Raw genomic sequence first — 57,025 nt, forward strand, 5'->3', positions numbered from 1 at the left:
AGGTCCACCTTGCGCCGCGATCAACTTTTACATAGCTGCCCTCAGCGTCTTCGCGCGCGCAACCTCATTCTCGAAAGTTTACTGCGGTAAACTTGGGCCAAGCAGAGTGTGTATGTTAACTTCTCGTTAACCTTGTTTCGCTTGCCAGACTCGTAGAATCGCGTCTAAATGCACTTTAACGGCTTTTGTAGGCTTTTAAACGCATTTGAGGTTTTTCGCGGTGAATGTCGCACATATCGAAAAGACAGCGATTTCTGAAGTTGACCAACTCATCATTGGTCAGGCGAAGGAACTGTCTGAGAAGTTAAAGCAGCACCGGCTCGAGATGTATCCTCCACGGGCCATGAAAGATCTGCGGGAGTTTCAGCTCGCTGAAGCCGCACGGTATGTAGGCGTTACTAGTGGCTACCTAAGGAATCTCTCGCTAGAGGGAAGGGGGCCAACGCCTCAAGTTACGCCATCAGGCCGCAGATCCTACACCGCGGAGCAGATGGAGGAGATGCGTCAGTTTCTTGAGCAAAGCGCCCGACCTGGAACCCACTACATACCGCATCGCCGAAATGGAGAAAGGCTTCAGGTAATTGCCGTCGTGAATTTCAAGGGCGGCAGTGGTAAAACCACGACTGCAGCACACTTAGCGCAGTTCCTCGCTCTGTCTGGGCACCGTGTCCTGGCCGTTGATCTCGATCCACAGGCGTCTCTGTCGGCCATCCATGGCTTTCAGCCCGAGTTTGACGTGCATGAAAACGAGACGATTTATGGCGCCATCCGCTATGATGATCAGCGCCGTCCCCTTCGAGATATAATCCGCAAGACGAACTTCCCAAATCTTGATCTTGTCCCGGGCAATCTCGAGCTGATGGAATTCGAGCATGATACACCACGTATCCTAGCGCAGGGGCAAGGCAGGGACTACGGGCGCATCTTTTTCGCTCGCCTTGATGAAGCATTGACGTCAGTCGCAGACGACTACGACATTGTTCTTATCGATTGCCCGCCCCAGCTTGGCTTTCTCACCATGAGTGCGATCTGTGCGGCGACCGCTGTTCTCATTACCGTGCACCCGCAGATGCTTGACGTCATGAGCATGTGCCAGTTTCTGCAGATGCTTGGGGATATACTCAGCACGTTGAAGGATGTCGGCGGAAACATGAACCTGGACTGGCTTCGCTACCTCGTCACCCGGCATGATCCTCAGGACGGTCCCCAGGCACAGATGGTGGCCTTCATGCGTTCAATGTTCAAAAATCATGTGCTGTTGAATCCAATGGTCCGCAGCGTAGCGATTTCAGATGCCGCTATGACAAACCAGACACTGTACGAGGTTGAGCGTAGCGCTTTCACAAGAGCGACCTATGACAGAGCGATGGAAGCGATGGATGCTGTAAATGGCGAGATCCTCGAGTTGATCAACAAAGCGTGGGGAAGGAAATGAGGATGCTGAAGTTTACTGCAGTAAACTCATTTAGTGGAGAGCGGCATGGCTCGTAAGAATTTGCTGTCAGGGCTTCTTGATGATGCGGATAAAAACCCGCCTTCTTTACCAATCTCTGACGCCACTCCCACGACCTTACGTCCGACAACAAGAGGTCTCGGCGCACTTGGCGCAGTGACGCGAAGCATCGATGAGCTCGCGGCACGGGCGGACGCTGCCCGAGATTTGGAAGAGAGACTAGCTGCAGGCGAAACGATTGTTGATTTGGACGTCGATTTAATCGACAGTTCATTTATCAGCGACCGTGTTGGCATGGATGAAGTGGGCTTCAGAGAGCTCGTTGAGGCAATTAGTGTTCGTGGTCAGGATTCTCCAATCCTGGTGCGTCCACATCCCGACAGAACTGGGCGGTTCCAGACCGTATTTGGCCACCGTCGCGTACGTGCCGCCAAAGAATTGGGAATTTCTGTCCGGGCAGTCGTCAAGAAGCTCGAAGATAGAGACCACGTGATAGCTCAAGGACAGGAAAATTCGCAGCGAGCGGACCTGTCCTTTATAGAGCGCGCCCTGTTCGCCCGTAATCTCGAACTAGGTAATTTCGGCCGCGACACGATCATGCTAGCTCTCGGTGCGGATAAAACGACCGTGTCCAAGATGCTTTCGGCGATCGAAAGATTTCCTGAGGATATCCTGGCAACGGTAACACAGGCGAGGGCGCCAGGCCGCGACCGCTGGTATGGAATCGGCGCTGCATTGGGGAACCCTGCGATTGCGGCAAAGGCTCGAAACCTACTCACCCATGACGATTACGTCGCAGCTTCGCCGGAGAGCCGGTTTGAAATGCTCGAACGTTTGATTCCGAAAGAGATGAAAGTCTCAAAGAAAGGTTCAACGGACCAAAAATGGGTTAGTCCGAAGAACTTGATAAAAGCAACCATCAAGAACAATGGCTCGGGTGTGACGATTGCGCTTAAGCCATTCAAGAATTCTGGTAAGGCGGCTGCTTTTGGCACTTACCTGACCGAAAACCTTGATCGCCTGTTCGCAGCGTTCGAGGATGATCAACCGGAAAGTGGAGACTGAACCGCAAAAGAAAAAGGCCCCAAAACGATACCGTCGTGGAAGCCCTTCTCGATACTAAGCACATCTAGAATCGCACTTCCCCGAATCCCAGTCAAGAGTCTTTGGCGCTGTTTTGGCGAGCAGATTCCTTTTGCCTTCGTGAAGGGCTGAAGAGATGCAAACAGGAAATATAACGACGCCCTTTGGGCGGCGACCGATGACACTCGCTCTGGTGAAACGGCAAATCTCCGTCTCCGAGATCAAGCAGGGCAAGAGTGCTGACAAATGGATGATCTTTCGCGACGTCAAAGAAGCGCGCGAGCTCTACAAGCTGCCTCCTTATTCGATAGCGGTGCTTGATGCACTGCTGACGTTCTATCCGGAAAAAGAACTGCGCCAGGACGCGCAGCTGGTGGTATTTCCCTCCAACGCGCAGTTGATGCTACGCGCCAATGGAATGTCCGGAGCAACCCTTCGGCGGCATCTAGCGATCCTTGTCGATGCAGGGATGATTGTCCGCAAGGATAGCCCCAATGGCAAACGATACGCTCGAAAAGATGGGGCAGGGGAGATCGAACGCGCATTCGGATTTGATCTTTCCCCGCTTTTGGCTCGATCCGAGGAGTTCGCGTTGGCCGCTCAACAGGTGGCGACCGATCGCCGCGAATTCCTCAAGGCCAAGGAGAGCCTTACCCTGTGCCGGCGGGACGTTCGAAAGGTTATCAGCGCCGCGATTGAGGAGGGGGCTGAAGGCGACTGGGAGGCGATAGAGGCTGTCTACCTCGACATCGTCCGACAGATTCCCCGCACCCCGTCAGCTTCCGACCTGGCGAAAATCCTAGACGAGATGCAGCTTCTTTACGAAGAGGTCGTCAACCGGCTGGATTTGATGGGTAATTCAGATGATGTAAGCACCAATGGTGCTCACACAGAGCGCCACATACAGAATTCAAAACCCGACTCCATCATTGAATTTGAACCTAGCTACGAAAACGAGCAGGGCGCAAAGCCGAGTGAAATCAGTCGACCGAAGAGGGAGCCGATAAAGGCGTTCCCACTTGGTATGGTGTTGAGGGCTTGCCCGCAGATAAGCGATTACGGTCCGGACGGCCAGATCGCAACTTGGCGAGAGCTGATGTCAGCCGCTGTTGTCGTTCGTTCGATGCTCGGCGTCAGCCCGAGCGCCTATCAGACCGCCTGCGAAACCCTGGGACCCGAGAATGCGGCCGCTGTCATGGCCTGCATTCTGGAGCGGGGGGGCCAGATCAATTCTGCAGGCGGTTACCTGCGTGATCTCACGCAACGGGCCGGGAAGGGTGAGTTTTCGCTAGGTCCGATGCTGATGGCATTGATGCGCGCCAATACTGGGAATGATCGACAGGCGGGATGAGATGGTGATGTTCGGCGCTGTCTCCGTCTCACGCAACGCCGGCGAGGAAGCTGACTTGCAAGGGGTATGGGTATGACTGTGCCTGGCGTTAGGTGGCCCATGGCATCGCCCGAGGAAAACCCCGCTAGCCGCCTTACTTCTTGTCTCTCTCCGGGCGCTCTTCAGGTGTCATGCGAGCGATAATTCCGATAAGATTTCTCACGGCTTCGTGCGGTAAACTCCGTGTAAGGTGCGAGAGCTCAAGGTGATCTTTCGCTTCTTCCGGCGTACGGCCGTAAAGATGAGGTGCAGCTGCAAAAAGCATGTCGATCGGCTGAAAGCCAAGAAGTTCACATAAATGGATCATCCGCGTGACTGTCATCCTCGAAAACGCGCGCTCATAGCGACCGTACACGGCTGTCGAGAGACCGACCATCGAAGCAAATTCTTCTCTGGTGAGTTTTTCGTCCTCGCGAGCCCTGCGCAGAAACGCGGCAAGTTTCTCGTCCATTTCCTTGAAACTCACGATACCTTCGAAGCCTAGGCGGCGATATAGCGGCCTGTCTACTTCGTCGTCAGTGGTCTCAACGAGGCCCTTCGAACTCTTGTATTTGATTAGGTCTCGCGTTTCCGACATCACCCTCAGCCTCAATCCGCATTTCGAGCGGTATTATGTACCAAGCTGAACCAACTTGGCAGCAGTCTGTTCCTATAAATCACCAAACCGTCTTTCTACCAATTTGGGGGTAAGGTGTACAATCGGCGGCAAGTTGTAAACTTAGCCAAATTGGCGAACTCAGTGTTGGTGTATTTATCGCGTCGATCAGAGCAATATAGCGCGTGTTTAAGAATATCCACCTATTTGATTCTGATCGAAACTAGAGCTAAAGTGTCATCTTTCCGCTCGAAGACTCCTTCCAACATGGTATCTTCTTTGATCCACCCCAGTTTCGCAGTCATCTCACATGCGAGAGCGTTTCGAGCTATACCAATACAGCGATTAACGCGAACTGAGGACTGGGGGCCGTAGTTTTCTATATCCCATTTAGATAAGGTAAACAGTTGCTCCTTGGCTGCTTGGTCAGTCGGCCAGTCGCCCTTATCAGTTACATCGGTCCCATTCACTGTTCGCGCCAGAAGGGAATGTTTCAGTGCGGGAAGATCTATTCCGACCAATACCCCCTGCGGCGCGAGGACAACTCCGAGCACTCCACCTAACGCAACGCCAAGAAGGAATTTGGGGTCTAGGATCAATACCCGTTGTCCCGCAAGTATTGGTCTATGGCCGTCTTGATGATGACCGTCATTTTAATTTCGTTCTCAACCGCGGCGCGAGCGAGCCGTTGCTTGGTGTCGAAGTCGAGAGGGCAGTTTACGAAGTGCTTGCTTTCTCTCGCCTTCGTCTGTTTCAGGTCCTGTAAGCGCAGTCTCGACGCTTCTTGGCGAAGAGCTCGTGTTGTGGTTCGCTCCCGCCGAACATCCTCGTCGGCCGAAATCAGCTTTCCGCTTTGTTGGTTCGGGCCGACGTCGGCTTGAGGATTGGTAGCACTCGCATCTATGTTCGTCGGCTGCATGTTGGCTGCCTTGTCGGGGACCACGACTTCAGGAGTGGCCGGAGCTGCCTTGGAAGGCACAGACTGGCCGACTTGTGGCTCCTGACGCGGTTTGCGAGGCGCAACCGCAAAATCTGTCACGCTCGTGTCGCGTTTAACCATAGCATTAACCCCTTGCGGTCGTCTGAAGATAGCTTTCAACTTCGTGCTTGAATGCTAGAGCTTCTGCACGGGCCTTTTTTACGGGATCGGTTAGCTCAAGCATCTGGAGGGTTCCATAGCCGGTCCGAATCTCTCGATAGGGGTTCCGTTCAACAAGTTCGGTTTCGAGCAGGTGCGAATTATAGCCGCCCTCTTGAAGGTTGGCGACAAACGGGCGAATTAAACGATACTCTTCAAGGGCGCGGTTCGGCATGCTTATCCGCGTCCTGTATATGAGGTGTGGGATCTGCCGCCCAATCTGATCGCTCATGTCGGCAACGTCGCTGGCTGCTTGGCCAGCAGCCACGATCTCGTCCTGCGCTGGTTGGATCGGCGTTACTACCAGTTGGGAACCTGCAATTATCGTGTCTCTTGTAACGGTATCCTGGCCGGGAGAATCCATGATCACAACGTCATAATCTGCAGCGTCCTGTTCGAGGACTTGCCTAATGCCAGCACCTTGGGCTGCAGTCACAAGCGCTATGCCGTCTGGCTGGCAGTTTTTGTCAATTGAGCGTTGGAACCAAGTCGAGAGGTTTTGCCGACCATCCGCATCGATGAGCAGCACGCTTTTGCCTTCGAGAGCAAATTCTCCTGCTAGAAGAATGACAGCAGTCGTTTTTCCTGCGCCACCTTTCCCGCTTACTGCGGACATGCAAATTGTCATAGTTGCTTCCTTTGCTCTCCCAAAAATTTTGCCCGACCTCTTGGTGGCACAAACGCATCCGTGTGGCCTCATCGTTTCCGATCTTCCCAACGGCAACCGCATTCAGCATCCTGGTGGTTGTTCACATCTTAACAACGATACAAAAACACGATGTGGCAATCTGAAAGCGTTCACAGCACGTCCGCACGAGGCCAACCTACGGTGTGTTCACATAAGCCGTCAACTAGGTAGTTAAGATTGAAACATAGCAAGGACAACACGGCATGTCCGTGGGGAGTGTTCGCAACGTGGTTTGCCATCATGTTGATAAACAGAATGCAAAATTCACATCTAAAAACCACTCGACTTACCGTGTGGTTTTCTCGTGTGACCTGTTCGAGTGGTGAACCCCGGAGCCGCGTGAAGGCCGACTTTGGTAGGCGAACGGAAGCCGCAAGGGCGTAGAGCGAAGCGTCCCTTGCGGGTGAGTACGGCTGCCATACCAAGGGCTTCTTAGCGGTTTTGGCGGTGAACCCTGGTGAGCGTTTCGATGCTTTGAAGCCGATGCGTAAGCGTCGGAATCAGTGGGCGAGGAGTTGGATTAAGGGGGTTGGTTTTTTCTAAAAGCTAAGGGTGGCAGGATACGCAAAAATGTTTTACGTTTTGATTGCTGCTATCGAGGCACTGGCCCTCGATGCCTTCGCGTTGCTCTGGAAAGGCCTTCGGCTGATGAGTGAAAACAGTTTGGTGACGTCTGCGACTAAGGCCCGTAAAGACCGGCTTGTAAACGTGCGCTTGACGGATGCCGAACATGGAAAGATCGAAGAGGCGGCCAAAGCGGCTGATATGAGCGTGTCCGCGTTTTTCCGTTCGCTATTGCTTGAGGGTGCAGGCGTGCGGCCGATTCTGACGCGTGACGACCGGCTTATTATGGCGGCGTTGCTGGAAGATATGCGCAAGATCGGTGTGAACTTGAACCAGGTCGCGCGAGCGCTGAACAGTGGCAAGGCTGTTCATCCGAGCGAACTAGATATTAACCTAGCTAACGTTCAGTCGATTCAGGCCGCTGTACTGCTTGAACTCCGATCGCTTTCAAGGCGTGCTGGCTATCAGCGGCGTGGGGAGGAGTAGGATGGAGTTCTTCTTCGGAGCGTTCACGAGTGAATGGGAGCAGAAGCGCGCAGCGCTCTTGCATGAGATGTCACTTGGAGGAAAGGCGGCGCAATCTGAGGAAAACCTCTTCAAGTACGTCCATCAGATTAAGGAGGTCAGGCGCGGGGGAGGTGGACCGAAGGCTAAACCTATGCGGATGCCTCGCATGCAGTTTCCCCGGATCTCAATGCCCTCTGGTAGCGCGGCGGCTTCAGGCCGCCCGATGGAGGCGCGACTTACGAGCATCGCGAAGGGTAGTCAGCCAGCTGTTGTGAAAATGGCCTCCTATGGCGGCGGTGCACGCGTCGGATCGATGCTCAACTACGTCTCGCGTGGCGGTGAGTTGAAGGTGGAGAATGAAAACGGTGAGAAACTCGAAGGTCGTGAAGATCTTGCTCGCGTTCGGGGCGACTGGAACCACCTGTTTCAGAACCGGACCGAGAGCCGAGATATTGGAAGCTTCTCGGTGGAGGTTGCGGCCAGTGCTGATGGAGAGGATTTGCATGGGCGGGTGCGAGATATCCTATCGAGCGGTTTTGGCGACCGTCGGTATGTTTATGCCGTTGCGGAGCGCGCTGATGGCTCATTGACGATTGATGGCCTTGTCGTTCTACGAAGCGGGCAGGGTAAGAGGCTTACAGCCGACGCCAGGGCCGCCGGGTTCGTGCAGCAAAGTTTTGACGCAAGCGCAGTCGCAGGTCAGGGCGCTGCGAGGTTTTCCTTCGGAGGCTATGGAAACGGTGTAGATTACGGCACTACGAAGGTTCGGGAGCTTATCGCGGACAGTGCCGAGGTTCGGGATGATCGCGGACGCTTAATAGCAGACGGTAAGGCGGCCGGGGATCTCGTTCAAAAAGAGTGGCGCGAAGAGCTTCACAGCCGCAAAAGCCGCGATGTGATGCATGTCATCATGTCGGCCCGTGGCGGAACAGATGCAGGAGCCTTTGAAGGCGCTGTTCGAGATTTCCTCGCTGACCAGTTTGCTGGACATCGGTACGTCTTTGCGATGCACGACCCTGAAACCGACACCAAGGAAGCAGGGGAGGGGGGCAAGCGTCCGCATGTCCATGCGCATGCTATTGTCACGATGCGATCAGAAGCCGGGGACCGGATCGAGACAACGCCGGCGACCTTCCGCCAATGGCGTGAAGTGATGGCCGAGAAGGCGCGCGATCACGGCATCAATATGGAAATGACGGATCGACGGGAGTTCGCCTCAGCGCCTGCCTACACCCGTAATCAGGTTCGCGCTGTAAACCGCGACGGTAGAACTGAGCATGTTGGAACAAGTGAACCTGCCCAGGCTCGCTACGATGCAAAGCGATCCGGTCGACGCACCGTAGCGTCAAGTGATCGCAGCAGGCAGTATACGGTCAAGGCTTTGGAGACTTGGCAGAAGATCGCGGCGGTGGCCGGCGATCGCCAGACTGTCGCCTATGCGGCCGAGTATCGCGACACGCTGCAGACCGGTCTTGCGGATCCGCAGGCGTTGAACAGTGGAACAGTGATCGAGGCTGATTTCGGCGGTGATTACCGGTCCAATATGGTAGCTTTGAATAAGATCATTTCGGAGGCAGAGGATATGCGGGAACAGACGAGGCCGGAATTTGAGGTCTATGAAAAGAAAGTTGAAATCGCTCTTTTCAAGCTCGAGCGCAGTGCCGGAACAGAAGATCGGGCCGCTTTTGAGGAAGTCGCAGAAGCGGCGCGCGAGTTCGTCAATCTTCGCAGAGAGCTTGTCGAAATCGGAGAGCGTGATGCACTTCGAGCCAACGGGGGTTGGACTGAGCAGGAAGATGGTGCCGATCTTGCCGAAGCGCGGGCGGCAGTCGAGACTACAGAGCAGGCTTCGCCCGAAGATCGATGGGATGCCGCGGTGGCGAAATACGGCGAGCATATGGTCGAGGTCGGCAATAACGTGTTGATGGAGATCGAGCATCACCGCGAAGGTATCGCGCGAGTTGAGGCGGGAGAATTCGACGCGTCCGATCTCGAAAGATACAAAGCCGGACTGCATGCCGCTCTTGAAGATGCCGCTGACACGGCTGTTGGTGGCAACGATTACCTCCGAGAGGTTGGCAATAACGATCCGGAGCTGAAGGAGGCGGTCGAGTCTCTTGATCGTCATGTGGCTGCGAAAGAAGCAGAGGAGGTGCGTGATGCAATTGGAAGGTGGGCGTGGAACGCCGCATCTGAGACGCACGGGAGCGATGTCGTAATTACCGGCCACAAACAGATGGAAAACGTCAATTATTACAGAGACGGCCTCCAAATGATCGACGCCGGCGAGCTATCCGAAACGGATCGCGAGAGCTTCAAAGCTGGCCTTGCTAAGTCTCTCGAAACAGCTGCAGAGGCTGCGGTTGAGGGCAATGGTTACATCCGTGATCTTGCGAAGCATGATCAGGATCTGAATACAGCGATTGAAAAGCTTGAGCGTGAAGATGGCCGGTCAGACACCGACGGGTCCGCCAAGACACCAGCAACCACGGATGTTGTTGATGAAAGACAACGTGACCTCCAGGCAGAGATCGAGGATGAACGCGGCCAGCCTGACGAACGAGAGGCCCATGAGCTTGCCGACGTGGAGGCTACTCACAAGCAGCAGGATCGTGTAAACAAGGAGAGAGGTGGCGAAACCACGCGGACGGATCCTGCACAACAGCACGTTCCTCGTCTTGAGGAGCTTGAGCGTGAACAGACGGAGCAAAGGAAGCGCGATCGAGACGATCGCGAGCGGTGATGGGCCATGACAGAGAAATTCGTGATACAGGCCGATAATTCAAAAGCCGATGAAGGCGCGGGTAAGGTTATGGGCTACGCGATTCTGCTGGTCGCTGGCCTTGGTGTGTTGAGTTACGTCTACCAGACGGTCGTCGGATGGTATGAAGCGGCCGCGACCTGGTTCGCAGACATGGGCCAGTACCTTGCGGGCTTTTGGCCGTTCTAGGCCTTCTAGCAGGTCGAAGTTTATCGGCCCTGAGAGCGGGCCGTTTCATATTCAGGCTGTCTCTGGATCTGGAACGGTTGCAGCGAAAACGTCCATGATGTTTTTCCGCTTCGTCGGGTTCTTTCCGGCGCTGGCTTTCTCGACCTGTTCGCGAAGCCTTTGTACTGCAAGAGATTGCAGCGCTTCTATTTCCTTTCGCCGTGCGATGTCATCTGACGTTGAGCTATTGCGCTTCGGGGCTTTCGGCCGGGCTGCGGGCGTGGCTTTGGTTTTCGAGGTCAACGCCGCGGGGTTGACGGTGCGCTTCGCTGGAGGGGCGGCCGGCGCTGTGGCTTGCGCTGGCTCCGGCGCCTCCGCTGCAGGAATCTGCTTTTCCGGTTCTTTCTGAGCGGGACCGGCTTCCGGTATGTTCGTTTGGACTGCAGCCGAAGGCTCAGCTACCGGCGCTACGTTTCCCGCATTCTCATATTCTGCAGTCGTCGCCGGGACCGGCTTCGATGGAAGGTACTCAATATCCGGAACGCTTGGGATGTGAGCCTGGGCATAGGCTTCAGCAGCTTTGAATGGCTGCGTGTTGAAGAACCGAAGCTTTTCGGCAAAGATCGGACGCTGGCCCTCTACCAGCAGGATCATTCTATTTTCCGGCATTTGCCGGACCTCCTGAGACATCATGAGGTCTCGCTCGCGAATTTGCTCGACCTTCGTTCGCCGTGGAAGTCCCATTATTTCTATGGTGCGAGACTCTGAGGAATAGCGAATGGTCCTTTTGCCCAGAGCTCGTGACGCATAGTCGGCCGTGGCCTGATCATTTGCACCAAGGATCAACTGATAGCCGCAATTCCCCAAGAGCGAGTGCCGCGAGGTCTCCCCATATATCTCATCGAGGTTTTTAAGATCCTGAATGATGAAAGCGAGCTTGATGTTGTAACCGGCCACATAGGGCAGCTTCGTCATGATCTCATCCATGCGTTTCAGCTGGCGAAACTCATCGAGGAGGAAATAGACGGGTACAGAATTTGGATCGTGTTCGAGCGTGAGAATGTTCATGACCTGCTGGACAAACAGGGTCAGCAAGGGCCTGAGAAGCGTGATGTCAGTGATGTTCGGGGCGAGATAGATCGTTATAGGCCGCCGCTTCATGGCACGAAGGTCCATGTCGGTGAAGTTCGTTGCTGCGACAACGCGTTCGTTCTTGAAGGGTCGCATAGCCTTCTGGATATCAAGAAGGGCTGATGCAGCGGCTCGATCAGACAATGAGATATATGAGTTGAAACTCTCGACTGTAAACTTCGAGAGGTAAGGTTCTTTCTCTTTGATGTGCTTCATCAAAGCCTGGAGATCCATGCCGCTGTTGAAGAAGGAGTTGATTTCGCCAAGATTGCGGCGGTCGTGGTAGAATGGGCTTTCCAGCATGTAGCTTATTGCGCCTGCAATGACGTTTTGCGCGATCGCTTGCCATACCGAGTTTTCCGACTCCGTGTTCTCCGGGACAAGAATGCTGGCGATATTTTGAATGTCGGTTGTTCGATTGCCCCGTTCTGGTCTCACAAAATCGAGCGGATTGTAGCTGTTCGTGCGCTCCGACCCCGGCGCGAAAATGAAGACCTGGCTGCCATTCTTCTTCCGATAGCCGGCCGTCGCCCTGAAGACCTCGCCCTTCAAGTCGGTAACGATCATCGAGCCTTCATGCATGAGAGCATTCGGAATGACGTAACCGGCACCTTTACCGGACCTTGTCGGCCCGATGATCAGGTGATGGCGATCGTCCTGCGCCCGGAGGACCTTGCCTCCAAAACCACCGAAAATATGCCCCTTCTTGCCGAACCATTTCCCCATCCGCAAACCCGCGATGTCCTGAAACGCGGCGTCCCCTAATGGGCTCGTGACTGGCCTAAGGCCGAGATATGCAGTAATTGCGGCGATCACGAAGGCAGGCACCAATGACCCCAGGGCGACCTTCTGCAGGGTAGGATTATCGCTGTAAGCCCAGAACTGTTGGATTGGCGCGAAAGGATTGCTTCGTATCGTTGTATCGAGGATCCTGCCATCGCCGTAAAAAAGGTGAAGGCCAGCGCCATATCCAAGCATCCAGGCCGCAAAGGCAACCGCGAGGCAAAACGCTAGGTAGACGGCTTTGAAGCCCTTCGTCATGCTTCATCTCTTGCAAAGAAAATCTCCGAAACGCCGCGCTTGCCTCCTTCGCGGCGGAGCTGGATGACGATCGGAATCACCATTTGAATGTAGGACATTAAGTCCTGCTTCGAGTAGCCCGCCGACATGCCGGATTGCTGCATCATCATTGCAAGTTGCTCATATGCCCCCATAGGGGTGTCTGCATGAACTGTGGACATGCTACCCGGATGACCGGTGTTGATGGCGCGCAGGAAAGAGAAAGCTTCAGCGCCTCTGATCTCGCCCACGAAAAGGCGGTCAGGACGCATGCGCAGTGCCGACTCGAGCAGGTTTTGAATGGTCACATTGGACGTACCTTGCCCACCTTTGGAAGCAACCAAGTGGACTGCGTTTTTCTGTGGCGGAAAAAGTTCCCGCGTGTCTTCGAGCGTCAAGATGCGCTCGTTCAGGTCAACTGAGTTGAGGCAGGCATTTAAGAATGTCGTTTTGCCCGAGGACGTGCCGCCGCTGATAAGGATCGAAACCCGCTTCGTGATCGCAGTATGGATGAAGTCGTAGATCTTTTCTTGGCGCAAATACCCGATGAGCTCGCGATCGACATTGCTCAACCCTCCAACGGCAACCGACACCTTATCGAGCGATCCGTTGTCCCTGTAATCTTCCAGAGAGAAATTCTGGACGACCTGCTTTCGGATGGTAATGGATCCTCCGTCAGGAGCCGCGGGCGGTAAAACGACCTGAATGCGCTCACCAGTGGGCAGCGCCGCGCTTAGGATTGGATTGGCCTGGTTCAAGAACTGCTTTGTTGAGGCGGCGACGCGTTCTCCGATGTTCTCTATCTCTTGCGCGGTCAGAACATCGATAAGATGATGCTCCATATGGTCCGCGCCAAACCGTTCCACGTAAACGTGGCCCGGCTTGTTGATCGCGATTTCGACAACCTTTGGATCATCAAGAAATGGCCTGATGGGCTCCAACGAACGGGTCAGGAAATAGTGGGGATCATGAACCAGTGGGTTACCTGCTGGAGCGTTCACGTTTGATCTCCTTCATCGCTTCTGTAACCGGATCGTCGTACATGTCGCTGAAATCGAGGTCTTGGCGCACGAAGATGAAGATGCGTTCGCCCTGTGGGACGCTGATCGTTGGGGGGATGCGAAGATTTTCTGAAAGCACGGTGTTTGCCATGTCGCTAAACGTCTGCGCGATCGTCTCGCGAGCGAGATCCGCCCCACGCTGCGCATCATCATTGTTGGAACCTGAACTCTGTTCGCTTCCATATCCCGTCAGATAGCTTGCGCCGCCACCAACGATCGAAAGAAGGATGGAAGCACCGAAACGCTCCCGGAACTTGTTATCAACGTGACCTGTCAATCCTGATCGACCGAGGCTATCCGCTCCGATTGAGTTTAGCCTCACGCTGGCACCATCGTCACGGATCAGGCGTGTCCAGACGACGAAGATACGCTTCTGTCCACGCGTAACCTCCGACTGGTATTCGCCAATTAGGCGCGTGCCTGTAGGGATGATCACGCGCCGGCCGTCGAACGAGTAGACATCCTGAGATGTAATAGCACGGATCTGCCCGGGAAGATCACTCACGATGGCCGTTTCCAGAATGCCTGGAATAAGCGTGCCTTCTGGCACTAAAGCGTCGAGGCGCTTCAGCTGTCTGGCCTTGGCGCTGCGATCTCCTATCGCGCTCGCGGACGAGAGGTATTGGCTATTCTTGTCCTCGCCGGCAACCGTCAACGGCGGGCCGCTGGCCGACCCGTCCAGCGAACCATTCCCGTTGCCTCCCAAATTCTGGTCCATAGTGATGAGCTTTGACCTGAAGCGCTCGGGAAACTCCTCCACTTTGGGTACTTCCACGGTCGGAGGCGGAGCCACTGGTGGTGGCGGCACGTTAAACGTTGTCGTGTCGGCTGGCGGCTCGGGTGGCGGCGGAGGTGGTGGTAAGACGACGACCGGCTGTTCTGGGGCAGGTTGCGGCTCACCATCGCGCACGAAGCCAGGCGGCCGGAACGTCGTGGTGCGAAACTCTTCATCTGACTGGGAATTATCTCGCGGCTCATCTTTCGAGGTCGCAAGGACCATGTATGCGGCGATAACGCCGAAAATCACCAGAGCAGCCATTCCGGCCGTCTGGTTCCGTTTTGCGTTCTTGTTGCTGACATCCGTTTCGTCAGCCTGCGCCATAGCTTCAAGTTCGGGGCTGCGCTTCATTAGTTGCCGCTCCTTCTGCGCTTGCTTGCGTCCGGATCAGGTTTTGGAGCCATGATGTCAGGGTCAGGGGCTGCAAAATCGGGCTTGCGTAGATTGAAAATGCAGGTCCATTGGTTCCCGTCTCGCAGCGTGTATTGCGTCGCCGTGCCATCAACGACGATGTATTCGCCCTCTTTTCTGAAATTCCGAAGGGTCTCAGAGAAGTCGGACTGAACCGCAAAGATCGCTGGTACGCGCCCTTTGAACTTAAAGAACGTCTTTTTCCCGTCATCGAAGACCATAGACGGCTTCAAAGCGGCATCACCCGAAAATGAATAGTCGATATTTACATTGGCCTTGTCGATATTGCTTACGTTCGGATTCGCGGCTCTAAACTCCGCCTCTTTCCGCAGAGATGCGTTCAAGTCCTTCTCGGGGTACACAAACCGGATTCCGAAGACCTTACGTTCGTCTGTCGGCGCGTAGTCATTTAATTCGAGGAAATAGATCCGCTTGGATGTCACGACATTCATGTTCGTAGAAACACCCTTCGCAATAGGTTTTACGAAAAGGATGTTCCCTTTTTCAGACGGTGCGACCTGCCAGCTGTCGGTGTCGCCAAGAGAGATCGTCTCGAACTTTTCATCTTCATCGAAGATGATCATCGTTGAGATGCCGTAAGTCGCTGAGACCTTCACCACGTTGTTTGGCTGGTAAACGACGCTTGTGACGCGTGAATCCAAAGTGCCCGGACGAGGCTGCTGTGCGCCGAAGGCGTGAGTCATCGTTGCGGCCATGAAGGCCGCTGAAAAAAGTAGTCTGACTCTCATCCTGCTGCTCCCGGCGTAACCGTTTCCTGATCGCGACGGTAGTTGTACACCTGGAAGCCAAGGGGGTTTTCAAACCGCCAATCGTTGCGCTCCGGTGTGTCCGTATAACGGAAGCGGACAACAGAGATGTAGTGCCGGGTGATATTGTCACTTTCAGAACTCTCCGTTGTCGAGAACCGGACGAGCGCAGTGCTAGCGTTCGAGAACGTGACCGACTTTACGTCAACGGTGATTTTCTTGTTTCTGCCCAAACGCCTGCCCGGGTTGTTCGGATTAGCGGCGCTCCATTCGTCTTGGAGCTCCTTGGCCGCATCGGCCGTGGAAAGAAGCGCGGCAATTCCAAAGTTTTGCTGGATGGCAAACGGGTCATAGCCCTCGCGTGAGCGGATGTACCGGACAACATTGGCCTGAGTGACAGCCTGCTGGTCAGTGAGGTTTGCCGAGCGCGTGAGCCCGGTCTTGACCTCGATGTAACCTGTATTTTTATCGACCTCGACGATGTAGGGCTCGAAGGTCTTGAGCGGAACCAACATCACCAGCGTCCCGAGCGACATAAGGGTGATGGCGCTCATTATCAGGGCGATAAACCAAGCGAATGTCCTTGAGCGATTTGCCTTTTTTACAATCTCCTGTTCCCACTTGTCGCCGTCTTGAAAATAGCTCCGGAGAGCTTCATTTGAATCTGCCATGGTCTAGCCCTTAAACCCCTCTGAACAGCCTGCGCTTAACGTGGCACGCTGTTACTGCTGATGCTTTTCTGCATCGCGTCCGCGCTTGCATTTCGAATATTTTCCCGCATTCCCGCATGGGTACGTTCCCTTGCAGCCATCCCGATCCGACCGGCTGCGCCGGAAACACTGCGCGCTCCTGTGAGTGCAGCAGCGGGGGCACTGAAGCCCGTCAGGCCTCCGACGGTTCGCGCCACTTGGCCGATCCCGGCTGCGACACCCCCCGTAATCCCCTGAGCAAGTGTCTGTATGTTGAAAAGCACGAAGGCGCCGGCGGCACACAAAAGAAGGAAAGCTGCAACATCATCGAGTTGAAGCCTGCGTTGATCGGCCGCTGCAGCGACTTTCGTCAACTCTGGATCCATTGCGGAGATCAAGAACGCAGCAACCACGTAAACGAACAACGGAATAATCGCGTACATCAGCACACTTTGGAACCATGCCATTCCGTAGCTTCGCGTAGGTTGAAACAACAAACATGCGATGAAAATGGGGGCGGTTCCTAGCAGCACCCACATCATGACCTTCGCAAGCAAAAGGATCGCAAGAGCGACGGCGATAAACACGCCGACGCCAAACATGATCAGAAAACCGACCATAGCCGGAAGAACAGAAAAATAACCGGCCTGTTCAGCAAAGGCCCCCGCCGCCTTGTTGGCCGTTTCCCAGATCATCGAAAGGCCGTTTGTCGGCTCTGTGATACCTGTATTGCTGACCGCGAGAATTGCCCGTCCCACGTCTTCCGGTGTATCGCTCAGCCAGGCGTAGAAGAACGTGTTGAAGTTACCCCATGAGTTTATGAAAGCAACGATCAGCGTCATTCTGACTACGCGGCTGATCACCTCCCCAACGCTGACACGCGCAGTTCCCATGATCAGTTGAAGACCGTAATAGGCGACGTAGGCAATCAAAAGCACGGTTAGAAGCGGCGTTACTTCGCTCGCAACAACCCCATAGGCGCTTTGCGTAAAGCTAGCGCCCGTCTGTTCGATCCGATCCAAAAGCCCACCGAGGAAATCCTCCATCGCCCAACATCCTTATTCAGTTGCTATTGTGCCGATGGCCGCCAGAGCGGCGGATGGTTCGCCATTGACGCTTGTCATTGGACCACAGTCGTGACGTGGATCCTCAGCATAAGACGTCATATTGGCGGGCCGTTTGCATGGTGCCGTTTTCTCTTTCGCGGCCGTGCCACAGCCCGCAAGCCCGGCTGTAAAGGTCGCGACTAGAAGCACCGTTCCCGCTATCTCGAATGCCTTAATCACCGTAGGTCATCGCCTTCTTCGAGTTCGACATATCGACAAGACGTTGCTGGTTTTGAGCATTGAGCGACTGGACTGTGCCATTCATGACGCCGATCATTTCGTTTAGCACCAGCCCGGATTGGACCTGAAGCTGCGTATTCTGATCGATCGAGCCCTTGATATCCTCAGCCTTGCCAATCTGCTGACCTGCTTGCTGGAAGGATTGGGTACGCTGTTGTACCGCCTGGTTTGAACCGGTCACCAAAGCCGCAACGCCGAGAACCGTGTTCATCACCTCCTCATAGGACTTGTCGCCTGAGAATGTGCTATCGGCCTTTCCCGACAGGTTTTTCACCAACTGCAGCCCGTTGATAAAGGTGGAGGCGATTTTGCCGATATCGCCCCCCATGTTCCCGAAATTCGGTACGCCACCGCTCATCAAGCTGTCGAAGGACGGCATCTGGGAGACACTGAAGCCATTGCCGATAGCAAGGTTCTGCATAGGGCTTTGCACGCTTCCACGGTCACCCGTTACGGCCTTAAGTGTTTCTTCGACGGTCTTAAGAACCTCCTTGTTGGTATCGAGGATGTCGGTCGTTGTTTTCGATGTTTCCTGAGCAACCTTCAGGTTAGCATTGTCGATTGTGGGGACCTGAGCGTACGCTGTCGAAGCTAGAGCCAGCGAAAACGCCGTTGCGATCGTCTTTTTCATGGCAGTTCTCCTTTATTGTGTACTCAACATCAGTTTCATTTCGGACGCCCGTTCCCTCTTCTGGACGCAAGCTTGTTCCTTCTCGTTCCACTCCACGTTCAGCGCCGGGTCACAGAGCTTCACCGTTTCGGGGTCTTTATCGTCGTTTTTCTTCACCGAGCTCGTGCGAGACGAGCCGGATCTTTCACCGAGATCCAGCGCGTTCTTCGAGTTCATGAGTTCAGCCATTGTCGCTCCAAGACGAATGACCTGATTCATCATTTCGAGATTCGCGTTTCGAGCCCCTGAGTTCTGGTCCCAGCTGTCTTGGATCGTGCCCGTCTGCATCTGCCCGAGCTGCTGCAACCACGAACTGACATTGCCACTGCTTTCCGTGATGGACTGGCTCGTCGCCATAGCGTTCATCGAGCTGTCACGAGCACCCGAGAAGGCTGTGCTGCCTCCTCCATAGTTCATCGGAATGTTTGAGGTATCCGACCCGCCAAACTGCGGCATCCATTGTTTCGTGATGCTCGCGACATAGCCTTGGGTTTCTTTGAATGGTGGGATGCCGCCATACTTCTGCACGTTGCCAGGGCCAGCATTGTAAGCGGCCAGAGCGAGGTTCGTATTCCCGTTGAAACGCTTCAGCTGTTGCTTGAGATACCGCGCGCCGCCCCGAAGGTTGTCTTCAATGTTGTTTGGGTCAACGCCGAGGTCCTTTGCGGTTCCTGGCATAAGCTGCGATAGACCCGTCGCGCCTACCGGTGATTTTGCGCAGGGGTTGAAGCGGCTCTCTTGATAGACAAGAGACATGAACAGCGTTTCGTCTACGCCCTCTTCCTGGGCAACGCGCTTTACGAGGCCGACGATCTCCGGATTAGCTTGCGCGGCAGACGGCGCGTCGCCTCCCTTGCCTTTTTTGTACATCGAGCAAGTGACGCTGGTGCTGACAGTATGGCGTTTCTTGTCTGTTTCCTTGATGTCGTCGGTTGTTTTCTCCCTCACCGTGTCGTCCGCCGTTAGTGCGGCGTCGGTGATTGGAACCTGCGTAAAGGCTGCGCTTGGAGCGCCAATCGACATGGCTGTAGCAAGCAGCACCAGAGTGGGACTTTTCCTCATTCAGCATTCTCCCATCCGCAAAATTTAGCCAACCAGTTTTCCGGCTCGTCTCCATATTGTTCGCGGAGTGCGGCGCACTCCTCGATCGTCTCCTTACGCCCGGACAGGACCTTGACGAGATCGGGCATGCTCGAAAGGTCGAGCCGGGCGATGACTGAGTCATTGCCGTGCTTGATCAGGAAGGTTCGCTTTTCGGGCGGGGTGTTCTTGATGAAGTTGTATTCCTTCACCGTGAGACCGAAGCGCTTGATGTAGCTCTCTTCGTCTGCACGCGGGTTCGGGAAATGAATGTTCGTGGAAGACTGCTCAATGAGCGTGTGAGAGACCTTCGACTTTGCAATGTCGGCGGCCGATTGAGTGCCAAAGCCCACGATGCCGTTGAGCTTACGAATGGTCTTCATTTTGTCGACAATGAACGCGCTGAAAGTTTCATCGAGGAGCAGCTGCCAGCCTTCGTCCATGAAGAACATGACCGGATTGCCATCCAGCAGTTCATCAAGCCGATGGTAGAGATACATGAGGGCGGGCGTCCGCAGTTCTTCGTTCCCAAGAATACTGGTCATGTCAAAGCCGAACACCGTCCGGCCAGAGAAGGACAGCACATCGTGTGGAGCGTTAAAGAGCCAAGCCTTTTCGCCCTCGGTCCAAGGACGAAGTCGAGAATAGAGGTCATTGGCATCAGCACGGGCACGGCCCATAAGCAGGTTGCCAAGGTTGGTGAGGTTTCGCTGTTGTGCCGGTTCTTCCATGAGGCGGACCACAGCGCGCTCTATGATATCTTCATCTTCCTGGGTGAAGTCGCGGCGATCACGTCCACCGAGCATCGCCTTGAGAAGGCGCTGAAGAAATTCTCTGTTTGGTCCCGTGTTCTCCAACTGGAGCGGATTGAATCCAGTTGGTGTACCCGGGGAAAGGATCTCGTAAGATCCGCCGATGGCTCGAACGAAGATTTCGGCTCCGCGGTCCTTATCAAAAAAGACGGCGCGGGGTGTTGGGGAAACTCGCATGGCCTGCGCGAGCAGGAAACTCAAACCGACAGTTTTACCCGAGCCGGTCGGTCCTGTGACGGTAAAATGCCCGATATCGCGGCGGTGGAAATTGAACCAGTAGGGCGTCTGCGATGTCGTCTCAAGGATCGTGATGGGAAGGCCCCAATGCGTACGTTCCGCCTGACCACTGGCGAAATTGTGCATTGATGACAGGCCCGAGAAGTTCGAGCTGGAGAGCATCGCCTTTCTAGCAATATAGGAATGGTTACCGGGCAACTGCGCCCAAAACGCTGCCTCAAGATTGAGATCTTCACGCAGCCAGTTGATATTCATGTCCGTGAGGCATGCACCAAGTTCCGAAACGCAGCGGCTCAAGCCTTCGAGGTCCCGGGAAATGCAAAGTAGCGAAAAATGGTGGAAGCCAAACACGGCTTCCTGATTCAGCATACTGTCGAGAGCAAAATTGATGTCAGATTCTACAGACGTCCCAGCTTCATCCGAGGCACGGATTTGCCTCTGAAGGCGCGTTATGCGCTCCTGCGCAATTGGCTTGTCTGCAAGGGTAAATGACTGCGTCAGGATGAACTCATGGTTCACCTGTAACAGTCCGTCCAACATGCCAGGTCCAGTGAAAGGAGGGTATTCCTTGATGGACAGCAGTGCGCCATACCGCGAATCTTCGTCCACGGCGGCTTGCGCGTGAAAGGCGCGCTTGGCGAAGTGGAGACGAGATGTTCCAATGAAGTTGCGAATGCCCATGCGCGGCAGTCGCATCTTTCGAGACACACTCCCCGTGAGGATAGAATTGAAGAATTCGCAGGGCTCGGAATACGGTTCGCCCTTGGTCTCTTCCTCCTGCCCCTCGATCTTTGCAATATCATCGGACTTCTTCCGATAGGTTATGCCGAGCGAGCGGGCTCCATATTTACTCAGTTCACGGACGATATTCCCGATCAGTTCCTCTAGGTCCGTTACCTCTTCGCGCGTGGCTTGTGTTTTGGCGTCCTTGTTGGACTGCGTAAAAATCCGCTTGAGAGAGTCGCCAACACCAAGCGCGCCGCGCATGCCCGAACGGACAATCGTCAAGTAGATCTCGTTGGTGAACATGCGCTTCTTGCGAAGCTGACCCATGTATCGCGTATTCAGGATGTCGCAGAATGATTGATCAAACGTTCCGCCGATCTCGGTCTCGACCTCGCGACGGATCACGGTTGACCATAGGGAAAACCGGCTTGAGCCGAGCGCGCGTATCATCGTGTTCTGGACGACTGATCGCATATTCAATTCGGCCTGGTCTTCGGTCTGGAAAAACAAGCCGTCGAGCTTGATGACACTGGCGAGTGATCCATTCTCGAGACCTATCACCGTGTCCGAGACATGCCGCATGTAGGGAATATGAACGGACATAGGCCGCTCGTTTCCGGCGACCTTCCCAAATCCTAGCTCTTCTTTGATGACTTTCAGCATGATTATGGTCCGTACGAGTTGGTGCCCCAAAAGCGCTTATTGGGAGTGCGGGGTGTCTTGCGTGACGAAACCTGAAGCACGTCGAGAATTTTCGCGTCCCATGTGCAAAGCGAGAAAAGGACGAGATAGCCCACAGGCGCGAGCAGAAGTGCCGCGAGATGGTTCGACGCAAGCCATCCGATGATGGTGAGGCCGATGATCAGCACCACCGCCATGTATGGCACGCCCCATAGGGTTGGTGATCGGGTCAGACCGATCACCAAAGGCGTGAGCGCCGGCTTCTCATCCGAGAACTCGCTCAACTTACTGCCCGCCCACCGAAGAAATCATCTGATCAACAATGGCCGGAGCGCCGAAGACGAGGCCGATACCAATAACGACCGCGCCGGCTGTAAACCAAGACAAACGACCGGCAAATGCCATGAAGCCCAGGGCGATAACGGCAATGATCGCCAACAACCGGCCAAATGGGCCAGTGATGAAATCCACGATCATCTGCACGGCGGTCTGGATAGGGCCGAAAGCACCACTGCCTCCGCCGCCTGCCCCTTGGGCAAACGCCAACTCCGCGCCGACGATCTGCACCGCCGCGACCACGCCAAGAAGCGCGATCATCTTAACCGCCTGGGATTGACCCAACTTCACCTTTTTCATCTGACTCTCTCCTTAGAAGTGCATCACGCCACCGACAAACTTGCCGGTTTTCTCAACGGCAATTACCCCGCTACCGTTGGCCGTATTCGTCGCCGCTGCCTCACGGACGACATTTCCGGCCTTCCGCTTGCCCACAGGCATCGGAAGACCAAGCTGAAAATTGAGGACTTTTGCTACGTACCCGACCGTCTCCTGAAAGGGCGGAACGCCGCCATATTCGTAGATCCGGTTCTCGCCGCTGTTGTATGCAGCGGCTACGAGCAGAGGATTTTGAAACTCATCGAGCAGAAACCGGAGATACTTGATGCCACCCTCGATGTTCTGCCGTGGATCGCAGATATCAACGACGCCGAACCTCGTTGCGGTATCGGGGATAAGCTGCATGGGGCCACGAGCTCCTTTGGGAGAGTTGCGAACCACGTCAAACCTGCTTTCGGCCCAAGTGATTGCCACAGCAAACCCCTCATCAACCTGATGGCGGCGCGCGGTCTCTACAACCAAAGCTTTGATCTCGTCCGGCGTCATCGGAGATGCGCCACACTCTTTTGCCCCCATTACGGGCGAAGCTAACACGTTTCCTGCGCCAATTTGGCTAAGTGAACCGGTCGCACGAGAAGCAGTCGGAGAGCCGCCTATTGATCCTGTCACATCCACATACGGCGTTTCTGTTGCGCCAATATTAGTATCTGGTGAAGCCGCAGTCTCGGTCGTGCTGTTTTGCTTGTTCGCGTCCTTCACTACGCCATCAGCGCCCAAGACAAATTCTTTCGCTGGAACAGCCTCGCCAGCCCATCTTTCAGCGAAATTGGTTGCAAGTGACGGTGATCCAGACGCTTCGCTTCCATTGTATGCGCTAGCTATTCTGGTATTTTTTACAGCATCTTGGGCATATGCAAAGTTGGCCGACCACAGCGCGACGAGAGCTGTCCCCAAAAGGACGGTGGTGCCTGAAAAGCCTGCCATGCGAGCCCTGTTTTCCATCGTCTCCGCCTGCCAAACGGTGTTGTGATTAGGAAGAAAACCGATTAAGTTGATGCTTGTATGATACCGATTTGGCTCAGACTTACAAGTTTTTGTGCCAGTGTTAAACCCCCTTTCTCAAGGGAATCCGTTGTACCAAGATGGTTAGGGCTAGAAAATGATACGGACCATCATTACCGCACTCGCAGGTTGCGCAATGGCAACACAAGCTTTTGCCGCGCCGGCAATCAACAAGGATTACGTCAAGTCGCTCGCCGCCCCCGGTAAGACGGCTTTGGTGATCGAGTATTATGACGGCAATGGGAAGGTCGTTGACCGGAAGGGCTATGCAACAGCCTCAGGGTTCAAGGCTGTATCCGGAACCGACTTCAAGATTGACGATAAGACGACAGTACATCTGTACGGTCTCCAGCCGTGTAAGGGGGATCTGGTCAACCGGACCGAGGATTATGCGGGAACCTGTGATGACTATGCTCTTAAGCAGCTTCAGGTCATGTTGCAGAGCCCAAAGGTCGTTTTCTGCCGCGCTTTCGTCAGCGAGCAGGGGGCGACGATGCAGAATGCAACGTGCTACGGGTACTACAATTACCCTGGTGCCATGGACTCGGTCGATAATTTCGAAGAGCAGCTTCTCTCTCTGGGCGCTCTTCGTCTCGCCAAGAAGCCTGATGGTTCGGTGGAGCGGCCTGATCTACAAGAAGCCGAGAAGCTCGGGAAAAAGGGCGACTTCGGCATGTGGGCTGATCCGCGGGTAAAGTCGCAATGAGGCGGATAGCTCTTCTTATGGCGGCATTGATGCCTTCCTGGGCTATCGCAGCCCCGGAGGGCTATTTCGATTTAAAGCCAGACGGGATAACGCTCGAGACCGGAGACACATGGGTGTCCAATGGAGAGCGGTTCCGTCTCTATGGCATACAGTCATGTTTGCGCGGCACCAACTATACCGATGCCCACGGTAATACTCGCGATTGCGGCGAGGCGTCCCTTGCTGTTCTTGCCGCGTATATCAAGGACACACAGCCGATTTGCGCACCAGTCGCTAAGGCAAACAACATTTCATATGTCATTTGTTACGCGACCGTTGGGAGCCAGCGGCTGGATCTAGGGCAGGTTCTCGTCAGCAGTGGGTACGCGTTTGCTGCATTGAAGAGCGACGGACTTCCATATCATGTCCCCTACTCTGTGGCCGAACAGATGGCCCAGCAGAAAAAGGCGGGTCTCTGGCAGTTCAAAGACGTCCAGCACCCGTCGATCACCCTCAGCCGAGAAGCCAATCAGCGCGCCAGGAAGGCGGAGCAATGAAACATATTCCCCTGTTCGGCGTCATTATCGCTGCGATTGCCACACCTTCAATGGCCGCCGACCTACAATACTATACCCCGCGCTACTCGGGGCGCGTTGCACCACCCGTCGATTCCGCGCCCGTCAGGTTGCCGGTCTTCAAAGGCGTTGTAACCGTTCTGGACGGCCGCACTCTTTGGTATGGCTCTCTCGGACGTGGCTATAAGGTCCGCCTCGCGAGTATCGATGCATGCGAGCTCCCGCAATGGGCTCTCCACCCCAAGTGGGTAGACCGGACAAAGAACCAAGCGCCTATGCCGGTTCCCTGTGGCCCGCTTGCAAAAGCTTGGTTGAAGCGAACCATTGGCAACAAGGTGACGGTCTGCACGACGCTTGGGTATGGGAATGATGGCATTCCTCTCGCTCAATGCACGGTCAAAGGCCGAGACGTGGCGACGGAAATGCTGCGCGTAGGCTGGGCGCGAGTGGATTCCCCCTACGCCAACCAACAGTACCTTTCCTATCAGCACGATGCCATGGCCGCCCGTTATGGAATGTGGGGCACCTACGTGCTCGACATGAACGAATGGCGGCGCAAAGCGGTTGATAAGACCCTTGAGCGGCGACCTCTGGCGGATTTCAACCTTTTGGCAGAACGAAAAAGCGAAATCTCGCCGCCGTTTGCTGACGCACGCAACAAACCTAAGAGGACAGATCGATAGTTGCCGGATATCGCACATATCGCGACATCGTTCGCTATCGATCCGATGGCGGCGCTATTGGTTGCCATTCCCCTTTCGCTCGCCCTGATCGTGCCCTGCGAACGTTTGTGGTGGATCCACGCCCCCTGCGCTTTGGTCCTCCTCGTGGCCTCAGCCTTATTCCAGGCCGAGCGTCATCTCGCTTTCGACAGCTATCTTGTCGGCTTTTTTGCATTTGCGGCGGTTTGCCGGGATATCCCAAACCGCCCCCTCCTCTACCGCGTCGGTATCCTCTGGTTTGCAGCATTCTCGTTGATCACCGCCGTCATTTATGCGGCCTCCGACCGAACAGACCCCCACGCGATAGAAGCCAAGATCTCACACCGGCCAATTCCGCAGTGAACGAATGAGAGAGGGAAAGCTAATGAAAGCTCTATATTTTGTCGCCGCAGGTGTTGCGGCTTTTGCCATGACACCTGCCGCAAGGGCGCAAGATGCGTCTTGGGGGTGCCAGATCCTCCTTTGCGCAGCGTCCAAAAACCCCTCATGGCAGGGGGTTGGGTACTGCGTGCCGCCGATGCAGAAATTGATTTCGGCTATGAAGAAGCCCGGCTTTTCGTGGCCGATCTGCGAAGAAGCTAAAGCCGGGAAACCCGGCCATGAACCTTTTGAAGATTGCCCTGCCGGTTTTCAGGCCGGGCGGGTATCGTCTGGCCGCGACAACGACTCCCTCTTTGGCGGTGGCGAGGCGAATGTATGCACAAAGACGGTCAACCAGTGCAGCAACCGCGGCGCTTTCCGGACGCTCTACGGGAACGAACGCGCGAACCAGCAGGCCGGCATCACAATCCGCGAACTTAATTCAAACAATGACAACGGCTTTGGCAACAGCTGCCAAGTTGTCATCACGCAGCCAAGGCCAATGAGGGCTGACCCCTATTACTTCGATATCCCGAACGACAAAGGCGTGAAGGAACGTCATTGGTTCAACCTCAATCTATGAGGCCAGCGCCATGAACCAGAACATTCTACTCGTAATCGCTACCGGAGTTGGCATTGCTGCCGGCTCCGGCGCAACTTACGTTTTGATGCCGCAGCCAGATCCGCAAGTTCGCGCACCCACGCATGAAGAAATTGTAGCAGCCATAGAAGCTGATCCGTCTCTTCTGCCGCGCGAGTTTGTAGCCCCGGCCTTGGAGACCCCGAGCGAAGAAGAGGCCTTGGCGGCATACCGCCGAGCCTACTCCTCCAATCCGATGCGAACTCGCGGATCTGAGGACCGTATCTCAATACGACTTGGCGAGTGCGACCAGAATCCAGCCGGGCCGGGAGTGTCTTGTCTTACGTCCATCAAGTTTACCCCGTCCGCCCAACCTCTCGATCGCGTTATTGGATATTCGAAATCCACTTCAGGCGATTGGGTTGCGAACGGATATTAGCAGCTATCAGGCCAACTCAAACAGTGAGGTTGTCCGCCTCTGTCTGAATCACTTCCATCTCTTTGGGATCCAAAGCTGCCTGCGTTGTCAGGATGTAGGCAGCTAAATATTCGAGTTTGCGGTCGGATTCGTTTCGGTCGGCTGGCTTGTGCATGACGATCGATAGTCGTGCCGCCTCATCTTCCTTCGATGCAGCAGCCAAAGCCCCGGCATAAATCACAGGACTTACGCGCTCGGTCGCTCGCTTTTCGTCCCATTCTCTCACCGTCTTAGCCGTCGCCATCTGAGCCGCGATGTGGCGTTCCATTTTCTCGAAGAGCGAACCGTCTTCCATTCCCTGCTTCATCATCTCACCTCTATCCACAAAACCAGCCGAAGCCGTTTGACCTCCCAAATCGAAGGGAGGGCAGGACCTGGTCCTGCTCCCGAGCTCGTGCGGAACAGCTGGAGAGAGGGGGACAAGCGCTAAACCGGAGGGGGATCACCCACCCGAAGGGCCGCGTCGGATTTTTTGTAGAAAATCGGACCGGTGCTGCAAGCCGCAGGCTGAAGCATGGGGAAACCGGTTTAGTGCTTGTGGGGGAGAGAGGGCAGCGCGCCTTTCTCCCCTCTCAGTGAGCTTCATTGTCATTAAATCTAAATCGAGATAGGTTTACATTACGTAGAAAAAAACACGGGTTATGTGACGCGCTATCTGTTTCTCCCGGCCGCCACACTGACTGTAACAAATACGAGCGTTTATGTGACAACGTTTTTAGGATATGCCCGTGTCTCGAAATCTGACGGCACACAAGTTCACGATCTACAGCGAGACGCTCTAATTGCGGCAGGCGTTGACCGTGACAATATTTATGAGGACTCGGCTTCCGGGAAAAAAGATGATCGACCGGGGCTCACCTCATGCCTAAAGGCCCTTAGGGCTGGCGATACGCTTCTTGTCTGGAAACTCGATCGACTCGGCCGCGATCTCCGTCACCTGGTTAACTTGGTCGATGAACTCACCAAGCGGAATATTGGTCTCAAGGTGCTTGCTGGCGAAGGCGCAACGATCGACACTTCGACAGCCAACGGCCGGCTCGTGTTCGGCATATTTGCGGCGTTAGCGGAATTCGAACGGGCACTGATCGTCGAGCGGACAAAGGCCGGACTTGAGGCGGCGAGGGCACGCGGGCGTAACGGCGGCCGGCCATTCAAAATGACAGCTGCAAAACTTCGACTTGCGCAGGCGGCGATGGGGAAGCCGGAAACGAAGGTTGGCGAACTATGCGCCGAACTTGGGGTGACGAGACAGACCCTCTATCGGTTCGTAGGCCCGGAGGGAAATATTCGACAAGATGGGGAGAAACTATTGGCGCGGCGGAAAAAAGGGTCGTGAGGCTGAACGCCTAGCTGTACGTGCTGTTGCGAGTGGGTGAGATCGCAGTGACCGCTTGCGCCCGGATCAGAACTAATAGGACAACTTTGCTAACGACTATTACTGATCTTCTCCCTCTCATTTTCTGATTAAAAGCTAACTACGAAGGATAGTCTGCACTCTATCTGTTATCTGCCGCTGCAGCTGAGCCAACCCCTCCGCGTTGTTAAGGTATGTCATGTACCGAATATGCCGCAAGTCGAAGGGCACGTCGTCCGCATGTTGAGTAATGAGAATAACTTCGCGTCCAAGCGTATGAGATATTCCGGCTTCATAGAAGACATTTGGATTGCGCCCAGTCAGATCGCAGATCACGACACGGGATCGGTCTATCAGTGACACCACATCTTGGATAATAGTGTGGTGCTCCCAGATGTTGTCGGCACGGTTACATCTCATCCCCGCGGCTCCTACGATCGTTTCGTAAACGGTAGCAAAACCGCCGCTGAACGGCATCATGGCTGAGGCCTGTAGTGGATCGATGCGTGAGGGTGCCGAAACGTCGAAGACCGTCGGGGCATTGCAGGAAGGTGCATGAAGCAAGAGGCGAAGGATCGTTTGATATAGATCACCGTCTTGGACAGTCCACCGAGTATGTGTCCAATCGAAGCGATTCCTCCCATTGCCGTGACCCGAGAGACCAATTTCTGTCGCTACGCTTACAAGTCGGTCTTGGGTGATGATGGGCACTGAAAGGTCGTATTGATACCTCAGCCGCACGGTGCTGTTTGATCTACCAATCACCTGCATCGAGCCAACTCGAGCTAGATCATCTGGCTCGCGGCCCTCAGCCATAAACAGGGTGGGTAGAAGCGCCAGCGCTGGGTCAGCGACATTGTCAGGCACGCGGTCAGCTGGGAAGTCTAATTCGCCATGAGACGCGTCAGGCCACCCTAGTCCCCAAATGATTCTGTTAAATGCCACACTCACCACTCCCAGCTCGCTTATCGAACCTTCGCCGCAATTGGCAACTAACGGTTCAGAACATATTTGACGTCTAACGCAGCCTTGGCGCAATCGATAGCATCGGCCGTGAAAGATACTGCGGGTTTCACAAAGTCCCGGCCAGTGATTTCACTAAGTCGCGGACACCGATTTCAGTAAGTACGGGACAGTGATTTCGCAAAGTCGCGGACAGTTATCGCGACGGATTTAGGTCGAATTTCGTGAGCGCCAATCTGGCATTTTTCACCTCGTGATTTGAGCGAGGACATTATGCGCAGACGGAAGCAAGCGAGACATACTGACGTGAAGGATATCCGATCGATCCTGCGGCTGACGTTCGAGCAGCGATTGTCGATACGTGCCGTTTCCGAGCGGCTGAAGATGAGCAAGACGTCGGTTTCGACGTATCTTCTGCGGGCTCAAGAAGCCGGCCTTGGGGTCTGGCCACTTCCACCGGGCCTGGACGAGGACGACGTTCTCCAGCAACGGCTCTTCCGGCGGATGGGACGACCTCCACGCGATACCGTTGAGCCGAACTGGCCGAAGATGGCCAGCGAATTGAAGCGCAAGGGTGTCACGCTCCATTTGCTTTGGCAGGAATACCGGGAAGCCCATCCGGATGGCTATGGCTATACATGGTTCTGCGGCCGGTTTGCCGATCACGAAAGCCGAGCCAAGCCCACCTACCGCAGCCGTCACATTGCTGGTGTTGCGATGGAATGCGATTATGCCGGCCATACAATCCCGATCATCGATCCATCGAGCGGCGAGATCCGCTCGGCACAGATCTATGTTGCGGTGCTGAGCGCATCCCAACTGACGTTTGCATATGCCAGCTTCAGCCAAAAGCTGCCGGATTGGATCGAGGCGAACCAGCGGGCCTTTAGTTACTTCGGCGGCGTGACGAAGACGACGATCTGCGACAATCTGAAGTCTGCGGTGGCCAAGGCGCTATGGTTCGAACCGACATTGAATACGACGTTTGCCGCTTTCGCCGAACACTACGACACAACCGTGGTTCCGGCCCGCCCACGGCATCCTCGGGACAAGCCGTCCGCGGAAGGGACGGTTTTAATCGTTGAGAGATGGGTCCTGGCCAGACTTCGAAACGAACGGTTCTTCAGTCTCGTTGACCTCAATATCCGCATCAGCGCTTTGATCGAAGACCTCAATTCCCGGACGATGCGGCGATATGGCAAGTCCCGGCGCGCACTATTCAATGAAGTCGAGCGCGCTCAGTTGAAGCCACTGCCTGCAACGCCGTTCGAGTACGCGGAATGGAAGACGGCAAAAGTCCATCCCGACTACCATGTCGAGGTCGACAAGACCTTCTATTCCGTACCGCATGGGCTGATCGGAAAGCGCGTCGATGTCAGGCTGACATATCGGGCAGTTGAGATCTTCCTTGATCATAAACGGGTCGCAAGCCACATCCGAAGCTCGCAGCGCTCGGGCCATGTCACCGTCAATGAACATATGCCCAAGGCGCATCAGCGCTACGCAAACACGACGCCTCACACATTGCGCAGGGAAGCAGCGAAGGTGGGGATCAACACGGCAACGTTTATCGAACGTCTGCTCAGCGACCGCCCACATCCCGAACAGGGCTACCGATCCGCTCAAGGCGTTCTCTCCCTGGGGCGCCGATACCAATCCGATCGTCTGGAGCTGGCTTGCGAGCGGGCGCTGGTGATCAACGCGCTGAGCTATTCGTCTGTCGCCAATATTCTCAGATCTGGTCTCGATCAGGCTCCGGTCATGACCGAGGCCGTGAAGCCGGCGCCGCCGCACGGCAATATCCGCGGCAAAACCTACTATCAATAAGAAGGACATCAGATGCTGACACATCCGACACTGGAACAAATGAGCGCGCTTGGCCTTGCCGGCATGGCAACGGCCTATCGCGAGCTCCTTGAGCAGCCTCATGGAAACGACCTGAGCTTTGATGAACGACTCGGGTTGATGCTTGACCGGGAGATCGCCCTCAGAACGGACCGAAGGCTGACAAACAGGCTCGCCACCGCCAAACTCCGTTTTGCCAATGCTTCGATCGAAGACATCGATTTTGGATCGCACCGGGGCCTGGATCGCCGTAACGTCCTGTCTCTGGCGCAGGGGGCATGGCTCAAGGCAAATGAGAATCTGATCCTGACCGGCCAGACGGGCACCGGAAAGACATGGATTGCGTGCGCCTTTGCACGCCAGGCGGCCCGCCTCGACCACTCCGTCCTTTATGTTCGCATGCCGCGATTGTTTGAAGACCTCGCGCTTGCAAGGCTGGATGGGCGCTTCCCGCGCCTCATTGATAAGCTTGCACGCGTTCAGCTATTGGTGCTGGATGACTGGGGGACGCACACCTTGAACGACCGCCAGCGGCTCGATCTGCTGGAAATCTTCGAGGAAAGATACCGGCGCAAGTCCACCCTGATCACAGCCCAGCTTCCCGTCGCGGCCTGGCACGAAATGATCGGAGAAGCAACTTTAGCTGATGCGATCCTGGACCGTATTGTTCACAACGCCCACCGTATAACACTCGAAGGAGACAGCATGCGGAGGCGGAAAACACCAACGCTCTTGACCGGCGCCGAAATAAACGAAATCAATCACCCATAACAGCAACCAGGCTGGCGGAATTCGAGCGATCCCGCTGTCCGTGACTTAGCGAAATGCTTGTCCGCGACTTGCCGAAATAACTGTCCCGATTCACTGAAATCCGCAAGATACTCCACTGGACCTCGTTTTCGGCCTTAGCTCCAGTGTTTTCTGCCCTTTCGCGTCGACGGGCCTGAATATGCGGCAGTGAACCGCCCCGGCTTTGCCGGAGACCCCAACTCGTGAGAAGTAGGGTCTATGACAAGCAAGACGACGAATAAATTCTCTCCTGAAGTTCGTGCCCGCGCCGTTCGGATGGTGACGGAGCATGAAGCCGAACATCCCTCCCGCTGGGCGGCGGTATCATCGATAGCGGCCAAGATCGGTTGCTCGGCGCATACCCTCCATGAATGGGTGAAGAAGGCCGAGGTCGACAGCGGCAAGCGTGCAGGTTTGCCGAGTGACGTGGCGGAGAAGATGAAGGCTCTGGAGCGGGAGAACCGCGAGCTTCGTCAGGCGAATGAGATTTTACGCAAAGCCTCGGCGTATTTTGCCCAGGCGGAGCTCGACCGCCCACTGAAGCGATGATTTCCTTCATTGACGAACACCGCTCGGTGCTCGGGGTCGAGCCGATCTGCAGGCTGCTGCCGATTGCCCCGTCCACCTATTATGAGGTCGTCGCCAAGCGCACGGACGTGGGTCGCCTATCGGCCCGCGAACGGAATGATATTGCCATGAAAGTCGAGATACGCCGGGTGTTCAACGAGAACTTCCAGGTCTATGGCGTGCGGAAAGTGTGGCGACAGTTGCAGCGAGAAGGCTTCGATATTGCTCGCTGCACCGTCGCAAGGCTCATGAGAATGATGGGTCTTCAAGGCATCATTCGTGGCAAGCCCATCAAAACCACCGTATCGGACAAGTCTGCCCCGTGTCCGCTCGACCGCGTCAACCGCCACTTCAAGGCTCCCGCGCCGAACATGCTCTGGCTTTCCGATTTCACCTATGTCGCGACCTGGCAGGGCTTCGTCTACGTGGCCTTTGTAATCGATGCCTTCGCCCGCCGTATCGTTGGCTGGCGGGCCAGTCGAACAGCGCACGCGGGATTCGTCCTCGATGCTCTCGACCAGGCACTCCATGATCGGCGGCCCGTCAAACGTGGCGGGCTGGTTCATCATTCCGACCGCGGCTCGCAATACGTGTCCATTCGCTATTCCGAACGACTGGCCGAGGCGGGCATCGACCCGTCTGTCGGAAGCGTTGGCGATAGTTACGACAATGCTCTCGCCGAAACGATCAACGGTCTTTACAAGGCCGAGGTCATCCATCGGCGAGGACCATGGCGCAACTTCGAAGCTGTGGAGTTCGCCACGCTCGAATGGGTCGACTGGTTCAACCACCGTCGCCTTCTGGAGCCCATCGGGAATATCCCGCCAGCCGAGGCCGAAGAACGATACTACGCCATACTGGACGCGCCAGCCATGGCCGCATAACTTAAACCAAACGGTCTCCGGCAAAGCCGGGGCGGTTCATACAGATATTCAAATGCATCCTGTGTTTGAACTGCCCCACGAAGAAATATCAGCGATAAAGGCAATGTGTAGAAAGATGATCCTCGGCATTAAGCAGCGAATGATTGACATCAAACAAAGCTACTTGATTGATGGACATGATTAGAAACTTCATCGTCGGGGTCTCATTTTAACACGTGACCGATCAGGGCAGAGGGGCATTGTCGAAATGAGCGACACGACGCAAAGCCGGAGCCTTCAGATCAGTCCGAACCACACGGTCGCCTTCTGGCGCGGCCTCGAACTGAATCTGAACAATCCGAAACAGGAGGACGCTTCGGTCATTCAGGCCCAGTCAGCAGAACGGCCACCATTTCATGTCTCGCACTTCCGGGACAATATTACAGTCAATCTGACTGTGACCTCGCTACTGACTTCGTTCGTCCGGGACTACGACTTCGATGTGACGATCGGCCTGACGGAATTTCATTGTGATAGCCCCGGCAAAGTCCTCGTCGGTGGTGTGGTTTACATTCCAACGAGCGGTATCCTTGGTCGCGACTGGAAAGAAGATCTTTTGAAATCGGTATGGATGTCCCCGGTTTCATAGCCCGCAGGCGATGCAAGATTGGCAGTGCGACGGATATAGGCAATGTTGACCGACGCCTTCCTGCCAGGGATACTGACGCCATTGGTGTACACCCAATCATTGGGCCCAAACATACCCGGGACTTCTTCGATTATGCGGTCCGAGACTACGAGTGGCGATTTCAAAAGGCTGGCCAGAGACTCCAGGCGTTGGGCGACATTGACGGCGTCACCGATCACGGTGAACTCGTCATGGAAACCGCTTTCAAGTACGCCGCCGAGAACCGTACCGTAGTGCAAGCCGATACCCGCATACAAACGGGGGCCGCCCTTCTCGATTTTCTTACCGCCCCATTCTTCGAGCGCCTCGGTCAAAGTCAACGCGCAGGCCAATGCCCGCCGCGCGTCGTCCGCCTTTGGCTTCGGCTGCCCAAACACAGCCATCACCCCATCGCCGATGAACTTGTCCACAGTCCCGCCATAGGCGAACACAGCGCCGGCGACGATGTGTCGATACTCACCGAGGACGCAGGCGAGCTCGCGTGAGGAAGCGGTTTCCGCATAGGACGTGAAGTCCCGGATATCGACAAACATGATCGCCGCGTCCCGCCGCTCGAGGTCAAGGCTGGCACTTGCAGTCTGAAGATCGGCGACGACCGTCGGCGAGAAGAAGCGTGACAGGTTCATGCGCTTTTCCTCGATTCTCAAGGCCTGCCTGACAGTGCGGTCGTGATCGCGCGCCAGCAGATATACCGCCATCGCGGTAAACGCGAAACTCACCGTAAGGCCGAGGTCCTGGTTGAAGAAGTTGGCCAATAGTGTTCCGGGCGAGCTGTCGTGATGACGGAACGCCATGATGGCAAGCATAAGGACCCATGCCGACACCACGATCGTCGAAAACACGACGATCAACCAGCGATCGAGCTTCAGGCCCACGTGGTTCAAAAGAATGAATGACACGACCAGGCTCGATGTCGTGAGGTTATGATCTTGGGTAATTGGGTTTGCCAGAATGTGTTCATAGAGAATGACCACGACCAAGGCGGCGTCGAGCATCACGAACAGCTGGCCGAGGTGTTTTTGTCTGGGGAAATAGACAGCTGCCGCGACGGATGCAACGCTGACGATCAGATACACCGAATTGACGATGACATGGGTGGTAAAGCTCGCGAGGCCGTCACCGAACACGAGGTTGGCGAATAGGATCGAAAGCACCACGAACCGCAGCGAAGCTGACCTTATTTCCCGCGTGGCTGCACTGTTGCCCAACGGCGATGATTTTTTATCCATGATCCAAGCCAGCATGATCGAGAATTTTCGATCCGGAGAATGAGGTCGGACGGGCCGAGCGTTTGGAAGGCTCGGCCCGATCGCTTTACTTGATTTCCGTGACCGTTAGCTTGCCCTCGACGCGCTCGGCGACGAACTCGATGCTTGCGCCTTCCTTGAGCTTCTCAAGCATTGCATCGTCCTTGACGCGGAACACCATGGTCATCGCCGGCATTTCCAGGTCCTTCAGTTCCTCATGGATGAGGGTGACCTTCTTCGCCTTGGCATCGACCTTCTTGACCGTGCCCTTAGTGAATTCGGCAGCGAAGACCCCGGAAGCCATCGTGAGCGCGAGCACCGCCGCAGAAGTGAGTTTGATGAATGAGGTCATGTCGATTTCTCCTTGTATCGGGTTACTTCTTGGCAACGGTGACGTCGCCGTGCATTCCGGCGTCGTAGTGGCCGGGAACGAGGCAAGCGATCTTGAAGGTGCCATCGTTGGTGAACTTCCAGATGATCTCGCCGGACTTTCCGGCAGCCAGGCGGATGGCATTCGGATCGTCATGTTCCATATCCGGGGACTTCTCCATCACGGCCTTGTGCTCCATAACCTTCTCTTCCTGATCGAGAACGAACTCGTGATCCAACTCGCCAGCATTCTTAATCGCGAACACAACCGTCTGGCCCTTGCGAACCTTGAAAGTATTTGGCGTGAAAATCATCTTGCCGTCGGCTGTCTCTTTCATGGAGACACGGATGGTCTGGGTGGCCTCTGCCTTCTTGCCGGGTTCACCGACAGCCATAGCCGCGTTGTGCCCACCTTCGTGGGTGCCGGAGGCGAGGGCGGAAGTGGCGAGGAATGCAGTAAAAACTACTGTAAGTAACGTTTTCATTGATTTATCCTGATGGGGGGTCGGAGAGTGCGAAGCCGATATTGATCCGCATGTCTTTTCACGAATAAGGGTTACTTGCGTTTGTTTATTCACAAGTTCTGAACGGACTGGATAAATCAACTTCGAAGAACCGAGTGTATCACCTGCGGTTGTTCTTGACGGACTCCGCCCTCGGATCAATGATTGTGACCGTACCATAACGGGTGTTCGTACGTTCTACCTTACCGCTAGCCAGAACGCGGACGCTGACATCAGGATTGGATACAGACGATGCTGTATCGCCGGGTGTTCCATGTCCCTGAATGATACTGGCTATTGGTGAAGCCGTCTTATCAAGTTTGGTGTAAGCGAAAGCTGTCGGGGTAATAGCCATCACAGCCACTACAGATATGACGATTTGTTTGATCATGACTAAAATCCTTATTTAGCACTGCGAACTGCAGCAACAAAAGGATAGAAGGTCTGTTTTTCAGTCACCTGTCTCGTGATATACAAATTTGTAATCCGTTCGCCAATAATCTGCCGTAAGAAAGCCCCAATCACATCGCGTTGACTGCAGGGTGTAAGGCACTGTGCCAAAAGAAAAAGATTGACGGGTGGCATGAAGATACTGGTCATCGAAGACGACCAAACGACGAGAAAATACCTTGTGAAGGGCTTAAGTTCCGCTGGGCATTCGATAGACTGCATTGGGGATGGTCGTGAGGGGCTCTCAGCAGGCTTGGACACGCGCTATGATATTCTAATTGTTGATCGGATGATTCCCGGCCTCGACGGCTTAAACCTTGTCAAAAGTTTGCGTGCAGCATCAGTGCGTACCCCTGTCTTGTTTCTGACGGCAATGAGTGGCGTGGATGATAGGGTGGAGGGTCTTGAAGCCGGGGGTGACGATTACCTCGTTAAGCCGTTCGCGTTTTCGGAATTAGTCGCTCGTATAAACGCCCTCGTTCGGCGCCCCCCGATTGCCGCTGAGAAGACCAAGCTGCGGGTCGGCGACCTTGAAATGGATCTCGTCGCTAGGACTACTTCACGTGCCGGACAACTCATTGAACTATTGCCGCGAGAGTTTTCACTGCTTGAATTACTGATGAGGAACGAGGGACGAGTACTCACAAAAACGATGTTTCTTGAAAAAATATGGAACTTTAATTTTGATCCTCAAAGCTCAGTCGTCGAGACGCACATCAGCCGGCTCCGGGCAAAAATAGATAAGCCTTTCAGCACATCACTTTTGCATACCGTCAAAAACACTGGATACACGTTGCATGCTCGCGGGTAGTTTTCTCAAGAGTACCGCCGTCAGGCTCGCTATTATCTACATTTCACTTTTTGTTTCTGCGTACCTGATTGCGAACATTGTAGCTTATCAAATGGTTGTTAAATTTTTGGACGACCGACTGAATTCTAACGTCATGGAACGGTATCGCGAGATCGCGTCAGCCTACGAGGCGCGCGGTCTAAATGGGGCCGTTCAGATGATTGAAAGTCATGGTCCCGCTGTTAGGGGTGAAGAGACCGTGTATACGTTGCGAGGTGCGACAGACGACCTGGTTGCCGGAAACGCCAAATTTTCGGATGTGCCAATTGGCCTTTCGACTTTTCGATCTAACAGCCAATACGAAAGTGCACCACACTACAAATTATTCCGGGGACCGCTGGGAGAGTATGACCTGGTTGTCGGAATTAGCTACGGCGACACGGACCAACTGGCTCGAATCGTCCTGATAAGTTTTGGATGGGCGACGGCAATAATCTTGGGCGTTGGAATGACCGGAGCTTCGATTTTTGCTCATCGAACTCGTAGGCGCATTTTCGTTCTTTCTACCATTGCGCATGAAATCGGGCATGGCGATCTCTTCAAGCGCCTTCCGATTTCCTCTCGTATGGATGAAATTGATGTCCTTTCCACCGAAGTCAACGTCGCATTGACACGGCTTGAGTCAAGCGTGATCACGTTGAAGCAGGTTACGACTGACGTTGCACATGACTTAAAAACGCCAATTGCGCGTACGTTTCTGATTCTTGAGGACTCACTGCAATCCGATGTTCCTGGTGATATGAAGAGCGGTATTGAGATCGCTCTCGTGGAACTGAAGTCTACGTCTGAAACATTTGACGCTGTTCTTCGGATTGCGCAGATTGAGTCGCGCAGTCGAACTACCAATTTCAGGGTTTTCAATCTGAAATCATTGGTTCACGATATTTATGAGGTTTACGAAGCTATAGCCGTGGATGCGGGTTACGACCTCACGCTTGCCGACAGCATTTCCGACTCTTGGATCGAAGGCGATCCAGATTTGGTTAGACAGTTGTTGGCCAATTTGCTTGCTAACGCCATGCGCCACACCCAAGCTGGCTCTAATATCGTTTTATCACTTTCCTACAACGACGATACCATTTATCTGAGCGTTTCCGACAACGGTCCAGGAATTCCTCGTGACGAACGTGAGAGAGTTTTTGATCGCTTTTATAGGCTTGAGAAGAGTAGGACGACGGCCGGGTCCGGATTGGGTCTCACGTTGGTCAAAGCTATTGTGGGTCTTCACGGGGCGACTATTGAGCTGCTTGACAACGATCCCGGCCTGTCTGTTGTTGTGGGTTTCCCCCAGGTGAAGAGGGAAGATCAGCAGGCGCATTAAAATCCACCAGCTTTTTGCACGGGACGCTAGTAGACGTCAGCAGGTGCATCAACCGAATTGACGATCACCAGGCGAATCTGAACGGGCCGAGCGTTTGGAAGGCTCGGCCCGATCGCGTTATTTGATTTCTGTGACCGTTAGCTTGCCCTCGACGCGCTCGGCGACGAACTCGATGCTTGCGCCCTCCTTGAGCTTCCCGAGCATTGCGTCGTCCTTGACGCGGAACACCATGGTCATGGCCGGCATTTCCAGGTCCTTCAGTTCCTCGTGGATGAGAGTGACCTTTTTCGCCTTGGCATCGACCTTCTTGACCGTGCCCTTGGTGAATTCGGCAGCGAAAACCGTGGAAGCCATTGTGAGCGCAAGTACCGTCGCAGAGGCGAGCTTGATGAATGAAGTCATGTCTGTATCTCCTTGTAGTGGGTTACTTCTTGGCAACGGTAACGTCGCCGTGCATCCCGGCGTCGTAGTGGCCAGGAACGAGACAGGCGATCTTGAAGGTGCCGTCGTTGGTGAACTTCCAGATGATCTCGCCGGACTTTCCGGCAGCCAGGCGGATGGCATTAGGATCGTCATGTTCCATATCCGGGAACTTCTCCATCACGGCCTTGTGCTCCATGACTTTTTCTTCCTGGTCGAGGACAAACTCGTGATCCAGTTCACCAGCATTCTTAATCGCGAATACGACCGTCTGGCCCTTGCGGACCTTGAAAGTGTTTGGCGTGAAAATCATCTTGCCGTCGTCCGTCTCCTTCATGGAGACACGGATGGTCTGGGTGGCCTCTGCCTTCTTGCCGGGTTCACCGACGGCCATAGCCCCGTTGTGCCCACCTTCGTGGGTGCCGGAGGCGAGGGCGGAAGTGGCGAGCGCTCCCAGAAACAGTGTGATCATTACAGTTTTCATACTCTTGTCCTTTGGTTGGTTGGGAGACAGGATCAGCCGTGTTTCACTGGTTTTGGCGTGATCTGGGTTTTTGCGTCTTTGGCCTTGGTCGTATCGGGCAGTTCGCCAGTCCATTCCCAAGCCTGCGTACCGGGCGGGTTTTCGTACCAGCCGGGATCGGTGTAATCGTCGGCAGCGATACCCTCGCGGACCTTCACGACGGAGAACATTCCGCCCATCTCGATGGGACCGTGCTTTCCCCATCCCGTCATCATCGGGACAGTGTTCTCCGGTATCTCCATCTCCATTTCGCCCATATCGGCCATCCCAGCTGTACCCATGGGCATGTATTCCGGGCGGATTTTCCTGATTTTCTCCGTGACCGTTTTCTTATCGACGCCGATGAAGGTCGGAACGTCATGTCCCATGGCATTCATCGTGTGGTGCGACTTGTGGCAATGGATTGCCCAGTCACCGAGGTATTTGGCGTCAAACTCGTAGGCACGCATCGCGCCGACGGGTATGTCGATGCTGACCTCGGGCCAGCGGGCCTCGGGCCTGACCCAACCGCCATCCGTGCAGGTAACCTCAAAATCGTAACCGTGCATGTGGATCGGGTGATTGGTCATGGTCAGATTGCCGACACGGACGCGCACGCGGTCGTCCTTGGAGACGACGAGCGGACTGATGCCGGGGAAGATGCGGCTATTCCAGGCCCAGAGGTTGAAGTCCGTCATTTCCATGATGCGCGGAACGTAAGTTCCGGGATCGATGTCGTAGGCGCTGAGCAGGAACACGAAGTCACGGTCCACCGGCATGAACGTCTCGTCCTTGGGGTGAATGACGAAAAATCCCATCATGCCCATCGCCATCTGGACCATTTCGTCCGAATGCGGGTGGTACATGAAAGTGCCGGATTTTACGAGGTCGAACTCGTAGACGAAGGTCTTGCCGACGGGGATGTGGGGTTGCGACAGACCGCCGACGCCGTCCATGCCAGACGGCAGGATCATGCCATGCCAATGGACGGTTGTATGTTCCGGCAACTTGTTGGTGACGAAGATGCGGACCCGATCGCCTTCGACAGCTTCGATCGTCGGCCCTGGAGACTGGCCGTTGTAGCCCCAGAGATGCGCTGTCATCCCCTCGGCCATTTCACGCTCCACCGGTTCGGCGACCAGGTGGAACTCCTTGACGCCGTTGTTCATGCGGTGAGGCAGTGTCCAGCCATTCAGCGTCACGACCGGGGTATAGTTGGGTCCTGACGATGGTCTGACTGGCGTCTGTGTTTCGGCATTTTCCATGAGCGCGGCTTCCGGCAGGCCCATGTTTGACGTTTTTGCCCACGCCGCAGTCGAAACGAGCGCCGCGCCTGCACCGAGCATTTGTCTTCTGTTAAACATTGTCTTGTCCTTTTCAGTGACCGCCGCCGCTTTCGGCGGCCGCTGCAACCTCGGTCTCACCACCTGCTGCACCCGCGCCGCCGCCATAGATGGCAGGTGCGAGATTGGCTTCGGCCAACCAGAAATCGCGTTTTGCATTGACGGCGAGGAGGACCGAATTGACCTTTTCCCGGCTGTCGGCGAGCAGTTCGAACGTGTTGGAAATCATGCCATTGTAGGTGAGGAGGGATTCCTCTTCGATCTTGCTGCGCAACGGCACGACACTGTTGCGGTAGTGCCTGGCGATGTCGTAGTTCGACCGATAGGCCTGATAGGCGGACCTTGCTTCAGACCGGACGTTGACTGCCTTTTCCGCGAGCAGGTTTGCCGTCCGCATGTAGGCCAGTTCGCCCTTCCTCATACGCGCTTTGCCGCTGTCGAAGATTGGAATCACGAATTCCAGTTCGACATTGCCGGTCGTGTCCTTTTTCTTTTCACCGTCCTCCAATTCGCGTTCCGTCTCGAACCCGGACAGGATTTCGAGATCGGTGACGTAGCGTGTCGCTTCCGTCAGCTTGTAGGATTTTGCGGTGGTATTGAGGTCGAGCTTGGCCATCTGCAGGTCCACCCGACGTTGCAAAGCCTCGGCTTCGATAAGGTCTCGCTTGACAAGACTCTTGGGAAGCTGCGGCAGTCGATTGGGAATCTGATAGTCGATGTCCGAGCCCCAAAGTCCCATGAGACGTGTCAGCTCTTCCTTTGCAAGACGGGCTTCAAGCCTTGCCTTGGCGGTCTGGCCTGCCAGTTCAGCATAAAAGACATGCTCGCGGGCCTGGCCTCCCTTCGTCATGGAGCCTGTTTCGCCAAGTTTCTTCGCGAGTTCCGACGCTGCGTCGGCGGCGGCTTGTGCCTGGCTGAGCTGGGCGACCGTTTCCCAGGAGGCAACGGCAGTTATCCATGCGCGACGGGTCTCCGCCGCCAACTGAAGTGTCCGAACGGCAGCAGCGAGCTGTGCCTTGCGGAACCCGGCATCGGCGATTTCGACGTTCCGCTTGTGGGTGGCGAGTGCGAGGATGTTGGTGGCGATCACACCTTCGATGGCTCTATAAGCTTCGAGACCGGGTGTGCCGATCCCCGTCAGGCCGATACCGACCGTCGGGTTTACGAGCATCGTGGACTGCCATGCATCCGCCGAAGAGTCTCCAAGATCGGCGTAGGCCGCCTGCAGACCCTTGTTGTTGAGAAGGGCTATCTGCACCGCCGTCTCGACGTCGACGGTCTTTTTGGTGAGGAGCGTCTTTACCCGGCCTGAGACCAACTGCGCGTCCTGGCGATTCTGCACCCAAACGGTGTCCTTTCCCGTCGCCTCGGCCGTTTTGTTTGAAACGTTAGAAAACCCGGCGGTTGTCGCAGAGTATTCCGTCGATGATACGCATCCACCGAGAATGAGCGGCAGTGCAACAGTCGCAGCGCATTTAAAAGTGAAAAGGCTCATGACGCGTCTCCTTCCGGAGCTTGCGCGTCATTCTGATTTCGCCATGGTTTGGGATCGACCGGGATCCGGTGCGTGTAGCCCGAAACAGGGCTGGAGTAAGTCACCGGGCGAACGCCGGCTGTAGAGTCGGCAACTTCGCTCGAAGCGATGACTTCAGGAGGCAACGTGGCAGCGCAACCGCTCGCGAAAAGCGGTAAGGCAACCACCAGAATTTTGAGGTTCATGGTGTAATCCGAATAGGAGGTGTCAGCGGCGCAACGAGCCATTTGCCCGTAGACGCACGTTCAGACCCGCAAGGGCGGGTTGAGCCTATTCAGATGTTCGGTGGGCGATGCAAAGGAACGAGTTCGCCGATGACGTCGCTGTCGTTCATGAAAGCATGGATGGACGAAACGACGGGGCCATTCCAAGTGTCTATGTTTGCTATGATCGCAATACTGACACAGAAGTCTTTGCAGCACTCCTGCTTTACCACTTTTGACGAATCCTCGTCCGCAGACACTTGATCGTGATGGTCGTGTTCGCTCATCTGAGCGCCAGCATACTCCATGCTTTCCGACATTACCATCGGAGCATCGGATGCCCGCCCGTGCATGGCTGCTGCGGCTGTGGACAGCGAGTATCCCGCCAGTGATACAATGATCACCAGTCTAATCAGAATCAGCAATTGCTTGCAGATGATTCGATACATCGAGCCCATTTCTCACAGCTACCTTCAATGGAGCCAAATTTCAACAACTCAAATATGTCAGGAAAATCGGAGTCGTATTTGTGACGACGAACTTTCGTCCGATTTGACGATAAGGGTTCCAACGCTGGCAAGGTCAAGAGCGGCAGTCGAACGAAATTGATTTGTAGTCGTTGTCGGGTGGCGCTTCACGGAACCGATGGCGAACCTGAGCGTTTCTCAGGGTCATTCACCGGAGCATCGCAGGAGCGTCACTTGCATGCCTAAGGGAAAATCTTCCATGTTCGGTCGCAGCATAAAAAAGAGAATGTGTCTAATTCTTGCGATACTTCTCATCTTGTCAAATATCCATGGAACGGCGCTGGCGGGTGGCGCATCTGCCGATCACTGCCCTTCAATCTCTTCATTGGCATCTAGCCACGATTCTAAAGGTTCTGTTGGACACGCTTGCTGCCCCACCATGATTTGCTGCCCAATCTTAGTCTCGGTGGACGTGCTTGGTGGTCCAGACAGACGGAGGGCTGTTGTATTCGTCGCGGTCGAACAACCAATCAGTTTGCTGTTTCTTCGTCCGGACTATCCGCCCCCAAAGCTTCTAAGCTGAGTTGCGAAGCGTACCAAATTGTATCCAATCAGGAGAACTAAAATGAAAACTATCGTAAGAATCTCGCTCGCCGCTGCATGCGCTTTGTCATTGCTCACTGTCATGCCCGCCATGTCGTTCGCAGAGATGGCCTATCCGGAAAAGTGTAAGTCCGAGATGGACATGTCAAAGATGGATATGAAGTCCGGTGACATGGGCATGGGCGACATGATGACCGACTATCAGAAGGCATCGATGGAAGGCATGAAGTCGATGCAGATGAACATGATGCAGGGCATGATGAAGAAGGACGCAGACGTTGCCTTCGTGTGCGGGATGATCGCCCATCACATGGGCGCGATCAGCATGTCCGAGGTCGAGCTGAAATATGGTGACAACGAATGGGCCAAAAAATCCGCACAGAAGATCATCGACGCGCAGACCAAGGAAATCGCCGAGATGACTGACTGGCTCGACAAGGAAGCGAAGTAGGAAGGAAGCATGACCATGCATCACATTTCAGATGAAATGAAAGTCTGCATCGACAATTGTCTCGCCTGCTATCGCGAGTGTTTATCGATGGCTATGGGGCACTGCTTGGAAATGGGCGGCGAACATACGGAGCCGAAGCATTTGAAGCTTATGATGGCCTGCGCGGAAATTTGCCGGACTTCGGCTCATTTCATGCTCCTGGGTTCAGAGCATCACAAGCACGTGTGCCGAGAATGCGCTGAGATTTGCGCTCAGTGCGCCGATGATTGTGAGCGCGTCGGGGACATGGAGTCGTGTGTAGCGACTTGCCGTCGCTGTGCGGACAGCTGCGCTAAAATGGCGGCCTGAAAGTTGGGGGAGAGCACTCTCACATGCTCTTCCCCAACACTTAGTTTATCAGGCGACAGCCTGCGACGCAGAAAGCAGCGTCCATTCTCGATCCCACCTCATATCCGCACACTCCTCAATCTCAAAGCATTGCCAATCACGCTTACCGACGAAAGCGCCATGGCAGCCGCTGCGATGATTGGGGACAGCAAAAGCCCGAACGAGGGATAGAGCAATCCGGCGGCAATCGGTACTCCAGCCGCGTTGTATATGAAGGCGAAAAACAGGTTCTGCCTGATATTGCTCATTGTCGCCTGGCTCAGTTCACGAGCCCGCACGATCCCCTGAAGGTCGCCCTTCAGCAGGGTTACGCCAGCACTCTCGATCGCGACATCGGTGCCGGTCCCCATGGCAATTCCGACGTCGGCCGCAGCCAGGGCGGGAGCGTCGTTCACACCGTCCCCCGCCATTGCGACGATCCGGCCTTCTTCTCGCAAACGCTTCACGATCTCGCTCTTGTCTTCCGGCAGGATTTCGGCTTCGACCTCGGTGATCCCAAGCTTGCGTGCGACTGCGGCGGCCGTCGTCTTGTTGTCGCCCGTCAGCATCACGACCCGGACCCCTGCCTTGAGCAACGCTTGGACTGCGTCGGGTGTCGTCGTCTTGATCGGATCGGCGATCGCTAAAAGGCCGCCGAGGTCGCCGTCTACCGCTACGAAAATGACTGTTGCGCCTTCTCCTCTCAGTGCCTCCGCCTGGCTGGTAAGAGCCGAGACATCGATATGAGCTTCCTCCATGATGCGGTGGCTGCCTATGATGAGCCTGCGTCCGTCGACACTTCCCGTAACCCCTTTGCCAACCGGGCTATCGAAATCTTCCGCGACGCCGAGAACCAACTGGCGCTCCGTCGCCGCGTTGACTATGGCAGTTGCCAGTGGATGCTCGCTCGCTCGTTCCAGCGTTGCCGCCAGGCGCAGCAGTTCGGGTTCTGTGAACCCATTTATCGCGGCCATGGACGTTACCTTGGGTTTACCCTCGGTCAGGGTTCCGGTCTTGTCGACGACCAACGTGTCGACTTTCTCGAAACGCTCCAGGGCTTCGGCATTCTTGATCAGGACACCAAGACCAGCACCCCGGCCAACGCCAACCATGATCGACATCGGCGTTGCAAGGCCCAACGCGCAGGGGCATGCGATGATGAGCACCGCGACCGCGGCGACAAGACCGTGGGCAAAGCGCGGTTCTGGACCCCAGATCATCCATGCTGCGAATGCGACGATGGCAATGCCGATCACCACGGGGACGAACCAGCCTGAGACTTCGTCGGCCAGGCGCTGGATGGGCGCTCGCGAGCGCTGGGCGTCCGCAACCATGCGGACGATCTGCGACAGCATGGTATCGCGGCCGACTTTTCCTGCCTCCATGACGAAGCCACCGGTCTGGTTCATCGTCCCGCCTATCAGCTTTGCACCGACCTCTTTGGTGACGGGCATCGATTCACCGGTGATCATCGATTCATCAACCGAACTGCGTCCTTCGATAAGGCTGCCATCGACCGGGACCTTTTCACCGGGGCGAACCCGAAGCCGATCCCCGACGACAACCATTTCCAGGTCGATGTCCTCGTCGACACCGTCGCGGACGCGGCGTGCCGTCTTGGGGGCAAGGTCAAGAAGTGCGCGGATGGCTCCACCGGTCTGTTCACGGGCTTGCAACTCCAGAACCTGTCCCAGCAACACCAGCACCGTGATGACGGCTGCAGCTTCGAAATAGATGGCGACTGAACCGTCTGCGGAGCGGAAAGTGGCGGGAAACAGACCAGGTGCAAGGGTTGCAACAACGCTGTAAGTCCACGCGACCCCGGTCCCCATTGCTATCAATGTGAACATGTTCAGGCGCATAGTGACGAGGGACTTCCATGCTCGCTCGAAGAATGGAAAGCCTGCCCATAGGACGACAGGTGTAGCCAGAACAAGCTGAATCCAATTCGAGGTCTGGGCACCAAGCACCATGTGAAGATTGGTGAGGTGTCCACCCATCTCCAGCATGAGGACGGGCACGGACAGAACGAGCCCGATCCAGAAACGGCGTTTCATGTCGAGATATTCGGCGCTTGGCCCGGTATCCGTTGTGACTGCTTCCGGTTCAAGAGTCATCCCACAGATAGGGCAGTTCCCGGGGCCAATTTGCTTTACCTGCGGATGCATAGGGCATGTGTAAATTACGCCCTCCGTCTGATACGTCACTGAACTCTTTTGGGCCACGAGCGTGGCCTGAGCACCGTGCCCTTGATGATGATTGTGGTGACTTTCATGGCTTTTTTGCTCGTCCATTAGATAGCTCCTTGTTGGTTCGTCTCCAGGACTTCGAAAGGAAACGCAGCACGGCGGCCTCGACAATCGCCACCGGAATGGTCGCCGTGCAGCTATGGCAGGCAACCGAAGGATCATACCGCCGTTGAGCGGAAGTGTTCAGAGAATGGATCAGGGAGGGCCGAGAACAGGTCGGTAGCTGAGACCTGTGATTAACTGCTGAGGATGGAGGGATCTCTGAGGGCCAGTACCTACATGAAAAACACCAGGATTCGTAGGCGGAAGGATGACGTTGCACAGGCTGCATACGCTTTTGCAACAGACCATCTGCTCGACATGGTGGCGATCATCTTGGCGAGCTTCTTCGCCCATGGACGTTTCGACATGTAGCGCTTGAGGTAAGTCGTTATCGCATAATTCGGAAGCAGCCTCGGCCATCGGCGCGACGAGGAACATAATTGCGACCAAAACGGCCAGCAATCCTCTCGCGTATCGTCGAATGGTTTGGCTTACGGCGATCATGATGTCGTTCGGTCCCTATCGTCGTACTCAAGCATAGTACCGTGGCGTGGCAAGAGTTGCGTTGATCCTGATCAAGCTCAAGGACGGTTTCAGACCCAGAAGGTTTGGCTCCGGTGTAACGGGATGGTCAAAAACAGGAGGAATAGCCTCCGGCAAAATGGAGTGTAGCATGGCATTGAAGGCGAGAGTGACGAAACTGGCCACTTCGGCGCTTTCAATAGTCATTTTCGGCACGGTGATCTCCTTGGCTATCGCTCAAAACGCCGCGCCCGGCAAGGTTGTCCAAAGACAGGACGGTATGAAGGCGATGGCAAACGCCGCCAAGTCCATCGACGCCATGTTCAAGGACTTGTCGCCCTATGACGCAAGAGCTTTCAAAGCGGCCGCCGAGACCATTCTGGCTCACTCGGGACCTAGCCTGTCGGCGCTGTTCGACGGTTCCGGTGCCACGCCTGGCTCAAAAGCCAGCACAATCATTGAAACCGACCGCCAACACTTCGACAAGCTGGCAAAGGACCTTGGCATCTACGCGTCAGCGCTGTCTGTCGCAGCTGACCGAAATCCCGACAGGCTTGGACCAGAAACGCGGATGCAAATAGGAGATGCCATGGGAGGCGGACCGCTCGCGAGAAAGGTCGACGCAGCGAGAGATGCAGCATCAATGCCCGCAGAACACGCTTTTCACATGATGCTTCAGACTTGCACGTCGTGCCACGCGACGTTTCGGGTCAAGACGGACTGATCAAATTCATTTTAGACAACGTTGGCGAGGCCAAACTTGGATGGCATACCAGGCCCGATGTTCTCCAGGGTGTCGGCGAAACCTTCGATGATCGGGCAGTCCGGCCGATCATCGCCGTGGCAATGGCTGGCGAGATGCTTCAACGTCTTCGTCATAGCGGCAATCGCCGCAGCCTTGCGCTCGAGTTCCGCGATGTGTTCAAGCGCGATCGCCTTGACGTCGGAGCTTGCCCGCGAACGGTCCCGCCACAGGGCTAGCAGCGTCTTCATCTGTTCGACCGAAAACCCGAGGTCACGAGCACGGCGAATGAACTGCAGCGTATGGACATCGCTGTCGCCGTATGTGCGGTAGCTGGACTCCGTACGGTGTGCGGGCGTGATCAACTTGATCTGTTCGTAATAGCGGATCATCTTGGTCGAGACGCCCGAAGCCTTGGATGCTTCACCGATGTTCATCGTGGTTTCCTTCCGTCAGGTTGTCTTGAAGCGTCGCAGGCGCAGGGCGTTGGCCAGTACGAACACGCTGGACAGGCCCATCGCGCCAGCGGCGAGGATCGGCGACAGCAGCGTGCCGTTAACCGGGTAGAGGACGCCGGCCGCAACAGGCACGAGGCTGACGTTGTAGGCGAAGGCCCAGAACAGGTTCTGCCGGATGTTGCGGATTGTCGCCTTGCTGATGGCAATCGCACGCGGCACGCCATTCAGATCACCCGACATCAGAACGACGTCGGCACTTTCTATAGCGATGTCGGTTCCGGTCCCGACCGCGAGGCCAATGTCGGCTTCCGAAAGGGCCGGCGCATCGTTGATGCCGTCGCCGATGAAAGCCACCTTGCGCCCGCCGCTCCGCAGCTTGCGGACCGCTTCGACCTTGCCGTCCGGCAGGACTTCGGCGACGACTTCGTCGATGTCGAGCTGGCGGGCGATGGCCTGGGCGGTGCGCCTGTTGTCCCCCGTGATCATCGCGACCTTGAGACCGAGCGCATGCAGGGTCTTGATGGCTTGCGGCGTCGTGTCCTTTATGGGGTCGGCCACTGCGATAATCGCGGCCAGTCTGCCGTCGATAGCGGCATAGAGCGGTGACTTGCCCGCATCGCCCAAGGCGGCCGCCTGCGCCGAGAACGCCGAGACGTCGATGCCGCTTTTCGTCATGGATCGGTCGGCACCGACCAGCACTGTCCGGCCGTCGATCCGGCCGCTCACCCCGTAGCCGGGGGCAGCCTCGAAATCAGAGACGTCGGAAAGTGAAAGGCCGTCGGCCTTCGCCGCTGCGACGATGGCTTCGGCGATCGGGTGTTCGGACTGCGTCTCCAGGCCTGCCACTAGCCGCAGCGTTTCGGCGCGGTCGAAGCCGTCGCTGACCACGAAGTCTGTCAATTCCGGTTTGCCCTTCGTCAATGTGCCGGTCTTGTCCAATGCGACGACATCGACATCGCGCAGTGTCTGGAGCGCTTCGCCCTTGCGAAAGAGGATACCGAGTTCGGCTGCGCGCCCAGTGCCGACCATGATGGACGTCGGGGTGGCAAGGCCCATAGCGCAAGGGCAGGCGATGATCAGTACGGCGACGGCGTTGATCAGAGCAAAGGTGAGCGCCGGCGAGGGGCCAAACAGCAGCCAAGCCAGGAAGGTGAGGGCGGCCGCGGCGATGACAGCCGGGACAAACCATCCCGTGACCCGATCGACAAGCGCCTGGATCGGCAGCTTCGAGCCCTGCGCCGCCTCGACCATTTTGATGATCTGGGCGAGAAGCGTGTCCGCGTCGATCTTCGTCGCCTCGAACGTAAAGGACCCCGTTTTGTTGATCGTGCCGCCAACGACATCGTCACCAGCGGATTTCTTTACCGGAACGGGCTCGCCCGTGATCATGGACTCGTCCACGTAAGAACCACCATCGACGAGGCGGCCGTCGACCGGGACTTTCTCGCCGGGGCGGATGCGCACTATGTCGCCGAGTGACACGGCTCCGATTTCGATCTCGACGAAGTCCTCGCCTCGCTTCACGTGCGCGGTCTTCGCCTGAAGGCCGATGAGGTGCTTGATCGCCTGACTGGTCTTGCCTTTGGCGCGCGCTTCCAGGTAGCGGCCGAGCAGGATCAGCGTGACGATAACGGCTGCCGCCTCGTAGTAGACGTTGGCGGTGCCAGAAGGCAGGACACCAGGCAGGAACGTCGCGACGACGGAATAACCCCAAGCGGCCGACGTGCCCAGCACCACCAGCGAATTCATGTCGGGGGTCCAGTGAAGCAGGTTGGGAACGCCCTTCCTGAAAAAGCGGAGCCCAGGTCCGAACAGGACGGCGGTGGCGAGCACGAACTGGATGACGAGGTTGTTGCCCATGCCGATGTTCACCATGATCCAGTCATGGAGGGCCGGGATGAAATGCGACCCCATCTCTAGGACGAACAGAGGAAGCGTCAGCGCCGCGGACAGGGCCAGCGACATCGTCAGGCGGTTGGCCTCGCGGTCTCGACGATCCTCGTCGTTGTCCGTGGAACGGACAGCGGTTATCCTGCGCACCTCATAGCCCGCGGCGCGTACGGCATCCTCAAGGACGAGTGTGGAGGTTCCGGAGACGACACGAACGGTAGCCTTTTCGGTCGCGAGGTTGACCGTTGCTTGTCTCACACCCTGAACGGACTTCAGTGCCTTCTCGACGCGGGACACGCACGAGGCACAGGTCATGCCCTCGACGCCGAGCTCGCGGGTTTCGAGTTTGGGTTCATAACCGGCCTTCTCGATAGCCTGGAGGACAGCTTCGGTTGGTACCACCTCATTATAGGTGACGGTTGCGCGCTCGGTGGCGAGGTTGACGATGGCGGAAGCGACCCCTGGAACAGCGGCGATGGCTTTCTCGACACGCACGACGCAGGATGCGCAGCTCATGCCTTCGATCCCGAAATCGGTTGGAAGGGGCAAGGTCTTGGAGGCTTCGATCTTCGGGATGGCAGTCATCGGGAAATCCTTTTGCTTAACTGCTCATATGGTTAGTCCTTCCAATCATGGGAAGGTCAAGAGGTGTCGTGGGAATTCGTACAACAGATTTCGCGGATAGAAAGTGCCTGGGTTAAGGCCGCCCCAGCAACAGGGACGGCCGCTGATCTAACTCAACGTGTCGTGTAAGACACCGGATATCCCGCGTCTTGGATCGCCTTGCCGATGATGGCCGGGTCCAGCGTTGTTTCGACAGTTGCGCTCTTGGAAGCGAGGTCTACGGTGGCGACTGCAGCCGGATCGGCGGCTTTGATGGCTTTCTCGACGGTGCCCTTGCAGTGGCCGCATGTCATGTTCTGGATATTGAACTCATACATCTTGATGTCTCCTGTCGATGTGCTGGTTTGATATGGGGCTTCCAACGATGGGAGGGTCAAGGCCCAGTGGCCAAGATTTGGCGTTTCCGAATCCGGGCACACGCGGATGGATCAACCTCTTCGACGAGATCCCGCATAAACAGCGGCAGCAATTTTCCGTGAGATGTCTTCCCATGGCGATGGCTCCGTGCCATGACTAGTGCCATGAGGTTCGTAAAGGTCATCTATCGACTGCTGTTCGTGACCGCCATTCTCGGGATCGTCATCGGTCCGATGAGCGTAGGCGCGGCTGACAGCGTCATGGCCGCCTCACTGCCTGTGGTGATGGACGGTATGGCTGGCATGGACATGCCTGACGACCTGCCGTGCTGTCCCGACGAACAACCGGACAAGCCAGACTGCGCGTGCAAATCCTGCCCGTTTGCTGTGATCTGCACGACGATGATCGTCGGTCAACTGGCAACCTCTCATTCCTGGTCGTTGAATATCGGTTGGGTCGCTCATCGGTTCCTCATGCCCCCGCATGGGGAGCTTGCTTCCTCACTGGTCTACCCGCCAGTCCGTCCTCCACGAGTCTGATCTCACGTCCTTGAACACGTCGTCGATTCAGCACGGCCGCAGGTTCGCGTCCGTGCTGTAGCGATGGCGATCCATTTGACTGAGGACGAGGTCGCAGACCCGTCCGAATGAGACATTGAACCATGAGAAATTTCACCTTTAACGCGAGGAGCCCGCTCTTCGCCGGCGCATTTCTGTTAGGCACCGCCAACGCTTCGTTGGCGGGAGCGCAGGACTACGAATTCCAAGCCGTCCAGACCGAGATCAAGCAGGGGCCGGCGGCGACCGTGTCCGTACGCCTGATCGACAAGCGCACGGGCAAGACCGTTCCCGACGCCGTTATCTTCACGACGCGGATGGACATGGCTCCCGATGGCATGGAAACGATGACCACAAAGGTAGACCTGGCAACCTCCGGGGAGCCGGGCGTCTACGCCTTTACGACCAATCTTTCCATGGAAGGCGGATGGCGTTTCCAGGTCGCCGCCAAGGTCCAGGGTGAGCCTGAGACCGTCAAGGGCGAAGTCGTCCTGAAGGCTGTCCCGTGAACATCCCGCGCATCATTGCCACGCTCTCCCTCGCCGCGATCGTCGGCGGGGGAGGCTATTGGGCCGGGAAGTACGATGTCGGTGCATTTTTTCAGGGGGGCGTCAAAGGGACCGGGATGGCCGCCGAGGCGGAACCGCGACGCGAAGGAACGGGAGCGGTGATCTATTACCGCCATCCGGACGGGTTGGCCGAATACTCCGCCACGCCAAAGAACACCGATGACGGGCGGCTATTCGTTCCTGTTCGAGCAAGCGAGGACATCAGCCTCGGCCCAAGCGGAGCCGTCGCGCCGTCACCCGATACGGCATCCGTCTCACTCGAGCGTAAAATCTTGTACTACCGCAACCCCATGGGGCTTCCCGACACGTCCAAGGTTCCGAAGAAGGATTCAATGGGGATGGACTATCTTCCCGTCTATGACGGCGACGTCAGCGACAGTTCAACGGTGAAGGTCCCTCTCGGTAAACTCCAGCGGACGGGGGTGAGGACTGCGCTGGCCGAAGTGACAACCGTCAGCCGGAAAATCCGAGTCCCCGGGACAGTCACATTGGACGAGCGTAGGGTGAGCATCATTTCGATGCGGGCAGATGCCTTCGTGGAGGACGTGGCGAATGTCACGACCGGCGATGCGATCACGAAGGGCGAAAACCTCTTTCAGTTCTATTCAAAGGAGATCGCCACCGCCGGAGCGGAATACGCAGCCGAGATGCGCAACGGGGCAAAGTCCAACCCTGACTCCGGGGCGGCGCTTCGTTTGAAAAATCTGGGCGTGCCCACGGCAACGATCGGCAGCATCGCGAGCGAGAGGAAAGTGCCGCAAAGTATCGCTTACACGTCGCCGCGTGACGGCGTCGTGCTCGAGCGTATGGCTGTGAGCGGCATGATGGCCGAGGCTGGCGACATTCTTTTTCGCATCGCAGACGTGTCCAGGGTCTGGGTAATCGCCGACGTGCCGGAATATGAGCTAAGCGCGGTCCGCAAGGGAGCCGTCGTTTCCGTGATCGTCCGCAATCTGCCCGGTACGACATTCAAGGGGACGGTCGATCTCATCTATCCCGAGGTCCAGATGCAGACCCGGACGACGAAGGTCAGGATCGAGCTTCCGAACCCTAGCGGCCAACTGATGTCCAACATGTATGCCGAGGTCGAGATCGAAGCCGGATCTGGAAACCCAGTCGTCGCCGTTCCCAACAGTTCGGTCATTGACACGGGCGACCGCCAGCTCGTCTTCATCGATAAGGGCGAGGGCAGGTTCGAACCGATGAACGTCGCGCTGGGTGTCCGAGGTGAGGACATGACCGAGATCACCAAAGGGATCGCCGCTGGCGACCGTGTGGTCGTGTCGGCCAACTTCCTGCTGGACGCCGAAAGCAACCTGAACGCCGCGTTGAGCGCGCTGACAGCGGATGAGGTGAAACCATGATTGCCAACATTATCTCATGGTCCGCCCGCAACTTGGTCCTCATCTTCGTCGGCGCTACTCTTTCCATCGCGGGCGGCGTCTATGCGTTGCGCACGCTTCCGCTCGATGCCATCCCCGACCTCTCAGACGTCCAGGTCATCGTGTTCACCGACTATCCCGGCCAGGCTCCGCAGGTAGTCGAGGATCAGGTCACCTATCCGCTGACGACCTCGATGCTGACCGTGCCGAAGTCTAAGGTCGTCCGTGGGTTCTCGTTCTTCGGCGTTTCGTTCGTCTACGTGATTTTCGAGGACGGAACCGACCCCTACTGGGCACGCAGCCGCGTGCTCGAATATCTGAACGCGGCCGCGAGCCGCCTGCCGGACGAGGTGTCACCGAGCCTCGGTCCCGATGCGACGGGTGTGGGCTGGGTTTACCAATACGCCGTCGTCGCCAAGGAACTGTCGCTGGCCGAACTTCGGTCGCTTCAGGACTGGGTCGTGCGCTTTGCCGTCTCCAAATCCGAGGGCGTTGCCGAGGTGGCCAGTGTAGGCGGCTTCGTCAAGCAGTACTCCATCGTCGTTGACCCGGCCCGCCTGAAGGCCCAGAGCGTCTCGCTTTCCGATATCGCCAACGCGGTCCGCTCCAGCAACCGCGACGTCGGTGGGCGCACGATCGAGCTTTCCGAGTTCGAGTTCATGGTCCGGGGCAAGGGCTACCTGCAGGGCATCAAGGACATCGAGAACATCGTCCTCAAGACGAATGCGGGGGTTCCGCTGCGTCTGTCCGACGTGGCCAGGGTCGAACTGGTCCCAGACGAGCGGCGCGGCATCACCGAACTGAACGGCGAGGGCGAGGTCGCCAGCGGGATCGTCCTTCAGCGAGACGGAGCAAACGCGCTGACCGTTATCGAAAACGCCAAGGAAAGCTTGGCGGCGGTACAAAACAGTCTCCCGGCAGGTACCGAGATCAAGCCCGTTTACGATCGCTCGACGCTGATAGAAGCGGCAATCGAAACCCTCAAAGCCACGCTCATCGAGGAGTCGATCGTGGTCGCCCTGGTGACGATCGCGTTCCTCTTGCACGTTCGCAGCGCGCTTGTGGCGATCATCATGTTGCCTATCGGCATCCTGATGGCGTTCATGGCGATGCGTGCGCTCGGCCTCGGTTCGAACATTATGAGCCTGGGCGGTATCGCCATCGCCATCGGCGCGATGATCGACGCGGCCATCGTCATGATCGAGAACGCCCACAAACATCTCGAGCGTGCGCCACCGGGCAAGCCTCGAACCGAGGTCCTTATCGAAGCGGCGAGCGAAGTCGGCCCCGCGCTGTTCTTCAGCCTGCTGATCATCACCGTGTCGTTCCTGCCGATCTTCACGCTGGAATCGCAGGAGGGCCGCCTGTTCGGGCCACTCGCCTTCACCAAGACGTTCGCCATGGCGGCGGCCGCACTGCTGTCGATCACGCTTGTCCCGGCACTGATGATCCTGTTCGTCCGGGGCCGCATTGTCCCGGAACACAAGAACCCCCTCAACCGACTGCTGATCTGGATATACCGCCCGGTGATCGCTGGCGTCCTGAAGGCCAAGAGCCTTACGATCCTGGCGGCTATCGTAATCCTCGCCGTGACCGTCTGGCCCGTCCAGCACATCGGCAGCGAGTTCATGCCCAGTCTCGACGAAGGTACGCTGATGTACATGCCGACAACGCTGCCCGGCCTGTCGGTGACAAAGGCTGCCGAACTGATGCAGACGCAGGACCGGATCATCAAGTCGTTCCCGGAAGTCGAGACTGTGTTCGGCAAAGCGGGGCGCGCGCTGACGGCGACCGATCCGGCTCCGACGGAGATGTTCGAGACGATCATCACCCTCAAGCCGAAATCCGAATGGCGACCGGGTGTCACCTCCGACAGTCTCAAGCAGGAAATGGACGCTGCCCTCCAGTTCCCTGGCGTCTCCAATGCCTGGACCATGCCGATCCGCGCCCGCATCGACATGCTGTCCACGGGGATCAGGACACCCGTCGGCGTCAAGGTATATGGCACCGAGCTGAAGGAGATGGAGAAGGTCGCCCGTGACATCGAGACAGTCCTCAAGACCGTTCCCGGAACGTCCAGCGCCTACGCCGAGCGTGTTATCGGCGGATACTATCTCGACATCATCCCTGACCGCATGGCTCTGGGGCGCTACGGACTTTCCATCGACGACGTCCAGGACGTGATCGGGATGGCTCTAGGGTCCGAGGTCGTGACCTCGACTGTCGAGGGCAGGGAGCGGTATGGCGTCGCCATCCGTTACCCAAGGGCGTTCCGAAGCGATCCACAATCCATCGCCAGTGACGTCCAGGTCTCCTTGCCGGGTGGCGGTACGGTACCGCTCGGCGAGGTCGCTAAAGTTAAGCTCACCCGGGGTGCGACGACCATACGGACCGAGAACGGCCAGCTAGCCCTCTATATCTTCGTCGATATCGCCAATCGGGACCTCGGGGGTTACGTAGCGGAAGCCCAGGCTTCCGTTGCAGCAAGCGTCGAGATGCCTCCAGGATATTCCGTCGCCTGGAGCGGCCAGTTCGAGTATCTCGAACGGGCGAAGGCCCGGCTGATGATCGTCGTCCCGCTGACGCTCGCGCTGATCTTCCTGCTGCTCTACCTCAATTTCAAGGCGCTGACCGAGACGCTGATTGTCATGCTGTCCCTGCCGTTCGCTCTGGTCGGCGGCATCTGGATGATGTGGTGGCTGAGCTTCAACGCCTCTGTCGCCGTGGCAGTCGGCTTCATCGCGCTCGCTGGCGTCGCAGCCGAGACCGGGGTGATCATGCTGATCTATCTCGACCACGCTCTCAGGGACGAGAAGGCGAAATGCGAAGTCGAGGGCAGGATATTCGGACGGCAAGACCTCAACAGGGCTATCATGTTTGGAGCTGTCGAACGGGTGCGTCCCAAGATGATGACCGTCGTCGCGATCATGGCGGGCCTGGTACCGATCCTTTGGAGCACGGGTGCGGGGTCGGAGATCATGCAACGGATTGCCGTGCCGATGATCGGCGGAATGGTATCGTCCACATTGCTAACGCTAATCGTTATCCCCGCCGTCTACGGGC

General features: G+C 56.2%; 56 protein-coding genes and 1 other annotated feature (1 of these 57 cut by a window edge). Of the genes, 25 read left to right on the forward strand and 31 right to left on the reverse strand.

The annotated features are described in order from the left end of the window. Positions 1–220: 220 nt before the first annotated feature. The 3 genes from repA to repC all read left to right on the forward strand — a co-directional run bounded on the left by repA (position 221) and on the right by repC (position 3,887). Entirely contained in the window at positions 221–1,435 is a 1,215-nt protein-coding gene (gene repA, locus AVI_RS28495) for a plasmid partitioning protein RepA (protein ID WP_041700143.1), read from the forward strand. Positions 1,436–1,480: 45 nt separating this feature from the next. Beyond that, positions 1,481–2,518 (forward strand): plasmid partitioning protein RepB, encoded by a 1,038-nt coding sequence (repB, locus tag AVI_RS28500; RefSeq protein ID WP_012653006.1) that lies wholly within the window; start codon positions 1,481–1,483, stop codon positions 2,516–2,518. Between the two features lie 154 nt (positions 2,519–2,672). Further along, positions 2,673–3,887: a plasmid replication protein RepC gene (gene repC / locus AVI_RS28505; RefSeq protein WP_012653007.1), complete on the forward strand. Its 1,215-nt coding sequence runs from the start codon at positions 2,673–2,675 to the stop codon at positions 3,885–3,887. Between the two features lie 133 nt (positions 3,888–4,020). On the opposite strand, the gene AVI_RS28510 is transcribed toward repC, so the two are convergent. The 3 genes from AVI_RS28510 to AVI_RS28525 all read right to left on the reverse strand — a co-directional run bounded on the left by AVI_RS28510 (position 4,021) and on the right by AVI_RS28525 (position 6,275). Continuing rightward, positions 4,021–4,392, reverse strand: a complete 372-nt coding sequence (locus tag AVI_RS28510; RefSeq protein WP_329606994.1) for a helix-turn-helix transcriptional regulator — start codon at positions 4,390–4,392, stop codon at positions 4,021–4,023. A gap of 724 nt (positions 4,393–5,116) precedes the next feature. Next, entirely contained in the window at positions 5,117–5,581 is a 465-nt protein-coding gene (locus AVI_RS28520) for a hypothetical protein (RefSeq protein ID WP_012653009.1), read from the reverse strand. A gap of 4 nt (positions 5,582–5,585) precedes the next feature. Beyond that, positions 5,586–6,275, reverse strand: a complete 690-nt coding sequence (locus AVI_RS28525) for a ParA family protein (protein ID WP_417884164.1) — start codon at positions 6,273–6,275, stop codon at positions 5,586–5,588. Between the two features lie 720 nt (positions 6,276–6,995). Between AVI_RS28525 and AVI_RS28530 the strand changes: the two genes are divergently transcribed. The 3 genes from AVI_RS28530 to AVI_RS28540 are packed head-to-tail and all read left to right on the forward strand — an operon-like array spanning position 6,996 to position 10,368. Beyond that, positions 6,996–7,397, forward strand: a complete 402-nt coding sequence (locus AVI_RS28530; protein WP_012653011.1) for a plasmid mobilization protein — start codon at positions 6,996–6,998, stop codon at positions 7,395–7,397. A 1-nt stretch (position 7,398) separates the two neighbouring features. Continuing rightward, positions 7,399–10,161, forward strand: coding sequence for a relaxase/mobilization nuclease domain-containing protein (locus tag AVI_RS28535; protein WP_012653012.1), 2,763 nt, complete (start codon positions 7,399–7,401; stop codon positions 10,159–10,161). Positions 10,162–10,167: 6 nt separating this feature from the next. Then, positions 10,168–10,368, forward strand: coding sequence for a hypothetical protein (locus tag AVI_RS28540; protein WP_041700145.1), 201 nt, complete (start codon positions 10,168–10,170; stop codon positions 10,366–10,368). A gap of 51 nt (positions 10,369–10,419) precedes the next feature. On the opposite strand, the gene AVI_RS28545 is transcribed toward AVI_RS28540, so the two are convergent. The 13 genes from AVI_RS28545 to AVI_RS28600 are packed head-to-tail and all read right to left on the reverse strand — an operon-like array spanning position 10,420 to position 23,412. Further along, positions 10,420–12,519 (reverse strand): type IV secretory system conjugative DNA transfer family protein, encoded by a 2,100-nt coding sequence (locus AVI_RS28545; RefSeq protein WP_012653013.1) that lies wholly within the window; start codon positions 12,517–12,519, stop codon positions 10,420–10,422. Continuing rightward, positions 12,516–13,538 carry a P-type DNA transfer ATPase VirB11 gene (gene virB11, locus AVI_RS28550; RefSeq protein WP_012653014.1) on the reverse strand — a complete coding sequence of 341 codons (1,023 nt, stop codon included), beginning with the start codon at positions 13,536–13,538 and terminating at the stop codon, positions 12,516–12,518. The genes AVI_RS28545 and virB11 overlap by 4 nt, the downstream gene beginning before the upstream one ends. Next, on the reverse strand, positions 13,519–14,727 hold the full coding sequence (gene virB10 / locus AVI_RS28555) for a type IV secretion system protein VirB10 (RefSeq protein ID WP_012653015.1): 1,209 nt from the start codon (positions 14,725–14,727) through the stop codon (positions 13,519–13,521). The genes virB11 and virB10 overlap by 20 nt, the downstream gene beginning before the upstream one ends. Beyond that, complete coding sequence (locus tag AVI_RS28560; protein WP_012653016.1) at positions 14,727–15,536, reverse strand: TrbG/VirB9 family P-type conjugative transfer protein; 810 nt, start codon at positions 15,534–15,536, stop codon at positions 14,727–14,729. The genes virB10 and AVI_RS28560 overlap by 1 nt, the downstream gene beginning before the upstream one ends. Further along, complete coding sequence (locus AVI_RS28565; RefSeq protein ID WP_012653017.1) at positions 15,533–16,225, reverse strand: VirB8 family type IV secretion system protein; 693 nt, start codon at positions 16,223–16,225, stop codon at positions 15,533–15,535. The genes AVI_RS28560 and AVI_RS28565 overlap by 4 nt, the downstream gene beginning before the upstream one ends. A 35-nt stretch (positions 16,226–16,260) precedes the next feature. Then, a complete protein-coding gene (locus tag AVI_RS28570; RefSeq protein WP_012653018.1) occupies positions 16,261–17,289 on the reverse strand; it encodes a TrbL/VirB6 family protein in 1,029 nt (342 codons plus the stop codon). A gap of 12 nt (positions 17,290–17,301) precedes the next feature. After that, positions 17,302–17,529 carry a hypothetical protein gene (locus AVI_RS31675; protein WP_012653019.1) on the reverse strand — a complete coding sequence of 76 codons (228 nt, stop codon included), beginning with the start codon at positions 17,527–17,529 and terminating at the stop codon, positions 17,302–17,304. After that, positions 17,522–18,220: a type IV secretion system protein gene (locus tag AVI_RS28575; RefSeq protein ID WP_012653020.1), complete on the reverse strand. Its 699-nt coding sequence runs from the start codon at positions 18,218–18,220 to the stop codon at positions 17,522–17,524. Before AVI_RS28575 ends, AVI_RS31675 begins: the two co-directional genes overlap by 8 nt. 12 nt (positions 18,221–18,232) lie before the next feature. Continuing rightward, complete coding sequence (locus AVI_RS28580) at positions 18,233–19,321, reverse strand: lytic transglycosylase domain-containing protein (protein ID WP_012653021.1); 1,089 nt, start codon at positions 19,319–19,321, stop codon at positions 18,233–18,235. Next, positions 19,318–21,777, reverse strand: a complete 2,460-nt coding sequence (locus AVI_RS28585) for a VirB4 family type IV secretion/conjugal transfer ATPase (protein ID WP_012653022.1) — start codon at positions 21,775–21,777, stop codon at positions 19,318–19,320. The genes AVI_RS28580 and AVI_RS28585 overlap by 4 nt, the downstream gene beginning before the upstream one ends. Positions 21,778–21,779: 2 nt before the next feature. Continuing rightward, on the reverse strand, positions 21,780–22,079 hold the full coding sequence (locus tag AVI_RS28590) for a VirB3 family type IV secretion system protein (RefSeq protein ID WP_080517092.1): 300 nt from the start codon (positions 22,077–22,079) through the stop codon (positions 21,780–21,782). 1 nt (position 22,080) lies between these two features. Beyond that, a complete protein-coding gene (locus AVI_RS28595; protein WP_012653023.1) occupies positions 22,081–22,431 on the reverse strand; it encodes a TrbC/VirB2 family type IV secretion system protein in 351 nt (116 codons plus the stop codon). Positions 22,432–22,443: 12 nt separating this feature from the next. Continuing rightward, a complete protein-coding gene (locus AVI_RS28600; RefSeq protein WP_012653024.1) occupies positions 22,444–23,412 on the reverse strand; it encodes a lytic transglycosylase domain-containing protein in 969 nt (322 codons plus the stop codon). A gap of 157 nt (positions 23,413–23,569) precedes the next feature. On the opposite strand from AVI_RS28600, the gene AVI_RS28605 reads away from it, so the two are divergent. From AVI_RS28605 to AVI_RS28625, 5 genes are read left to right on the forward strand one after another with little or no spacing between them, the layout of a single operon-like run. Then, positions 23,570–24,178 (forward strand): hypothetical protein, encoded by a 609-nt coding sequence (locus AVI_RS28605; protein ID WP_012653025.1) that lies wholly within the window; start codon positions 23,570–23,572, stop codon positions 24,176–24,178. Next, a complete protein-coding gene (locus tag AVI_RS28610) occupies positions 24,175–24,714 on the forward strand; it encodes a thermonuclease family protein (RefSeq protein ID WP_012653026.1) in 540 nt (179 codons plus the stop codon). Before AVI_RS28605 ends, AVI_RS28610 begins: the two co-directional genes overlap by 4 nt. After that, complete coding sequence (locus AVI_RS28615) at positions 24,711–25,415, forward strand: thermonuclease family protein (RefSeq protein WP_012653027.1); 705 nt, start codon at positions 24,711–24,713, stop codon at positions 25,413–25,415. Before AVI_RS28610 ends, AVI_RS28615 begins: the two co-directional genes overlap by 4 nt. Then, complete coding sequence (locus tag AVI_RS28620) at positions 25,416–25,796, forward strand: hypothetical protein (RefSeq protein WP_012653028.1); 381 nt, start codon at positions 25,416–25,418, stop codon at positions 25,794–25,796. Between the two features lie 22 nt (positions 25,797–25,818). Then, complete coding sequence (locus AVI_RS28625; protein ID WP_041700148.1) at positions 25,819–26,397, forward strand: hypothetical protein; 579 nt, start codon at positions 25,819–25,821, stop codon at positions 26,395–26,397. A gap of 452 nt (positions 26,398–26,849) precedes the next feature. On the opposite strand, the gene AVI_RS28630 is transcribed toward AVI_RS28625, so the two are convergent. Continuing rightward, a complete protein-coding gene (locus tag AVI_RS28630; RefSeq protein WP_012653031.1) occupies positions 26,850–27,182 on the reverse strand; it encodes a hypothetical protein in 333 nt (110 codons plus the stop codon). 393 nt (positions 27,183–27,575) lie between these two features. Between AVI_RS28630 and AVI_RS28635 the strand changes: the two genes are divergently transcribed. From AVI_RS28635 to AVI_RS30215, 5 genes are all read left to right on the forward strand, one after another. Next, the gene (locus AVI_RS28635; protein WP_012653032.1) at positions 27,576–28,208 is read left to right on the forward strand and encodes a recombinase family protein; all 633 of its coding nucleotides are present in this window, start codon (positions 27,576–27,578) and stop codon (positions 28,206–28,208) included. Between the two features lie 1,254 nt (positions 28,209–29,462). Then, positions 29,463–31,016, forward strand: coding sequence for an IS21 family transposase (gene istA, locus AVI_RS28645; RefSeq protein WP_012653034.1), 1,554 nt, complete (start codon positions 29,463–29,465; stop codon positions 31,014–31,016). Positions 31,017–31,028: 12 nt separating this feature from the next. Further along, complete coding sequence (gene istB / locus AVI_RS28650; RefSeq protein WP_012653035.1) at positions 31,029–31,805, forward strand: IS21-like element helper ATPase IstB; 777 nt, start codon at positions 31,029–31,031, stop codon at positions 31,803–31,805. Between the two features lie 237 nt (positions 31,806–32,042). Continuing rightward, positions 32,043–33,274, forward strand: a protein-coding gene (locus AVI_RS28660; RefSeq protein WP_085946666.1) for an IS3 family transposase whose coding sequence is annotated in 2 segments (ribosomal slippage) — positions 32,043–32,334 and positions 32,334–33,274 — 1,233 coding nt in all. Because the reading frame shifts where the segments join, the coding sequence is not laid out codon by codon here. Beyond that, positions 32,327–32,443 (forward strand) — a sequence feature (AL1L pseudoknot). It overlaps the preceding gene by 117 nt. Positions 33,275–33,521: 247 nt before the next feature. Continuing rightward, a complete protein-coding gene (locus AVI_RS30215) occupies positions 33,522–33,902 on the forward strand; it encodes a hypothetical protein (protein ID WP_234689410.1) in 381 nt (126 codons plus the stop codon). Here AVI_RS30215 and AVI_RS28665 read toward each other — a convergent pair. From AVI_RS28665 to AVI_RS30220, 4 genes are all read right to left on the reverse strand, one after another. Beyond that, entirely contained in the window at positions 33,821–35,170 is a 1,350-nt protein-coding gene (locus AVI_RS28665) for an adenylate/guanylate cyclase domain-containing protein (protein WP_012653038.1), read from the reverse strand. The two genes, AVI_RS30215 and AVI_RS28665, sit on opposite strands and share 82 nt — an antisense overlap. Before the next feature lie 85 nt (positions 35,171–35,255). After that, the gene (locus tag AVI_RS28670; RefSeq protein ID WP_012653039.1) at positions 35,256–35,540 is read right to left on the reverse strand and encodes a copper-binding protein; all 285 of its coding nucleotides are present in this window, start codon (positions 35,538–35,540) and stop codon (positions 35,256–35,258) included. A 22-nt stretch (positions 35,541–35,562) separates the two neighbouring features. Beyond that, positions 35,563–36,042, reverse strand: a complete 480-nt coding sequence (locus AVI_RS28675; RefSeq protein WP_012653040.1) for a cupredoxin domain-containing protein — start codon at positions 36,040–36,042, stop codon at positions 35,563–35,565. Positions 36,043–36,181: 139 nt separating this feature from the next. Continuing rightward, positions 36,182–36,451: a hypothetical protein gene (locus AVI_RS30220; RefSeq protein WP_012653041.1), complete on the reverse strand. Its 270-nt coding sequence runs from the start codon at positions 36,449–36,451 to the stop codon at positions 36,182–36,184. A 192-nt stretch (positions 36,452–36,643) separates the two neighbouring features. Here AVI_RS30220 and AVI_RS28680 point away from each other — a divergent pair, with 192 nt between their 5' ends. Continuing rightward, positions 36,644–37,321, forward strand: a complete 678-nt coding sequence (locus AVI_RS28680; protein WP_012653042.1) for a response regulator — start codon at positions 36,644–36,646, stop codon at positions 37,319–37,321. After that, a complete protein-coding gene (locus AVI_RS28685; RefSeq protein ID WP_012653043.1) occupies positions 37,308–38,681 on the forward strand; it encodes a sensor histidine kinase in 1,374 nt (457 codons plus the stop codon). Before AVI_RS28680 ends, AVI_RS28685 begins: the two co-directional genes overlap by 14 nt. A 117-nt stretch (positions 38,682–38,798) precedes the next feature. On the opposite strand, the gene AVI_RS28690 is transcribed toward AVI_RS28685, so the two are convergent. Genes AVI_RS28690 through AVI_RS28710 form a run of 6 tightly spaced genes read right to left on the reverse strand, consistent with a single transcriptional unit; the run spans position 38,799 to position 43,141 of the window. Then, entirely contained in the window at positions 38,799–39,083 is a 285-nt protein-coding gene (locus AVI_RS28690; protein WP_012653044.1) for a copper-binding protein, read from the reverse strand. 22 nt (positions 39,084–39,105) lie between these two features. Next, entirely contained in the window at positions 39,106–39,585 is a 480-nt protein-coding gene (locus AVI_RS28695; protein ID WP_012653045.1) for a cupredoxin domain-containing protein, read from the reverse strand. A 32-nt stretch (positions 39,586–39,617) separates the two neighbouring features. After that, positions 39,618–40,967 (reverse strand): multicopper oxidase family protein, encoded by a 1,350-nt coding sequence (locus tag AVI_RS28700; protein ID WP_012653046.1) that lies wholly within the window; start codon positions 40,965–40,967, stop codon positions 39,618–39,620. Positions 40,968–40,980: 13 nt separating this feature from the next. Further along, positions 40,981–42,441 carry a TolC family protein gene (locus AVI_RS28705; RefSeq protein WP_012653047.1) on the reverse strand — a complete coding sequence of 487 codons (1,461 nt, stop codon included), beginning with the start codon at positions 42,439–42,441 and terminating at the stop codon, positions 40,981–40,983. Further along, positions 42,438–42,707 carry a hypothetical protein gene (locus AVI_RS30225; protein ID WP_012653048.1) on the reverse strand — a complete coding sequence of 90 codons (270 nt, stop codon included), beginning with the start codon at positions 42,705–42,707 and terminating at the stop codon, positions 42,438–42,440. Before AVI_RS30225 ends, AVI_RS28705 begins: the two co-directional genes overlap by 4 nt. A gap of 47 nt (positions 42,708–42,754) precedes the next feature. Continuing rightward, complete coding sequence (locus AVI_RS28710) at positions 42,755–43,141, reverse strand: hypothetical protein (protein ID WP_012653049.1); 387 nt, start codon at positions 43,139–43,141, stop codon at positions 42,755–42,757. 634 nt (positions 43,142–43,775) lie between these two features. Here AVI_RS28710 and AVI_RS28715 point away from each other — a divergent pair. Beyond that, the gene (locus AVI_RS28715; RefSeq protein ID WP_012653051.1) at positions 43,776–44,204 is read left to right on the forward strand and encodes a DUF305 domain-containing protein; all 429 of its coding nucleotides are present in this window, start codon (positions 43,776–43,778) and stop codon (positions 44,202–44,204) included. Between the two features lie 15 nt (positions 44,205–44,219). Next, positions 44,220–44,552: a four-helix bundle copper-binding protein gene (locus AVI_RS31680; protein ID WP_041700177.1), complete on the forward strand. Its 333-nt coding sequence runs from the start codon at positions 44,220–44,222 to the stop codon at positions 44,550–44,552. A 98-nt stretch (positions 44,553–44,650) separates the two neighbouring features. On the opposite strand, the gene AVI_RS28725 is transcribed toward AVI_RS31680, so the two are convergent. Further along, positions 44,651–46,864 (reverse strand): copper-transporting P-type ATPase, encoded by a 2,214-nt coding sequence (locus AVI_RS28725; protein WP_012653053.1) that lies wholly within the window; start codon positions 46,862–46,864, stop codon positions 44,651–44,653. Between the two features lie 670 nt (positions 46,865–47,534). Here AVI_RS28725 and AVI_RS28730 point away from each other — a divergent pair. Further along, a complete protein-coding gene (locus AVI_RS28730) occupies positions 47,535–48,107 on the forward strand; it encodes a cytochrome c (protein ID WP_049777557.1) in 573 nt (190 codons plus the stop codon). Between the two features lie 11 nt (positions 48,108–48,118). Here AVI_RS28730 and cueR read toward each other — a convergent pair whose 3' ends face one another. The 3 genes from cueR to AVI_RS28745 all read right to left on the reverse strand — a co-directional run bounded on the left by cueR (position 48,119) and on the right by AVI_RS28745 (position 51,414). Next, entirely contained in the window at positions 48,119–48,562 is a 444-nt protein-coding gene (gene cueR / locus AVI_RS28735; protein ID WP_012653056.1) for a Cu(I)-responsive transcriptional regulator, read from the reverse strand. A 15-nt stretch (positions 48,563–48,577) separates the two neighbouring features. Then, positions 48,578–51,058, reverse strand: a complete 2,481-nt coding sequence (locus AVI_RS28740) for a heavy metal translocating P-type ATPase (RefSeq protein WP_012653057.1) — start codon at positions 51,056–51,058, stop codon at positions 48,578–48,580. 152 nt (positions 51,059–51,210) lie between these two features. Further along, positions 51,211–51,414, reverse strand: coding sequence for a heavy-metal-associated domain-containing protein (locus AVI_RS28745; RefSeq protein ID WP_012653058.1), 204 nt, complete (start codon positions 51,412–51,414; stop codon positions 51,211–51,213). 204 nt (positions 51,415–51,618) lie between these two features. Between AVI_RS28745 and AVI_RS28750 the strand changes: the two genes are divergently transcribed. From AVI_RS28750 to AVI_RS28765, 4 genes are all read left to right on the forward strand, one after another. Then, positions 51,619–51,993 (forward strand): hypothetical protein, encoded by a 375-nt coding sequence (locus AVI_RS28750; RefSeq protein WP_041700179.1) that lies wholly within the window; start codon positions 51,619–51,621, stop codon positions 51,991–51,993. A gap of 122 nt (positions 51,994–52,115) precedes the next feature. Continuing rightward, the gene (locus AVI_RS28755) at positions 52,116–52,520 is read left to right on the forward strand and encodes a FixH family protein (protein ID WP_012653060.1); all 405 of its coding nucleotides are present in this window, start codon (positions 52,116–52,118) and stop codon (positions 52,518–52,520) included. Next, a complete protein-coding gene (locus AVI_RS28760; protein ID WP_012653061.1) occupies positions 52,517–53,944 on the forward strand; it encodes an efflux RND transporter periplasmic adaptor subunit in 1,428 nt (475 codons plus the stop codon). The genes AVI_RS28755 and AVI_RS28760 overlap by 4 nt, the downstream gene beginning before the upstream one ends. Then, on the forward strand, positions 53,941–57,025 hold the 5' portion of the coding sequence (locus AVI_RS28765; protein WP_012653062.1) for an efflux RND transporter permease subunit. 77 nt of this gene lie beyond the right edge of the window; 3,085 of the gene's 3,162 nt are visible here — the first part of the coding sequence; it begins with the start codon at positions 53,941–53,943; its stop codon lies off the right edge, out of view. The genes AVI_RS28760 and AVI_RS28765 overlap by 4 nt, the downstream gene beginning before the upstream one ends.

Source organism: Allorhizobium ampelinum S4 (assembly GCF_000016285.1).
Taxonomy (GTDB): Bacteria; Pseudomonadota; Alphaproteobacteria; order Rhizobiales; family Rhizobiaceae; genus Allorhizobium; species Allorhizobium ampelinum.

Bases quoted from the DNA above. Each gene is read 5' to 3' on its own strand.
- repB (WP_012653006.1), top strand. From the start codon at position 1,481: ATGGCTCGTAAGAATTTGCTGTCAGGGCTTCTTGATGATGCGGATAAA.
- repC (WP_012653007.1), top strand. From the start codon at position 2,673: ATGCAAACAGGAAATATAACGACGCCCTTTGGGCGGCGACCGATGACA.
- AVI_RS28520 (WP_012653009.1), bottom strand. From the start codon at position 5,581: ATGGTTAAACGCGACACGAGCGTGACAGATTTTGCGGTTGCGCCTCGC.
- AVI_RS28525 (WP_417884164.1), bottom strand. From the start codon at position 6,275: ATGTCCGCAGTAAGCGGGAAAGGTGGCGCAGGAAAAACGACTGCTGTC.
- AVI_RS28530 (WP_012653011.1), top strand. From the start codon at position 6,996: ATGAGTGAAAACAGTTTGGTGACGTCTGCGACTAAGGCCCGTAAAGAC.
- AVI_RS28535 (WP_012653012.1), top strand. From the start codon at position 7,399: ATGGAGTTCTTCTTCGGAGCGTTCACGAGTGAATGGGAGCAGAAGCGC.
- AVI_RS28540 (WP_041700145.1), top strand. From the start codon at position 10,168: ATGACAGAGAAATTCGTGATACAGGCCGATAATTCAAAAGCCGATGAA.
- AVI_RS28545 (WP_012653013.1), bottom strand. From the start codon at position 12,519: ATGACGAAGGGCTTCAAAGCCGTCTACCTAGCGTTTTGCCTCGCGGTT.
- virB10 (WP_012653015.1), bottom strand. From the start codon at position 14,727: ATGAAGCGCAGCCCCGAACTTGAAGCTATGGCGCAGGCTGACGAAACG.
- AVI_RS28560 (WP_012653016.1), bottom strand. From the start codon at position 15,536: ATGAGAGTCAGACTACTTTTTTCAGCGGCCTTCATGGCCGCAACGATG.
- AVI_RS28565 (WP_012653017.1), bottom strand. From the start codon at position 16,225: ATGGCAGATTCAAATGAAGCTCTCCGGAGCTATTTTCAAGACGGCGAC.
- AVI_RS28570 (WP_012653018.1), bottom strand. From the start codon at position 17,289: ATGGAGGATTTCCTCGGTGGGCTTTTGGATCGGATCGAACAGACGGGC.
- AVI_RS28575 (WP_012653020.1), bottom strand. From the start codon at position 18,220: ATGAAAAAGACGATCGCAACGGCGTTTTCGCTGGCTCTAGCTTCGACA.
- AVI_RS28580 (WP_012653021.1), bottom strand. From the start codon at position 19,321: ATGAGGAAAAGTCCCACTCTGGTGCTGCTTGCTACAGCCATGTCGATT.
- AVI_RS28585 (WP_012653022.1), bottom strand. From the start codon at position 21,777: ATGCTGAAAGTCATCAAAGAAGAGCTAGGATTTGGGAAGGTCGCCGGA.
- AVI_RS28595 (WP_012653023.1), bottom strand. From the start codon at position 22,431: ATGAAAAAGGTGAAGTTGGGTCAATCCCAGGCGGTTAAGATGATCGCG.
- AVI_RS28600 (WP_012653024.1), bottom strand. From the start codon at position 23,412: ATGGAAAACAGGGCTCGCATGGCAGGCTTTTCAGGCACCACCGTCCTT.
- AVI_RS28605 (WP_012653025.1), top strand. From the start codon at position 23,570: ATGATACGGACCATCATTACCGCACTCGCAGGTTGCGCAATGGCAACA.
- AVI_RS28610 (WP_012653026.1), top strand. From the start codon at position 24,175: ATGAGGCGGATAGCTCTTCTTATGGCGGCATTGATGCCTTCCTGGGCT.
- AVI_RS28615 (WP_012653027.1), top strand. From the start codon at position 24,711: ATGAAACATATTCCCCTGTTCGGCGTCATTATCGCTGCGATTGCCACA.
- AVI_RS28625 (WP_041700148.1), top strand. From the start codon at position 25,819: ATGAAAGCTCTATATTTTGTCGCCGCAGGTGTTGCGGCTTTTGCCATG.
- AVI_RS28630 (WP_012653031.1), bottom strand. From the start codon at position 27,182: ATGATGAAGCAGGGAATGGAAGACGGTTCGCTCTTCGAGAAAATGGAA.
- istA (WP_012653034.1), top strand. From the start codon at position 29,463: ATGCGCAGACGGAAGCAAGCGAGACATACTGACGTGAAGGATATCCGA.
- istB (WP_012653035.1), top strand. From the start codon at position 31,029: ATGCTGACACATCCGACACTGGAACAAATGAGCGCGCTTGGCCTTGCC.
- AVI_RS30215 (WP_234689410.1), top strand. From the start codon at position 33,522: ATGAGCGACACGACGCAAAGCCGGAGCCTTCAGATCAGTCCGAACCAC.
- AVI_RS28665 (WP_012653038.1), bottom strand. From the start codon at position 35,170: ATGGATAAAAAATCATCGCCGTTGGGCAACAGTGCAGCCACGCGGGAA.
- AVI_RS28670 (WP_012653039.1), bottom strand. From the start codon at position 35,540: ATGACCTCATTCATCAAACTCACTTCTGCGGCGGTGCTCGCGCTCACG.
- AVI_RS28675 (WP_012653040.1), bottom strand. From the start codon at position 36,042: ATGAAAACGTTACTTACAGTAGTTTTTACTGCATTCCTCGCCACTTCC.
- AVI_RS30220 (WP_012653041.1), bottom strand. From the start codon at position 36,451: ATGATCAAACAAATCGTCATATCTGTAGTGGCTGTGATGGCTATTACC.
- AVI_RS28680 (WP_012653042.1), top strand. From the start codon at position 36,644: ATGAAGATACTGGTCATCGAAGACGACCAAACGACGAGAAAATACCTT.
- AVI_RS28685 (WP_012653043.1), top strand. From the start codon at position 37,308: ATGCTCGCGGGTAGTTTTCTCAAGAGTACCGCCGTCAGGCTCGCTATT.
- AVI_RS28690 (WP_012653044.1), bottom strand. From the start codon at position 39,083: ATGACTTCATTCATCAAGCTCGCCTCTGCGACGGTACTTGCGCTCACA.
- AVI_RS28695 (WP_012653045.1), bottom strand. From the start codon at position 39,585: ATGAAAACTGTAATGATCACACTGTTTCTGGGAGCGCTCGCCACTTCC.
- AVI_RS28700 (WP_012653046.1), bottom strand. From the start codon at position 40,967: ATGTTTAACAGAAGACAAATGCTCGGTGCAGGCGCGGCGCTCGTTTCG.
- AVI_RS28705 (WP_012653047.1), bottom strand. From the start codon at position 42,441: ATGAGCCTTTTCACTTTTAAATGCGCTGCGACTGTTGCACTGCCGCTC.
- AVI_RS30225 (WP_012653048.1), bottom strand. From the start codon at position 42,707: ATGGCTCGTTGCGCCGCTGACACCTCCTATTCGGATTACACCATGAAC.
- AVI_RS28710 (WP_012653049.1), bottom strand. From the start codon at position 43,141: ATGGGCTCGATGTATCGAATCATCTGCAAGCAATTGCTGATTCTGATT.
- AVI_RS28715 (WP_012653051.1), top strand. From the start codon at position 43,776: ATGAAAACTATCGTAAGAATCTCGCTCGCCGCTGCATGCGCTTTGTCA.
- AVI_RS31680 (WP_041700177.1), top strand. From the start codon at position 44,220: ATGCATCACATTTCAGATGAAATGAAAGTCTGCATCGACAATTGTCTC.
- AVI_RS28725 (WP_012653053.1), bottom strand. From the start codon at position 46,864: ATGGACGAGCAAAAAAGCCATGAAAGTCACCACAATCATCATCAAGGG.
- AVI_RS28730 (WP_049777557.1), top strand. From the start codon at position 47,535: ATGGCATTGAAGGCGAGAGTGACGAAACTGGCCACTTCGGCGCTTTCA.
- cueR (WP_012653056.1), bottom strand. From the start codon at position 48,562: ATGAACATCGGTGAAGCATCCAAGGCTTCGGGCGTCTCGACCAAGATG.
- AVI_RS28740 (WP_012653057.1), bottom strand. From the start codon at position 51,058: ATGACTGCCATCCCGAAGATCGAAGCCTCCAAGACCTTGCCCCTTCCA.
- AVI_RS28745 (WP_012653058.1), bottom strand. From the start codon at position 51,414: ATGTATGAGTTCAATATCCAGAACATGACATGCGGCCACTGCAAGGGC.
- AVI_RS28750 (WP_041700179.1), top strand. From the start codon at position 51,619: ATGAGGTTCGTAAAGGTCATCTATCGACTGCTGTTCGTGACCGCCATT.
- AVI_RS28755 (WP_012653060.1), top strand. From the start codon at position 52,116: ATGAGAAATTTCACCTTTAACGCGAGGAGCCCGCTCTTCGCCGGCGCA.